This is a genomic window from Nitrospirota bacterium (assembly GCA_015233895.1).
Classification (GTDB): domain Bacteria; phylum Nitrospirota; class Thermodesulfovibrionia; order Thermodesulfovibrionales; family Magnetobacteriaceae; genus Magnetomonas.
In genome coordinates this window covers 57,672-115,342 of the sequence record JADFXG010000001.1, presented here as the reverse complement: position 1 = coordinate 115,342, position 57,671 = coordinate 57,672, and the positions used below count along the sequence as shown (strand labels likewise).

At 43.1% G+C, this 57,671-nt stretch carries 54 protein-coding genes and 4 tRNA genes (2 of these 58 cut by a window edge); 25 read left to right on the top strand and 33 right to left on the bottom strand.

All coding sequences use genetic code 11. The features are described 5' to 3' along the window. The 3 genes from HQK88_00530 to HQK88_00520 form a co-directional block, all read right to left on the bottom strand. Positions 1 to 1,158 carry the 5' portion of a PAS domain S-box protein gene (locus HQK88_00530; GenBank protein ID MBF0615280.1) on the bottom strand. It extends 918 nt beyond the left edge of the window, so the window shows 1,158 of its 2,076 coding nt (coding positions 1-1,158); it begins with the start codon at positions 1,156 to 1,158; its stop codon lies off the left edge, out of view. A 180-nt stretch (positions 1,159 to 1,338) separates the two neighbouring features. Next, on the bottom strand, positions 1,339 to 3,447 hold the full coding sequence (gene glgX, locus HQK88_00525) for a glycogen debranching protein GlgX (protein ID MBF0615279.1): 2,109 nt from the start codon (positions 3,445 to 3,447) through the stop codon (positions 1,339 to 1,341). A gap of 37 nt (positions 3,448 to 3,484) precedes the next feature. After that, entirely contained in the window at positions 3,485 to 5,461 is a 1,977-nt protein-coding gene (locus HQK88_00520) for a 4-alpha-glucanotransferase (protein MBF0615278.1), read from the bottom strand. A 263-nt stretch (positions 5,462 to 5,724) separates the two neighbouring features. On the opposite strand from HQK88_00520, the gene HQK88_00515 reads away from it, so the two are divergent. The 19 genes from HQK88_00515 to HQK88_00425 all read left to right on the top strand — a co-directional run bounded on the left by HQK88_00515 (position 5,725) and on the right by HQK88_00425 (position 24,052). Further along, entirely contained in the window at positions 5,725 to 6,456 is a 732-nt protein-coding gene (locus HQK88_00515; GenBank protein MBF0615277.1) for a PASTA domain-containing protein, read from the top strand. Beyond that, complete coding sequence (locus HQK88_00510) at positions 6,453 to 7,112, top strand: ribulose-phosphate 3-epimerase (protein ID MBF0615276.1); 660 nt, start codon at positions 6,453 to 6,455, stop codon at positions 7,110 to 7,112. The genes HQK88_00515 and HQK88_00510 overlap by 4 nt, the downstream gene beginning before the upstream one ends. Further along, positions 7,102 to 8,175: a tetratricopeptide repeat protein gene (locus HQK88_00505; GenBank protein ID MBF0615275.1), complete on the top strand. Its 1,074-nt coding sequence runs from the start codon at positions 7,102 to 7,104 to the stop codon at positions 8,173 to 8,175. Before HQK88_00510 ends, HQK88_00505 begins: the two co-directional genes overlap by 11 nt. A gap of 33 nt (positions 8,176 to 8,208) precedes the next feature. Beyond that, the gene (locus HQK88_00500) at positions 8,209 to 8,760 is read left to right on the top strand and encodes a CDP-alcohol phosphatidyltransferase family protein (protein ID MBF0615274.1); all 552 of its coding nucleotides are present in this window, start codon (positions 8,209 to 8,211) and stop codon (positions 8,758 to 8,760) included. Beyond that, positions 8,753 to 10,051 (top strand): DUF512 domain-containing protein, encoded by a 1,299-nt coding sequence (locus HQK88_00495; protein ID MBF0615273.1) that lies wholly within the window; start codon positions 8,753 to 8,755, stop codon positions 10,049 to 10,051. Before HQK88_00500 ends, HQK88_00495 begins: the two co-directional genes overlap by 8 nt. Then, on the top strand, positions 10,048 to 10,884 hold the full coding sequence (locus HQK88_00490) for a shikimate dehydrogenase (protein MBF0615272.1): 837 nt from the start codon (positions 10,048 to 10,050) through the stop codon (positions 10,882 to 10,884). Before HQK88_00495 ends, HQK88_00490 begins: the two co-directional genes overlap by 4 nt. 114 nt (positions 10,885 to 10,998) lie before the next feature. Then, positions 10,999 to 11,520 (top strand): cytochrome c3 family protein, encoded by a 522-nt coding sequence (locus HQK88_00485; GenBank protein ID MBF0615271.1) that lies wholly within the window; start codon positions 10,999 to 11,001, stop codon positions 11,518 to 11,520. 54 nt (positions 11,521 to 11,574) lie between these two features. Then, positions 11,575 to 12,348 carry a 4Fe-4S dicluster domain-containing protein gene (locus tag HQK88_00480; GenBank protein ID MBF0615270.1) on the top strand — a complete coding sequence of 258 codons (774 nt, stop codon included), beginning with the start codon at positions 11,575 to 11,577 and terminating at the stop codon, positions 12,346 to 12,348. Between the two features lie 6 nt (positions 12,349 to 12,354). After that, complete coding sequence (gene nrfD / locus HQK88_00475; GenBank protein MBF0615269.1) at positions 12,355 to 13,590, top strand: polysulfide reductase NrfD; 1,236 nt, start codon at positions 12,355 to 12,357, stop codon at positions 13,588 to 13,590. Positions 13,591 to 13,812: 222 nt separating this feature from the next. Then, positions 13,813 to 14,088 (top strand): hypothetical protein, encoded by a 276-nt coding sequence (locus HQK88_00470; GenBank protein MBF0615268.1) that lies wholly within the window; start codon positions 13,813 to 13,815, stop codon positions 14,086 to 14,088. Positions 14,089 to 14,335: 247 nt separating this feature from the next. Next, a complete protein-coding gene (locus tag HQK88_00465; GenBank protein ID MBF0615267.1) occupies positions 14,336 to 14,848 on the top strand; it encodes an RsbRD N-terminal domain-containing protein in 513 nt (170 codons plus the stop codon). 22 nt (positions 14,849 to 14,870) lie between these two features. Further along, positions 14,871 to 15,866, top strand: coding sequence for a sulfate reduction electron transfer complex DsrMKJOP subunit DsrM (gene dsrM / locus HQK88_00460; GenBank protein ID MBF0615266.1), 996 nt, complete (start codon positions 14,871 to 14,873; stop codon positions 15,864 to 15,866). 2 nt (positions 15,867 to 15,868) lie between these two features. Continuing rightward, complete coding sequence (locus HQK88_00455) at positions 15,869 to 17,500, top strand: (Fe-S)-binding protein (GenBank protein MBF0615265.1); 1,632 nt, start codon at positions 15,869 to 15,871, stop codon at positions 17,498 to 17,500. Further along, entirely contained in the window at positions 17,493 to 17,891 is a 399-nt protein-coding gene (gene dsrJ, locus HQK88_00450) for a sulfate reduction electron transfer complex DsrMKJOP subunit DsrJ (protein MBF0615264.1), read from the top strand. Before HQK88_00455 ends, dsrJ begins: the two co-directional genes overlap by 8 nt. Further along, entirely contained in the window at positions 17,888 to 18,676 is a 789-nt protein-coding gene (locus HQK88_00445; GenBank protein ID MBF0615263.1) for a 4Fe-4S dicluster domain-containing protein, read from the top strand. Before dsrJ ends, HQK88_00445 begins: the two co-directional genes overlap by 4 nt. Positions 18,677 to 18,678: 2 nt before the next feature. Beyond that, on the top strand, positions 18,679 to 19,836 hold the full coding sequence (gene nrfD, locus HQK88_00440) for a polysulfide reductase NrfD (GenBank protein ID MBF0615262.1): 1,158 nt from the start codon (positions 18,679 to 18,681) through the stop codon (positions 19,834 to 19,836). 208 nt (positions 19,837 to 20,044) lie between these two features. After that, positions 20,045 to 22,138, top strand: coding sequence for a response regulator (locus tag HQK88_00435; GenBank protein MBF0615261.1), 2,094 nt, complete (start codon positions 20,045 to 20,047; stop codon positions 22,136 to 22,138). A gap of 42 nt (positions 22,139 to 22,180) precedes the next feature. Further along, the gene (locus HQK88_00430) at positions 22,181 to 23,470 is read left to right on the top strand and encodes a response regulator (GenBank protein ID MBF0615260.1); all 1,290 of its coding nucleotides are present in this window, start codon (positions 22,181 to 22,183) and stop codon (positions 23,468 to 23,470) included. A 39-nt stretch (positions 23,471 to 23,509) separates the two neighbouring features. After that, positions 23,510 to 24,052 (top strand): response regulator, encoded by a 543-nt coding sequence (locus HQK88_00425; protein ID MBF0615259.1) that lies wholly within the window; start codon positions 23,510 to 23,512, stop codon positions 24,050 to 24,052. 75 nt (positions 24,053 to 24,127) lie between these two features. Here the strand turns inward: HQK88_00425 and HQK88_00420 are convergent, their stop codons facing one another. The 24 genes from HQK88_00420 to HQK88_00305 all read right to left on the bottom strand — a co-directional run bounded on the left by HQK88_00420 (position 24,128) and on the right by HQK88_00305 (position 46,392). Next, positions 24,128 to 25,105 (bottom strand): class II fructose-1,6-bisphosphate aldolase, encoded by a 978-nt coding sequence (locus tag HQK88_00420; GenBank protein MBF0615258.1) that lies wholly within the window; start codon positions 25,103 to 25,105, stop codon positions 24,128 to 24,130. 127 nt (positions 25,106 to 25,232) lie between these two features. Further along, positions 25,233 to 26,150 carry a potassium channel protein gene (locus tag HQK88_00415; protein ID MBF0615257.1) on the bottom strand — a complete coding sequence of 306 codons (918 nt, stop codon included), beginning with the start codon at positions 26,148 to 26,150 and terminating at the stop codon, positions 25,233 to 25,235. Positions 26,151 to 26,349: 199 nt separating this feature from the next. Further along, positions 26,350 to 30,486, bottom strand: coding sequence for a DNA-directed RNA polymerase subunit beta' (gene rpoC, locus HQK88_00410; protein ID MBF0615256.1), 4,137 nt, complete (start codon positions 30,484 to 30,486; stop codon positions 26,350 to 26,352). 14 nt (positions 30,487 to 30,500) lie between these two features. Then, positions 30,501 to 34,457, bottom strand: a complete 3,957-nt coding sequence (gene rpoB, locus HQK88_00405; GenBank protein ID MBF0615255.1) for a DNA-directed RNA polymerase subunit beta — start codon at positions 34,455 to 34,457, stop codon at positions 30,501 to 30,503. Positions 34,458 to 34,555: 98 nt separating this feature from the next. Further along, the gene (gene rplL, locus HQK88_00400; GenBank protein MBF0615254.1) at positions 34,556 to 34,936 is read right to left on the bottom strand and encodes a 50S ribosomal protein L7/L12; all 381 of its coding nucleotides are present in this window, start codon (positions 34,934 to 34,936) and stop codon (positions 34,556 to 34,558) included. 54 nt (positions 34,937 to 34,990) lie between these two features. Then, positions 34,991 to 35,509 (bottom strand): 50S ribosomal protein L10, encoded by a 519-nt coding sequence (rplJ, locus tag HQK88_00395; protein MBF0615253.1) that lies wholly within the window; start codon positions 35,507 to 35,509, stop codon positions 34,991 to 34,993. Between the two features lie 168 nt (positions 35,510 to 35,677). Then, a complete protein-coding gene (locus HQK88_00390; GenBank protein MBF0615252.1) occupies positions 35,678 to 36,370 on the bottom strand; it encodes a 50S ribosomal protein L1 in 693 nt (230 codons plus the stop codon). Between the two features lie 164 nt (positions 36,371 to 36,534). Continuing rightward, positions 36,535 to 36,960, bottom strand: coding sequence for a 50S ribosomal protein L11 (rplK, locus tag HQK88_00385; GenBank protein MBF0615251.1), 426 nt, complete (start codon positions 36,958 to 36,960; stop codon positions 36,535 to 36,537). Between the two features lie 43 nt (positions 36,961 to 37,003). Then, complete coding sequence (nusG, locus tag HQK88_00380) at positions 37,004 to 37,528, bottom strand: transcription termination/antitermination factor NusG (GenBank protein ID MBF0615250.1); 525 nt, start codon at positions 37,526 to 37,528, stop codon at positions 37,004 to 37,006. Between the two features lie 4 nt (positions 37,529 to 37,532). Beyond that, the gene (gene secE, locus HQK88_00375) at positions 37,533 to 37,718 is read right to left on the bottom strand and encodes a preprotein translocase subunit SecE (GenBank protein ID MBF0615249.1); all 186 of its coding nucleotides are present in this window, start codon (positions 37,716 to 37,718) and stop codon (positions 37,533 to 37,535) included. A gap of 84 nt (positions 37,719 to 37,802) precedes the next feature. Continuing rightward, positions 37,803 to 37,878: transfer RNA gene (locus HQK88_00370), tRNA-Trp, on the bottom strand. A gap of 24 nt (positions 37,879 to 37,902) precedes the next feature. Further along, positions 37,903 to 38,055: a 50S ribosomal protein L33 gene (rpmG, locus tag HQK88_00365; protein ID MBF0615248.1), complete on the bottom strand. Its 153-nt coding sequence runs from the start codon at positions 38,053 to 38,055 to the stop codon at positions 37,903 to 37,905. A gap of 7 nt (positions 38,056 to 38,062) precedes the next feature. After that, positions 38,063 to 39,262, bottom strand: coding sequence for an elongation factor Tu (tuf, locus tag HQK88_00360; GenBank protein MBF0615247.1), 1,200 nt, complete (start codon positions 39,260 to 39,262; stop codon positions 38,063 to 38,065). A gap of 62 nt (positions 39,263 to 39,324) precedes the next feature. After that, positions 39,325 to 39,397 (bottom strand) — tRNA-Thr (locus HQK88_00355). A gap of 17 nt (positions 39,398 to 39,414) precedes the next feature. Continuing rightward, a tRNA-Gly gene (locus HQK88_00350) sits at positions 39,415 to 39,486 on the bottom strand. A gap of 7 nt (positions 39,487 to 39,493) precedes the next feature. Then, positions 39,494 to 39,575 (bottom strand) — tRNA-Tyr (locus tag HQK88_00345). Positions 39,576 to 39,792: 217 nt separating this feature from the next. Further along, the gene (locus HQK88_00340; GenBank protein MBF0615246.1) at positions 39,793 to 41,367 is read right to left on the bottom strand and encodes a tetratricopeptide repeat protein; all 1,575 of its coding nucleotides are present in this window, start codon (positions 41,365 to 41,367) and stop codon (positions 39,793 to 39,795) included. Positions 41,368 to 41,371: 4 nt separating this feature from the next. Then, complete coding sequence (locus tag HQK88_00335; protein MBF0615245.1) at positions 41,372 to 42,190, bottom strand: hypothetical protein; 819 nt, start codon at positions 42,188 to 42,190, stop codon at positions 41,372 to 41,374. A gap of 12 nt (positions 42,191 to 42,202) precedes the next feature. Next, positions 42,203 to 43,042 carry a VWA domain-containing protein gene (locus HQK88_00330; GenBank protein ID MBF0615244.1) on the bottom strand — a complete coding sequence of 280 codons (840 nt, stop codon included), beginning with the start codon at positions 43,040 to 43,042 and terminating at the stop codon, positions 42,203 to 42,205. Between the two features lie 96 nt (positions 43,043 to 43,138). After that, complete coding sequence (gene greA / locus HQK88_00325) at positions 43,139 to 43,612, bottom strand: transcription elongation factor GreA (protein MBF0615243.1); 474 nt, start codon at positions 43,610 to 43,612, stop codon at positions 43,139 to 43,141. 102 nt (positions 43,613 to 43,714) lie between these two features. Further along, on the bottom strand, positions 43,715 to 43,867 hold the full coding sequence (locus tag HQK88_00320) for a hypothetical protein (GenBank protein ID MBF0615242.1): 153 nt from the start codon (positions 43,865 to 43,867) through the stop codon (positions 43,715 to 43,717). A gap of 86 nt (positions 43,868 to 43,953) precedes the next feature. Then, positions 43,954 to 44,496 carry an HPP family protein gene (locus HQK88_00315; GenBank protein ID MBF0615241.1) on the bottom strand — a complete coding sequence of 181 codons (543 nt, stop codon included), beginning with the start codon at positions 44,494 to 44,496 and terminating at the stop codon, positions 43,954 to 43,956. Positions 44,497 to 44,545: 49 nt separating this feature from the next. Continuing rightward, complete coding sequence (locus HQK88_00310) at positions 44,546 to 45,904, bottom strand: ArsB/NhaD family transporter (protein ID MBF0615240.1); 1,359 nt, start codon at positions 45,902 to 45,904, stop codon at positions 44,546 to 44,548. Next, positions 45,904 to 46,392, bottom strand: a complete 489-nt coding sequence (locus HQK88_00305) for a CBS domain-containing protein (protein MBF0615239.1) — start codon at positions 46,390 to 46,392, stop codon at positions 45,904 to 45,906. Before HQK88_00305 ends, HQK88_00310 begins: the two co-directional genes overlap by 1 nt. An 82-nt stretch (positions 46,393 to 46,474) precedes the next feature. Between HQK88_00305 and HQK88_00300 the strand changes: the two genes are divergently transcribed. After that, positions 46,475 to 47,764, top strand: a complete 1,290-nt coding sequence (locus tag HQK88_00300) for an HD-GYP domain-containing protein (protein ID MBF0615238.1) — start codon at positions 46,475 to 46,477, stop codon at positions 47,762 to 47,764. 79 nt (positions 47,765 to 47,843) lie between these two features. Continuing rightward, a complete protein-coding gene (gene hisH / locus HQK88_00295; protein MBF0615237.1) occupies positions 47,844 to 48,458 on the top strand; it encodes an imidazole glycerol phosphate synthase subunit HisH in 615 nt (204 codons plus the stop codon). Here the strand turns inward: hisH and folK are convergent. From folK to HQK88_00280, 3 genes are read right to left on the bottom strand one after another with little or no spacing between them, the layout of a single operon-like run. Beyond that, positions 48,445 to 48,894 (bottom strand): 2-amino-4-hydroxy-6-hydroxymethyldihydropteridine diphosphokinase, encoded by a 450-nt coding sequence (gene folK, locus HQK88_00290; GenBank protein MBF0615236.1) that lies wholly within the window; start codon positions 48,892 to 48,894, stop codon positions 48,445 to 48,447. The two genes, hisH and folK, sit on opposite strands and share 14 nt — an antisense overlap. Positions 48,895 to 48,929: 35 nt before the next feature. Then, entirely contained in the window at positions 48,930 to 49,346 is a 417-nt protein-coding gene (locus tag HQK88_00285; GenBank protein ID MBF0615235.1) for a hypothetical protein, read from the bottom strand. Continuing rightward, entirely contained in the window at positions 49,343 to 49,579 is a 237-nt protein-coding gene (locus HQK88_00280) for a hypothetical protein (protein ID MBF0615234.1), read from the bottom strand. The genes HQK88_00285 and HQK88_00280 overlap by 4 nt, the downstream gene beginning before the upstream one ends. Positions 49,580 to 49,752: 173 nt before the next feature. Between HQK88_00280 and HQK88_00275 the strand changes: the two genes are divergently transcribed. The 4 genes from HQK88_00275 (at position 49,753) to HQK88_00260 (ending at position 53,876) form a co-directional block, all read left to right on the top strand. After that, a complete protein-coding gene (locus HQK88_00275; protein ID MBF0615233.1) occupies positions 49,753 to 50,868 on the top strand; it encodes a glycosyltransferase family 4 protein in 1,116 nt (371 codons plus the stop codon). Further along, positions 50,861 to 51,982, top strand: a complete 1,122-nt coding sequence (rfaQ, locus tag HQK88_00270; protein MBF0615232.1) for a putative lipopolysaccharide heptosyltransferase III — start codon at positions 50,861 to 50,863, stop codon at positions 51,980 to 51,982. Before HQK88_00275 ends, rfaQ begins: the two co-directional genes overlap by 8 nt. A 404-nt stretch (positions 51,983 to 52,386) precedes the next feature. Then, the gene (locus HQK88_00265; protein ID MBF0615231.1) at positions 52,387 to 52,968 is read left to right on the top strand and encodes a hypothetical protein; all 582 of its coding nucleotides are present in this window, start codon (positions 52,387 to 52,389) and stop codon (positions 52,966 to 52,968) included. Further along, on the top strand, positions 52,965 to 53,876 hold the full coding sequence (locus HQK88_00260; GenBank protein ID MBF0615230.1) for a hypothetical protein: 912 nt from the start codon (positions 52,965 to 52,967) through the stop codon (positions 53,874 to 53,876). Before HQK88_00265 ends, HQK88_00260 begins: the two co-directional genes overlap by 4 nt. A 168-nt stretch (positions 53,877 to 54,044) precedes the next feature. Here the strand turns inward: HQK88_00260 and HQK88_00255 are convergent, their stop codons facing one another. The 3 genes in view from HQK88_00255 to HQK88_00245 are tightly spaced (at most 14 nt apart) and all read right to left on the bottom strand, a layout consistent with a single transcriptional unit that may run on beyond the window. Beyond that, complete coding sequence (locus HQK88_00255) at positions 54,045 to 55,382, bottom strand: sigma-54-dependent Fis family transcriptional regulator (protein MBF0615229.1); 1,338 nt, start codon at positions 55,380 to 55,382, stop codon at positions 54,045 to 54,047. Further along, entirely contained in the window at positions 55,379 to 56,971 is a 1,593-nt protein-coding gene (locus tag HQK88_00250) for a HAMP domain-containing protein (protein MBF0615228.1), read from the bottom strand. The genes HQK88_00255 and HQK88_00250 overlap by 4 nt, the downstream gene beginning before the upstream one ends. A gap of 14 nt (positions 56,972 to 56,985) precedes the next feature. Continuing rightward, positions 56,986 to 57,671, bottom strand: partial view of a chloride channel protein gene (locus tag HQK88_00245; GenBank protein MBF0615227.1) — the 3' portion only. 1,024 nt of this gene lie beyond the right edge of the window; only the last 686 of its 1,710 coding nucleotides appear in the window; its start codon lies beyond the right edge, outside the window — the gene reads right to left on this strand; it ends in the stop codon at positions 56,986 to 56,988.

Sequence of the window (57,671 nt, the reverse complement as noted above, 5' to 3'; positions counted from 1 at the left end):
TTCATCAGGCAGAGTAAATGGCACTCCCTTGTTTAAAAAGCAAACATACACCCCGTCATATCTTATCAGTCTGAACTCTACTTCAAAGGGTTTTGAGTTTTTAAAGGCATAAGCATAGACCTCCCTCGTTCTTTCTAAATCATCCGGATGTAAGGACTCTTTTAGACACTCCCCTAAATCATCATCTATGTATTTGCCGGTAAACTCCTGCCACTGCTTGTTGACATAAGTGCAACCGCCATCAATGTCAGACATCCAGATAAGAGACGGGATGCCGTCAGAAATCATTTTAAACTGTCTAACAGCTTCAATCAACGCCTCTTCAGCTTTTTTCCTTACCGTTATATCCCTTATTACACCAACTGTGCCAATTGTATCAGAAACCAACGGTTTAATTATTCCTATTGTACCTGAATGTTCTTTTCTCATCGTTGTACAATCCACATCATAGACACCTGAACTGTTTATCTCAGCTATCATACGGTCGGCATTTTTGGTTTCATCGTTATCGGCGCATTTTCTCATAATGCGAACTTCAAGTCCGGTTGTGCTCCTTGGGCCTGACCTTCTTTCGTCAAATAGTTTGGGAGCTTCCCTGTCTCCGGTTTTAACTCCGGTTAATTTAGGCAGCACATTTTCTTTGCTGACTTTTTCAACGTACTCTGATGATACGATTACACTGAAATGCTGGCCAATCAGTTCCTCAGGTGAAAACCCGAGATTCTCTATAGTGTTGTTGAGATACGTGAATCTGCCCTCAGCATCAAGTCTGTAAACAATATCCGGAATGGTCTCAACCAGAGTTTTAAAATGTTCCTCAGATGTAGCCAGTTCACAGACTTTTACGTTTAGATCGCTATTAAGTTGCCGAAGCTTTTGCTTTGCTCTGCAGCACTCCGTAACTTGAATCTTAAGAGGTCTGAAAAGGAAAAAATACAGGACTGGTAACATTAATATTATCAGAGAGGTCGTACCTACCGTTCTTTTTACAAAATCAGACACCTCTCTTGCTTGCGGGATTAACAGCATTATAAACCACTCGGATATAAAAATGGATATGACTATAAATACAGAAAAAACCACAGGCGATTTCAGGTTTAAGTCACTGAGCGCCTTTTCGCTAAACAACCGTGATATTAACTCTTTAGAGAGTTTCAACTAAAGCCCTTCCTCCTGCCCATTTGCTGAATGCTACTTTGTTATATTATCACTGTCTGAGTCAATATGTCTATGGATTACTCAAACCCCGAATACCTTTACCCGTTTATTTTATATGTTCACTACTGTTACAACTCAGCTCACACCTGTTATTTTTGCAACTGTCTCGGCTTGCTACCACTACTTACTCAATAAAACCACAACTGATCTGGGTGCCACCACGTAATGGTTTTGCTCCTCTATGTAAAACTCCGAACCCACATCCATTATATCACAGGGCGACTCAAGATTTGTATCTATAAGTCTGTGCCATTTTTTCCAGCACGTAGGCGCTGGCAGGTTAAATCTCAGGAAGTCGTAGTAGCTGTTTAATATTATATATATATCACCGCTTGCGTCATGTCCTGCTATAAACATCGCTATAGTGCGTGAATGTTGTGAAAAGTCGGGCTTGTTTACCTCTACTCCGTGCCAACTGATATCCTCAGAGTGGAATCTCTCCGGACGCAGGACATTGTGTTGTTTACGGAATTTTATCAATTCCCTGAAAAACCTGAACATGTCAGGATTTTCCTCTAACAAATCCCAATTTATCCAACTAATCCTGTTGTCCTGACAGTAGGCATTATTATTACCCCTCTGAGTCCTCATCAGTTCATCTCCGGCAAGTATCATCGGTACTCCATGGGAAAGAAGCAGTATGGCTGCAAAGTTTTTCATCTGACGCCGTCTTAGCATGTTTACCGAGTAATGCTCAGTATCACCCTCCCAGCCGCAGTTCCAGCTCCAGTTGTCGTTTGCTCCGTCTCGGTTATCCTCACCATTGCTTTCGTTATGTTTATAATCATAAGAGACCAGATCGTTTAGCGTAAAGCCATCATGGCACGTGATGAAGTTTATACTGTGGAAGGGCTCGCGTCCGCTTACCTTATAAAGATCCGGAGAGCCAATCAATCGCAGCATCATTGCCTCAGCAAACCCCTTCTCTCCTCTTACAAAGCGTCTCACATCGTCTCTGAACTTACCGTTCCACTCCGCCCACCGTCCCCAGTTTGGAAATGAACCGACCTGATACAACCCTGCGGCATCCCACGCCTCGGCTATTAGTTTTGTGTTGGCAAGAATCGGATCAGCCGCTATTCGCTCAAGTAAGGGAGGATCTGTTAGCACTGAGCCGTCCCGTCCCCGCCCTAATATTGAGGCCAAATCAAACCGGAAACCATCCACGTGCATCTCCGTCACCCAGTACCGCAGACAGTCTAAAATCATGTTTCTTACAACCGGATGATTACAGTTTAACGTGTTGCCGCAACCGGAGTAATTATGGTAATCTCCTGTCACCGGATCCACTATGTAGTAGATGCAATTATCAATGCCTTTAAACGAAAACGAGGGCCCTCGCTCATTACCCTCAGCCGTATGATTAAACACCACATCCAGAATCACCTCAATGCCAGCCTCATGAAGGGCCTTAACCATAGATTTAAACTCCCTGACCTGCATTCCGTTTCTGCCATCACATGCGTAGGAGGCTTTAGGAGCAAAAAACGATATCGGCTGATAACCCCAGTAATTGAAAAGCCGTCTCCCTGTAAGAGGGTCAATGCGGTCGGAGTCAATCTCTTCAAATTCCATTATGGGAAGCAATTCCAGCGCTGTAACGCCGAGCTCTTTAAGATATGGGATTTTCTCTATGACTCCATTGTACGTGCCGGGACAGTTAGCGTCAGAGGACTTGTCAACGGTAAACCCTCTGACGTGCATTTCGTAAATTATGGAATCCTTAATGGGAATATTCAACTGTGTGTCATAGCCCCAGTCGAAGTCGTCCTCTATAACAATAGAGCGGCGAATATTGTACGGAGTATCAGAGGTGTCATCCCCTCTGCGCTTGTAAAGTTTACCCCAGTCTGATGACCCGGAAAGAGCTTTGGCATAAGGGTCTGCCAACACGTTACCGCAACAAAATCTGTGTACATTGGGATTATCATTAGGGTCACGTTCTATTATGTAGCCGTACCGGGTCATTGTGTAGAGACCTTTTATAAAGACATGCCAGATGTCTCCTGTCTTATTGTACTGTGAGTCCAGAGGAATCTCTGCAATGGGCGTTCTCTCCCCTGAGGCATAGATAATTAGTATGACGTCGGTTGCATGTTTTGAAAAAACAGCAAAATTAATACCGTTTGTTCTGACTGTTGAGCCAAGCGGGTTAGGACTGCCTCTGAAGATCTCAAGTCCGCCTTTTTTAGACAGACGTTTGCCTTTAGTTTTTTCAAGGGGTTTCATAATATAGCGTATCCTTCCATAAGTTTAGTATGTTATATCAAAAATAGCGGTTCCTGCGCTCATCAATAAAACTTCTGAGGTAATTTGTATAGTTATCATAGTTAAGGAGCCGCTCCACATTGTCTTTCATCCTAAATGACCAGTTAGAGGTGGTGATTGTTCCGGGCACATTGACGCGTTCATCTTCAGGCAGTGGCATTCTTAAATCGTCATGGAGAGCCAGAAGATCCTGAAGCGGAAAGATGGTGAGCATAGAGTTAGAGCGCATGTTTCTTCTAATTACAGCGGCGGCAACCTCCGTGGTCAGATGATGCGGGCAGTCGCCATACAAATGGAGCAGGTTATAGTACTGGTTTCTGTCCCAATTGCCCTCCTCCCACCAGCCTCTGAGTACTGATGTGTCATGAACTGAGGGTGAACAGACGCTTAACCGCGGATAGTCTCCGGTATCAATGTACGGGGCCGGGTCCATATTATAGTCCCGTGCCCAACGCTCTACTCTCAGGCTGAGAATGTTAAGTTTCTCTAACACCCCGGGCACACACTTTGGCACCGCCCCTAAATCTTCAGCACAAACGAGCATATCCGTTGTTTCACACATCATGGTAAGAAGCGTCAGAGCGTTTTCTGCCCATATTTTTTCGTTTTGAGCGGTAGTTCTGTCTATCAGCTCACGCACACGGTAGCGCTGCCCGTCATCCATATTGTGAAACGCCCGGCTTTTGTAGTATAACCATGTTGGCTGATATGAATCCACAAGGACATTGGGTTGAACCAGAAGGCGGTCACGGTAAAGATCAAGGAGTTTAATTTTAGTATCATCATTATCTTTTAAAGCAAGAATAGCTCTCTCTCCACTGATAGCTGAGTTAAAGGAAAAATTACCGTCCGAGTCTTCTTTAAAGTAGGTGCTTATGACATATTCCGAGGAGTTTCCAAAATAACTTCTAAGATATGATTTTGTAAAGAGTGGTTCGGCAAAAGAGCGCACTTGATAGGCAGAGAATCCGGCATTCATAATATCGGAGATAGACATTGAGGCACAGGGGTCAAAGTGCCCAAGCCGTCCGGAGGACTCGGTTTCCGGTATCCGCCAGATGCGGAAAAACCCAAGCACGTGATCTATACGGTAGGCGTGGTAGAACTTAGCTGCTTGTTTAAGTCTTGCACGCCAGAAGCTGTAGTCCTCCTTTTTAAGCACATCCCAGTTATAACACGGGAAGCCCCAGTTTTGGCCTATATCGGAAAACATATCAGGGGGAGCGCCTGCACGTCCTTTTAAGTCAAAGAGCCTCCTGTCATACCACACATCGGCGCTGTCTTCATTTATCAAAATAGGGATGTCACCCTTTAGTCTCAACCCCATTTCCTCTATGGTTTTTGATGCCATGACGAGCTGTTTTTCCAGTTCAAACTGTACCCATGCAAAAAACATAACCTCTGTCTCGTGTTCTTTCCAATACTGTTTTAAATCTGCCTCAGAGGGGTCTCTCATTTCTTTCCAGTTGAGCCACGTGTCAAACATGTACGTGTCCTTAATTGCGCGATAGACGGCATAAGGCAAAACCCATTTATTTTCAGAAATCCACTGAGCGAGCTCTTTTGATCCTTTTATTTTCTTTTCGTTATAGAGATAGATTTTCTTAAGCATGCCCTCCTTAAAGGATCGCACCTCAAGGTAGTCAACTTTTGGCAGGGCATTAAGGCGTTTCTTAGCCGCAGCAATTTCGGTTGTGAAGCTGTCGTTCCACTTGAGATCGCCGTCAGCCAGTGTTTCAAGCCTTATGTAGATTGGATGAAGGGCAAAGGCGCTGAGAGCGTTATACGGGGATGCGTCCATACCGGTGTCATTTACCGGAAGAATCTGGATAACGTCAAGAGAGGCCTTCTTACAAAAATGTGCAAATTTTATTAAATCAAGAAAATCTCCAATGCCGCAGTTTTCCTCCGTTTTTATGGAAAAAACAGGGATTGCAACCCCCGTCATAAATCTTGTTATTTCACCAAATTTCATAAAACACCTCTTTTTCATATTTATGCTCTCTTCATGGTAAACCCTACGGGTGCAGTAGTATAATATAAATTAATATTTATTGAAAAGTGGCAGGGGAGGGTACAGTGGTGTAAGTCTCTGCATTTTTTCAATTTAAATCCGAACGAAAAAAAATCACTTGCAATTAAAATTATTTTATGATAGCATTCAAAATTGGACTTGAGCTTAAAACTAAAGTTGTAATTTGTAGGTTGCTTGAATGTTTAAATTGAGAGGTTGCGGCATTGAAAGCGTTGTTAAGGGTTTTTGTATTTTTTGTGTTATTTGTCCTTGTATCTCTGGTTACAGGGTATGTTACTTTTAACGCTCTTACCTCAAGTAAAAGCATAACGGTACCGGATTTAACCGGTAAAAGTCTTTTAGAAGCTACAGGTATATTAGCCGGAGTGAAATTATTTTTGAAAATTGAGGGTGAAGACTACAGCAACGCCGTGAAGGCCGGACAGATTATGAAACAGAATATTCCGGCGGGAAACAAAATAAAAGAGGGTAGAACCATATCTGTTGTGATGAGTAAGGGACAGAGCTTTACTGATTCAGACCTTAAGGGACTTACTTTGGATAAGGCTTACGAAACCGCAGCTCAGAACAAAACTAAAATAGACCGGGTGCTTGAGGTTCACTCCGATACTCAGGAAAAAGGCACAGTAATAGCACAAAGGCCGGTCTCAGAGGAAAAGGGCGCTGCTGAAATAGACCTGCTTGTTAGCGCAGGTCCATTTGTGGAGACCTACCTGTGCCCGGATTTTATAGGGAAAACCACCTCTTACGCAGATAAAGTGGCAGACACTATTGGAATTAAAACAACAGTTTCCGGCTCAGGCTCAAAAATTATCAGCCAGAAACCTCAGCCGGACACTATGGTTAAACGGGGAGACACTGTCAGTTTGCAAGCGGAGGAGGAGGTAGTTACTGATGAACACCAGCCAGATCAAAAAGAAGGGGAATCACAATGATACTAATAGCTCCATCAATACTGTCGGCTGATTTTTTGGAGTTGGGCAGGGAAATAAAAGATACGGAGGCGGCAGGGGCTGACTACCTCCACATTGACGTCATGGATGGCAGCTTTGTGCCCAATATAACTATCGGGTACTTTGTCGTTGAACAGATTAAAAAGGTGGCAACTATTCCACTTGATGTTCACCTTATGATAGAAAAACCGGACAGATATGTAGTCAACTTTATAGAGGCAGGGGCTGATATCTTAACTATTCACCTTGAAGCCGAGAGACACCTGCACCGAACCATCAACTGGATAAAACAACAGGGTGCCAAAGCCGGAGTTTCCATTAACCCTGCTACCCCTCTTGCTCTGCTTGAGGATATAATTGCCGATGTTGACCTTGTGCTTATAATGAGCGTAAACCCGGGATTTGGCGGACAAAAGTTTATTCCGGGAGCGGTTAATAAGATAATACGGCTAAAGGAGATGCTCAAAGAGCGTGGCCTAAACCCTGTCATAGAGGTTGATGGCGGAGTGTCGCCCAAAAACATTAAAACCATTGCCGATGCCGGAGCAAACATGGTGGTCATGGGTTCAGCATTTTATACATCCGGCAACTATTCAAAAACTATATCAGACATTCGGACTATTACCGGTGCAAAGTAAAATAGAAAAATACCTTGATAAAGCCTCCGAACACACGGATGCCTCAGAGTACGGGAAAGCGCTAAAGGCTTATGAAAAAGCATTAAAACTGTGTGAAAATGAGGATGATTCAAGACTTAGATGTCTTTGTGCTTTAGCCGACTGTAAGCGGATGAGCGGCAAGTTCACAGAGGCCGCCGAGGATTACAAACGGGCGCGTGAGCTTTCAATGTCACTTAACGACACTGTCAGCGCACTGGACAGCATAGTGGGATGGGCACTGGCATTACGGGCTTTGGGGTTATGGAAAGAAGCCCTTCAGAAAATTGAAGAGGCTGAGGCCGGATATATTGAAAAAACGGACAAATCCGGCATAGCCTTTTGTTTATGGGCAAAGGCTGGAACTTTCAGAATATCGGGTGATATAAGGCAGGCTGTTGAATTGTTTGAGCGTGCCAAAGAGATGTTTGAACAATTAGATGAAACCTCAGGGGTTGGCTACTGCCATACCGGCTTAGGCGGGGCAAAGCGAATGGCTGGGGATTTTGCCTCATCTTTTGACAATTACACCAGGTCAAACACCATTTTCAAAAAAGAAAAAGATCGCTTTGGAGTTGCCTACTCATTTTGCGGTATTGGCAATGCACTGCGTATGACAGGTGAGTTTCAAGACAGCAGAAAGTTTTTAAACAAAGCCCTGAAAATTTATGAGCAGATAGATGACATCGTAAGCTCAGCATATACTGTGTGGAGTTTAGGGGTTCTTTCTTTGATGCAGGGCAGGATTTCTGAAAGTGAAAAACACTTTGCGCGGGCTCTCAGGTGTTTTAAGAAGACCTCCGATGTGCGGGGAGTTGCTTATGTTTTTTTAGGCAATGCACAGGTTGAGTTTCTTAGTAAAAGAAAGCGGCAGTCAATCATCTTAGTTAAAAAAGCACTGGATTTAACTGCACGTTATTCTTTCAGCATAGAGCACTGCCATGGGAGCGCCATGCTGGCGGCATTAGAGGGAAATGAACACGCATGCCACAAAGGGTTAGGGATTTATGATATTGGAGGCTCTTTCCCTTTTAATATTCCGTAAAGTAAAAAATTTATTGTTTAAAGGAAAACATTGGTGGAAAAACCAAACACCGCTGTGCTAAATGTACCAAATGTCCTGACTATGTTAAGGATAGTGGCAATACCTTTTTTTGCCGCTCTTTTAATCTATGCACAGTACCGGTGGGCACTCATCATATTTGTTGCGGCCTCGATAACGGATGCTCTTGACGGGCTGATAGCACGGCTTACAAAAAAGCAAACACAGCTGGGAAAGTTTTTAGACCCTACGGCCGATAAGTTTTTGCTTATAACGTCTTATGTGCTGTTTTCTTTTTACGGGTTCATTCCAACATGGCTGACAATTTGCATAATCAGCAGGGATTTGATCGTAGTTGTGGGCTGGGGGCTGCTGTACATGGTTAGGCACGTGGTCTTTATAATGCCCTCTGTGTATGGCAAATTTGCTATAGCATTTCAGATGGTGCTGTTAGCGTATATGCTTTTAAAAATTAATTTCCGCGGAGTTTTTCCCGACCCTAAGCTGCTTGTTATAGTGACGGCTGTGCTTACGGTGGTCTCAGGGCTCCATTATCTTTACAAGGGGTTTATGTACGCAAATGAGTGAATCTGTCAGTAACAGAGTGCATGCGGTAGAGGACAACTCTCCGGCTGGTCTTTCAGACATAAGGGTCTTAGACGAGATAGTGTCCATAAACGGTAATAAGATATCTGACGGGCTAGACCTTGCATTTTATGCGCAGGATGAGACACTCGATATACTCCTGAAACGGCGAGGTAAAATCATCGGTAAACTTATTGAAAAAGATGAGGGAGCCCCGCTTGGCGTTGAAATTGAGCCCTTTAAGATAAAAACATGCAAAAACCGCTGCCAGTTCTGTTTTGTATCTCAGATGCCCGCCGGATTTAGAAAAACCCTGTACGTTAAGGACGAGGACTTCAGACTCTCCTTCCTGTACGGCAATTACATAACACTTTCTAACTTGACGGAATATGACAGACAGAGAATTATCGAGCAGCGCTTAAGCCCGCTCTATATATCTGTGCACACCACAAACAACGCTCTCAGAGCCAAACTTATGGGTAATCCAGCACTTGCCGACATAAACAAGGAGATTCATTTTTTTGTTAAAAACAAGATAAAGCTCCATGCACAGGTGGTGCTGTGTCCTGGCATAAACGACGGCGCTGAGCTTGACCGGACGCTGGGCGATTTAAGGAAACACTATCCGTTTGTTATGTCTGTAGCAGTGGTGCCGGTGGGCTTGACGGCTTTTCATAAGAAAAAGATTCAGCCTGTCACCAAAGAGGATGCCCAAAAAGCACTTGAAATCATAGAGTCACATCAGAAGAAATGTATAAAAAAGCACGGAGAGCCCGTCATATATGGCTCAGATGAGCTATATATAAAAAGCGGGATAAAGTTTCCGCCTCTTGAACACTATGGTGACCTGCCGCAAATAGAAAACGGAGTTGGGATGTTACCGGCATTTCTTCACAAAGCCTCACGCTTCAGATCAATTAAGCACCCTTCAAAGCGAAAATTTATCACCTACACCGGAGTTTCGTTTTATCCGTACCTCCGGGAATTTACGCTTAAACTCAACAAGAAAACCGGCATAGACATACAGGCCATACAGGTTGAAAACCATGTGTTTGGCAATACCATAACCGTATGCGGCCTTCTTACAGGACGTGACATTGTGCGCTCACTGATAGACCAAATAAAGGGTGATGAAATCCTGCTCATACCGGATGTTTCCCTTAAATCCGGGAAAAGCGTGTTTCTTGACGATATAACAGTTGAGTTTATTTCTGAGGCACTAAAGGTTGAGGTTAAAACAATAGAGTCCACCTTTGAGGGACTTATATCTGCCCTTGGGGAGAGTACGACATGATTACAGCAAAAACAAAAATTACAGGCCTTATCGGTTATCCGGTAGGGCACAGTCTTTCACCGTACATGCACAATGCAGCCTTTAGCCATCTGGGGCTGGATTTTTGCTACCTGTGTTTTTCCGTACATCCGGATCATCTGGCAAAGGCAGTCTATGGCGTCAGGGCTATGGACTTTGCCGGGGCTAATGTGACAGTTCCCCATAAGGAAAAAGCTATGGCTGCCCTCGATGAGATAGATGAAGAGGCAAGGTTCATAGGGGCTGTCAACACAATTGTAAACAAAGATGGCAAACTTATCGGCTATAACACAGATGGCAGAGGGTTTATGAGATCACTTACAGAGGCTGGGATTTCGCTGAAAGGCAAAAAGGTGTTTGTTGTGGGGGCTGGAGGCGCTGCTAAAGCCATAACATACTACATTGCCAAAGAGGCCGACGCATTGAGCATCTTTGACATTGATGTGCCAAAGCTCACTTCTCTTACAACACACCTGAAAACTGTAAATTCAAACGTGTTTGCAGAAAAACAAAATTGCGATGCAATAAGAAACCACGATGTTATCATTAACGCAACCCCTCTTGGCCTTAAACCTGGCGATCCAGCGCCCTTTGATTTTTCGCTTCTTAGTGCCTCCCACACCGTCTGTGACGTTATATATAAAGATACTCCGCTTATTAAAGCAGCCAAAACCCTGCACTGTCCCGCCGCTAATGGGCTGGGAATGCTCTTTTGGCAGGGAGTGCTCGCATTTGAACTCTGGACCCAAACAACAGCTCCGGTTGAAATAATGAGAAAAGCCCTTCTTGAAGTTTACGAAAAAATTGTCGTTTAAAATAGTTTAAAAAAAATAAAAAAAGTTCTTGACAATAATTTTTTTTTGTTTTATACTCCCCAAAGTTAAGTATAGGATATACAAAGTGCTGTTGATAACAGAAGGAGTGGAAAGATGAAAATGAGCCATGCGTGGCGTCCGGTGATTTTGATAGTAGGAGCGGTGGTGTTTCTTTTGATCTTCAGGACAATTTATGTGCCAGGTGATTTCACAGCTAAAAGCGGTGACTACAAGTATCAGTGGCATAGTTTAAAAAACGAGAAGTACTGGACGGATTATCCGGTAAAGTACATGGGACAAGAGTTCTGTGGTCAGTGCCACTCTGATAAGGTGGAAAAGATAAAAGCCTCAGGGCACCAGAAGGTGCAGTGTGAGGACTGCCATGTGATGACTTCAAAGCCAGACAAGAAGCACCCAGTTGACCTGAAGGAAGATTTTAAGTATCTGCTTGAAATCGGAGTGGACAGCTCGCGTGAACTTTGTAAGAGATGTCATGCAAAGTTGCCATTCAGACCGGCGGAGTATTCTGAGTCCTCAAAGGGAACTATTAAGTTTAATATGATAGACCCAAAGACCCACAATGCCGGCATAGAGTGTGTAACGTGCCACGATGTGCACACTGCGGGATTTAAATAGCCCAAAGACAGCCTATAAAAGCTGTGTTTGCTAAAGCAAAGGAGATTGCAGGTAATGGTGACAAGAAGAGATTTTATTAAGGCCGGGCTGCTTACTGTAGCAGGTATGGCAATCCCGATAAGCGCTCTTGAGATGTTTAAGCCGGAGGCGATGGCATCTTTGGTTCGGTCATTCAGCGAAAAGAAAAGATGGGCCTTCGTTGTGGACACAACAAAATGCGTTGGCTGTGGGATGTGTGCCAAGGCATGTAAGCTGGAAAATGAAATACCCTTTGAGGCTGAGGTACAACGCACATGGGTGGAAAGATACATACAGTTAAAAGACGGCGATGTGATAATAGACTCGCCTAAGGGCGCACGTGAAGGGTTCACCTCAAATGATCCCTATGGACATGAGGTTAAGGATGAGGAGATAACTAAGCAGTTCTACGTACCCAAGCTCTGTAACCAGTGTGAAAAGCCATCATGTGTGCAGGTATGTCCGGCTGGTGCTACATATAAGACAGAGGACGGCGTTTCTTTGGTTGACCGCTCATGGTGTATCGGGTGTGGGTACTGTATAACCAACTGTCCGTATTTTGCAAGATTTTTTAATCCTGTGACCAACACGGCTGATAAGTGTACGTTCTGCTACCACAGAATTACTAAAGGCAAACAAACAGCTTGTATAGACGCCTGTGCTTTTGGTGTAAGGAAAATAGGATATATTAATGACCCCAATAGTGAGGTCTTTAAGATAATCAGCTCTAAGAGAGTCGCAGTGCTAAAACCTGAGTACGGCAATGAACCGCACGTTTTTTATTTGGGTCTTGACCAAATCGTAAGATAAAGGAGAATGTTAATGGATGAGCATACACTTGCACATGGAGCATATTGGACAGTAAAAGAGTTTTTTACATACCCTAATGAGTATATATACTGGGGAATACATATTGTTATATATCCGTACCTAACCGGTCTTGTAGCAGGAGCATTTGTGCTTTCCTCGTTGTATCATGTCTTTGGAAAGGATGAGCTTAAACCAGTTGCTAAGTTTTCGCTGGTGTTTTCGCTTGCTCTTTTGATAATGGCGCCTACCCCGCTTCTCCTACACCTGACACAGCCGCAAAGGTCTATTAATATAATGATGACGCCGCATTTTTATTCTGCGATTTCAGCCTTTACATTTATTTATCTAACATATATGTCAATTGTGCTTTCTGAGATATGGTTTGTTTTCAGGCCTTATATCATTAAGCAGGCTCAGGAAAGAAATGGTTTGATGGGGTTACTTTACAAGGTACTGACTCTGGGCAGTTATGATGTTAGTGAGAAGGCACTGCACATTGATGAAAAAATAGTGAAAATACTGGCAACTGCGGGAATTCCTGCAGCCTGTGTGCTACATGGATATGTTGGATTCATATTTGGATCGGTAAAAACTGTGCCGCTTTGGAAGACCCCGCTTATGCCTTTCATTTTTCTTATGTCAGCGGTTATCTCAGGCGTTGCTGTCTGTATTGTTACCTACATAGCTGGAATGGCTTTCAAGAAGCACTTTATATGTTTTGTGCCTATAAAGAGTATGTGCAAAGTGCTCTCTTACTTTTTAGCGATAGCATTTCTTTTAGAGGGGATAGACATCGTTTTTCACGCATACACGGCAGAGGAGTTCTGGGGCATAATGAGCGAGCTGCTGTTTAAACGCTTTGCTTTCAAAATGATAGTAGTACAATGGATATGCGGAATGATCCTTCCTTTCTTTTTGCTGGTGCTGCCACGCCTTTCGATGCTGAGGGCTTTTGTTGCAGCTTCTCTTGTTCTCATGGGTGTGTTTACGATGCGTTGGGATGTTGTCATAGGCGGACAGTCTATGTCCAAAAGTTTTGCAGGATTCTTAGAATTTCATATACCGTTTTTATCTAAGAATTTTGACATACTTAAAGAGGGGATTATTCCTGCAGTTGGGCTTTTAATGGCTCCGTTTGTCCTCCTGTTCATATTCAACAAAGTGTTGCCTGTGTTTAAAGATATCTTTACAGAGCAAGAGTGTGCAGAGGCAGAGGACAGACTCTCACAGAGACTATTCTAGTTAAGCAATAAAGAAATGTCTGTACTAAGTTATCATATAACCACACACATAATGCACATCGAGCATAGCTACAAGTAGCTATGCTCGTCTGCAATAGTGAATCACTGAAGATGTATTGGTAATGTCTTTATTGATGTATAAACAGTTGACAAAAGTATATGTTAATGCTAAAGTTGGTTATAGGCAAAGCTTTTGTATAATATGTGTACAAAGGAGAGATAAATGAACTGTTGGGAAATTAAAAAATGCAGTGAAGACGAAAGGTCTGCTTGTCCGGTTTTTATCAAAGAGTCAGATGTCGTTAATTGCTGGGATGTTTTAAAGTGCGAGGAGTCAAAAAGGAATGCTTGTGTTGCATTTATTAATAATAATGGCCAGGAATGCTGGAAATTAACCGGTACACTATGCCATGGCAATGTGATAGATGAGTTTAAAGAAAAAATAAAACAATGCAGAAAGTGTGAGTTTTTTACAAAATATGCTAAAAGACCGATGTAACTATATCATAATCATAGCTGTTGTGTTGGATTACGAGGTGGAAACACTGTAATATACATGCATAAATACATCTCATAGAGTTTTGGAGTTAAAATAGCAGTTTCAGGTTAGAAAGTGACCTGAATAAGCACATAGATATTTTTATGCAAAGAGCTATTGCATATTGCATTAAGCTCAGGCGCATCGGGAGTAAACATTAGTGAAGAATTTATTGATGGCGCAATAGCTGTGTACAGTGGAGACAGAGATGAATTTGCATGATATATTAGTAAAGGAAAAAAGTAACCTTTTAAACGGTTGGTACACACTTATAATTCAAACATATCCACCAGAGAGTAAAGCATTTCTCGAAAAAAAGAACGATCCCTTTAATAACCCCATAGGACACAGCATTTTGGTATCAATAGAAGGAGTGTTGGAGGAACTCCTAAACAACATGGTACAGGAACGTATTATAGTCTTGCTAAATGATATAATCAGGGTAAGAGCTGTTCAGGACTCTAACCCGTCTGATGCTATATCATTAATATTTTTATTAAAGCAAGCTCTGAGAACCGCAACAAAAAGTTATATTAAGGGTGACCAATTATATAAGGAATTATTGGCCTTTGAAGATACTATAGACAAATTGACCCTTATCTCTTTTGATATCTTTATGCAGTGCCGTGAAGATATTTTCAATCTTAAAGTTAATGAAATAAAAAGAAGCACCTTCATGCTAACAAAGAGAGTAAACGCTGAAGATGCAAAAACCGTATAAAATCTAACAGGAGGTGGTCTAAATGAAAATCTTGCTTCCCTTCCTTGGAGTAATGGGCATTGTGATAGTTGCCTTTGTAGGTGTCGAAATGCTTAACCTACAATATCTCTTTGGAGTAATGATACCTTATACAGCCTTTATCATTTTTGTGGTAGGGGTTGTTCTGCGTATATTGAAGTGGGGGCGCTCAGCAGTTCCTTTCTGTATCCCAACCACAAGCGGGCAACAGAAATCTTTTTCCTGGATTAAACGAAACAGGTTTGATAATCCCTCAAACAATCTTGAAGTTATTGTCAGAATGGCCTTAGAGGTGTTGCTTTTCCGCTCTCTGTTTAGCAACACAAGCACCGCTCTTAAGGAGGATGAAGGACGCCTAATTCACCAGTCCAGCAAGTGGCTTTGGTTGGGTGGCCTTGCGTTTCATTGGTCATTCCTTATAGTGCTGGTAAGACACTTAAGATTGTTTCTGGATCCCATTCCATCGGCGCTTTCTTTAGTTGAGGGCATGGACGGCCTTATGCAGTTAGGTGTACCGGTTTTGTATTGGACAGGATTGATTTTGCTGATTTCCGCTACATACTTGTTTTTCAGAAGGGTTGTTATACCTCAGGTGAGCTATTTCTCTCTGCCTAATGATCATTTCCCTTTGTTACTGATTCTCTTTATTGCTACAACCGGGATGATAATGAGGTACATCCTGAAGGTAGATATTATCTCTGTAAAAGCTTTTACCGTTGGACTCTTTAGCCTCAAACCAACCATTACGCATGATTTAGGACTAATATTCTACATACACTTATTCTTAGTGAGTGTTCTATTGGCCTATTTCCCTTTCAGTAAGTTAATGCACGCTGCTGGCGTATTTTTGAGCCCCACACGAAATATGCCTAACAACAGCCGTAGGATTAGACACATAAACCCGTGGAACTATCCTGTTAAAGTTCATACTTATGAAGAGTATGAAGATGATTTCAGGGATAAAATGAAGACAGTTGGTCTGCCATTGGAAAAGGAGTAGGTATGTCAAATTTAAAACCAGATGAATTGTCCAAGATAAATTATATGCCTCCTGAGGAGGACTGGATGTCTGTTTCGGTACAAATGAGGAAAGGTATGTACTGTCATGGTGCCAGCGAAAACAGTCTTAAAACTGTAGGCTTTCCAAACCCAAGAAAGTGGTCGTCAGCGGAGGCGGATTGGAAGCTACCCGATAACTGGCAGGAAATTGTACTAAAAGGAATGGCGGAAAGGCTTGAAAAATACCGTTCATTTCACATCTTTATGGATATATGTGTAAGGTGTGGCGCATGTGCTGACAAGTGCCATTTCTTTCTTGGCACGGGTGACCCTAAAAATATGCCGGTGCTGAGGGCTGAGCTGCTCAGGTCTGTTTATCGCAGGGAATTTACAACGGCTGGTAAGATACTGGGCAAGATTGCAGGGGCAAGGGAACTTACCGAGGATGTGCTGAAGGAGTGGTGGTACTATTTCTTTCAGTGCACGGAATGCCGCAGGTGTTCCGTGTTTTGTCCGTATGGCATAGACACTGCTGAGATTACAATGATAGCCCGTGAGCTTCTTAACCTGTTAGGGTTAAACATCGAATGGATAGCTGGTCCTGTGGCTAATTGCTACATGAAAGGTAACCACCTTGGCCTTGAGCCCCACACTATCACAAGCAGTGTTGAGTTCCTGTTAGATGAAATAGAGGAAATTACAGGCATCAAAATAGAACCGACCTTTAACAGAAAAGGTGCTGAGATACTATTTGTAACTCCATCAGGAGACCTGTTTGCCGACCCAGGTACATATACCTGCATGGGCTATTTAATGCTGTTTCATGAGTTAGGCCTTGACTACACATGGAGCACTTATGCTTCTGAGGGTGGCAATTTCGGGTCATTTACGTCAAACGAAATGGGCAAAAGGCTAAACTCAAAGATATATGCCGAGGCAAAGCGGTTAGGTGTAAAGTGGATACTGGGCGGAGAGTGCGGACACATGTGGAGAGTGCTAAACCAGTACATGGATACATGGAACGGGCCGGCAGATTTTCTACAGGTTCCGGTTTCCCCAATTACCGGTACTGTGTTTGAAAATGCTGCCTCTACAAAGATGGTTCATATCTCAGAGTTTACAGCAGACCTCTTAAAACATAACAAGCTTGAAATTGACCCGTCAAGAAACGACCACTACAAAGTAACCTTTCACGACTCCTGTAACCCGTCAAGAGGTATGGGGCTTTTAGAAGAGCCGCGCTACATTATAAATAAGGTATGCAATAACTTCTTTGAGATGCCAGAAAACACAATCCGTGAAAAGACCTTTTGTTGCGGCAGCGGCTCAGGCCTTAATGCCTCTGAAAACATGGAGCTGCGCTTACGTGGCGGTTTTCCGAGGGCAAATGCCGTTAAGCATGTGAAAAATAAATACGATGTTAATATGCTCGCCTGTATATGCGCCATTGACAGGGCAGCTCTGACCACCCTTATGGACTACTGGGTGCCAGGAGTTAAGGTAATAGGAGTTACAGAACTCCTTGCTAATGCCTTGAAGATGAAGGGAGAAAATGACAGGGATACTGATCTAAGGGGTGAACCGCTTTCAGGAGCTGAGGACGGTGATGCAAAGGAGGATAGTGAAGATGTCTGACAAAAACAAGATAATCTATGTGTTAGTTGTTTTTATTGTAATTGTCAGCTTTCCCTTTATCTATAATAAGGTAAAGACTCCGACAGATGTAAATGTAAAGCTAAATACCCCAGTCATAGACAACATGACTGTTAAGCAGTGCATACTGCCAAAAGAGCAAATGAGACATGAACACATGAAGATACTAAACAGCTGGAGAGATGATGTAGTCCGCGGCAACCATAGAGAGTTCGGCAAAATTGATGGTGTAATGTATGAAAAAAGCCTTCAATTAACATGTTTGCATTGTCACTCAAACAAGAGTGAGTTTTGCGACAGATGCCACACATATGCCTCTGTGAGTGTCTATTGCTGGGATTGTCATGTTGCTCAGAAGGAGAACAAGTTATGAGTATAGATAGAAGACAATTTCTAAAAGCAGCCGGAGCAACAGGACTTTTAGGACTTTTAGGTTCGCCGCTGTTTAAGGTTTTAGCTCCCGGTGAACTTGAAGCCTCACCTGAGCTTAAAGAAGGTATGGCTAAGTCTGCTAAAAGATGGGCTATGGTAGTGGATATGAAAGCCTTCCCAACTGAGGAAAGTTACAACAAATGTATAGAAGCATGTAACAAGACCCATAATATACCGCAGATGGAAAGTGAAAAGCATGAGATAAAGTGGATATGGGCTGAGAAATATGAGAACGCCTTTCCTGATAGTTATAACGGCTATTTGACCGAAAGCATAGAAAAAATGAAATTTTTAGTCCTGTGTAACAACTGTGATAATCCGCCCTGTGTCAGGGTGTGTCCCACAAAGGCAACTTTTAAACGTGAAGACGGTTTAGTTGTTATGGACTACCACCGCTGTATTGGGTGCAGGTTTTGTATGGCTGCATGTCCTTATGGAGCAAGGAGTTTCAATTGGAGAGATCCGCGTCCATTTATAAAAAACATTAACCCCTCATACCCTACCAGAACTAAGGGAGTGGTTGAAAAGTGCAATTTCTGTGCAGATAGATTATACAGAGGTGAGCTGCCTGCTTGCGTTGAGGCCTCAAATGGTGCACTTATTTTTGGAGACTTAAAGGATGAGAATTCTAATGTCAGAAAAACTCTCCGCTCCAAATTCACTATCACCCGCAAACCTGACTTAGGTACGTTCCCTGGTGTCTATTATGTAATAGGAGGTAGCTAAAAATGATTGAAAAGGCTCTGTCAGGCAGTAAATATTACTGGGCCTGGATATGCTTTTTACTGGCGGTAATCCTTGTAGGCGTCGCATGCTACATAAGACAGTATCACTATGGTTTAGGCCTAACCGGTATGAGCCGTGATGTTTCATGGGGTTTTTATATAGCCCAATTCACCTTCTTTGTAGGTGTGGCGGCATCTGCAGTTATGGTTGTATTGCCATACTATTTGCACGATTTTAAGAGATTTGGCAGAATAACAATATTAGGTGAATTTCTGGCGATCCCTTCTGTTATAATGTGTATGCTATTTATTTTTGTTGATATGGGCCAGCCCACACGTATCCTTAACGTAATTCTCCACCCAACCCCTAACTCTGTAATGTTCTGGGACATGATTGTATTAAGCGGTTATCTGATGCTTAACATTGTCGTTGGATGGGTGTCACTAAGCGCACATTACAAATTAGTCCACCCGCCAAAGTGGATAAAACCGCTTGTATTTTTATCCATACCGTGGGCCTTTAGCATTCACACTGTAACGGCTTTTCTGTATGCAGGTTTGCCGGCAAGGCATTTTTGGTTATCAGCAATTATGGCGGTTCGATTCCTCTCTTCAGCATTTGCCAGTGGTCCTGCCTTGTTGGTGCTATTGTGTCTTTTAATTAAAAAAATAACTAAGTTTGATCCGGGAGACAGAGCAATAAAGGGACTTGTAACGATAGTTACTTATGCCTTGATTGTTAGCATATTCTTTGTAGGGTTAGAGCTTTTTACAGCTTTTTATAGCCACATACCGGGTCATATGCAGTCATTCAAGTATCTGTATTTTGGCCTTGAAAGCCACGGAAAATTGATTCCATTGATGTGGTTTTCAACATTGCTAGCCATAACTGCGGTTTTCATGCTGTTGATACCAGCTACACGTACGAATCAGGTAACACTGGTTATTGCTTGCATCTTCGTGCATGTATCACTGTGGATTGACAAAGGGTTTGGTTTTGTTATTGGAGGGTTTGTGCCAAATCCGCTTGAGAAGATTACTGAGTATTGGCCAACGTTAAATGAGTTATTAGTGACTGCAGGCATATGGTCAATAGGGCTGTTGATTTTAACAGCTTTATATAGAATTGCTATAGTAGTAAAGGTTGAACTGGAAGCTTAGATTAAGAGCCCTCTCTCTTTCTGTCCTGACGACTACGGGCAGAAAGGGGAGGGTAGCTTATATCTCATATTACGAAAATACAGCGGCTCATACAAAGCACTGTTGTTTAGTTACCGAGTGTCCTTTCGCCGGTGAGCGACCAAATGTTTATGCTGCGGCTCTTTTAATATTATTACTAAAAGAACAGATTTATTATATAATAGGTATCATGCTGAAAAAGAGTATTCTTGTAGTGGATAATGAGGCGGTGGTATCACTGCATATTAGGAATTTGCTTCAGGGCTGGGGCTATAAGGTTGCAGCCACAGTAAGTACCGGAGTTGATGCCATTGCAATCGTTGAGGAAACACCCCCGGATTTAATTTTGATGGATATTAACATCGAGGGGGATATTGACGGCATAGAGACGTCAAAGCGAATAAGGGAAAAGTACAACATCCCAGTAATTTATCTTACCGCATATGCCGATGAGGCAATACTCAGGCGGGTTGAAAGAACAAACCCCTACGGCTATATCTTAAAACCATTCCATGACAGCGCTCTTTATGCTGCTATAAAGATAGCACTATATAACAACATGGTTGAAAAAGACCATGTGTTTCAGTATCAAATCCAGAGCGTACTAAACACCATCCTGAGAATTTCACTTGAACCGATTTCCCTCACTGAGCAAATGGACAGGATTTTAGAAACAATCATAACTTTGCCATGGTTAAAATTTGAATCTAAGGGGGCAATTTTTCTTGTCAAAGAAAATGCTGAAGTTTTGCAGTTAAAGGTTCAAAAGGGTTTTTCAGAGGAGCTCCTGATAGCCTGTAATGAGGTGCCGTTTGGCAAATGTCTTTGCGGCAGGGCAGCAGCCATCAGTAAGACGGTTTTTGCAGATTGTATAGATGACAGACATGACATTACTTTTGATAAAATGACTCAACACGGGCATTTTTGTGTACCTATAAAACTTGAGGGTAAGCTTCTCGGCATATTTAACCTGTACTTAAAGGATGGACATAAAAAGGCTCATATAGAAGAGGAGTTTTTAACTGCTGTTTCAAACACACTTGCCGGCATTATAGCCAGAAGGGGTGCAGAGGAGGCGTTAGTTAAACTAAAGATACAACACGAACTGATACTAAACTCTGCCGGTGAGGGGATTTACGGGCTTAACAGTAACGGAATGATTTCGTTTTTAAACCCAGCTGCCGCTAAGATGCTCGGATGGACTCCGGGGGAGCTGCTTGGAAAGCACAACCACAGCATCATTCACCATAATTACCCTGACTTCTCAAACTGTACCGATAGCGATTGCCACATTCATAAGACTTTTAAAGACGGAGTCGTTTACCGTGTTAATGATAAAGTGTTTTGGAGAAAGGACGGCTCAAGTTTTCCTGTAGAATATGTGTCAACGCCAATCTTTGATGAAAATCAACAATTAGTTGGTGCTGTTGTCGTCTTTAATGATACTTCTGAGCGAAAAGAGGCTGAGGAAAAACAGATACGCCTTCTTGAGGAGCTAAAACAAACAAACTATATGCTAAAACTCAGTACCGAGAAAATTATACAGTCGGAAAAAATGGCAGCCCTTGGACAGCTTGTCTCAGGGGTGGCGCATGAGATAAATACCCCTATCGGTTCCAGCGTCCTCTCAGCCTCACACCTGCAGGAAAAAACCCGTGAGGTTCATCAATTATTTCATGGCAACAAGCTCTCAAAGTCTAAAATAGAGCAGTATTTTGATGTAGCTTTAGAGGACAGTGATATTATCGTTAAAAATCTTCTGCGTTCCTCCGCTATGGTAAAGAGTTTTAAGATGGTGTCAGGCGACCAGACAAGCCACCAGAGGCGCATATTTAAACTTAAGGAGTACGTGGAGGAGATTATCATGAGTTTAAAACCTATGATCAAAAAAACTCCACATAAGATACACATTCATTGCGACAGAGAGATAGAGCTGGATAACTATCCCGGAGCTATCGCTCAGATAATGACCAATCTTATAATGAATTCGTTTATACATGCGTTTAACGAGGATTTTAATGGAACAATCAACATTAGCATTATAGAAAACTTCAATAACGTGGTCTTAATGTTTAAAGACAATGGTAAAGGGATTCCGGAGGGTACTCTGGGTAAAATCTTTGATCCCTTTTTTACAACTAACCGTAAGGGCGGTAACAGCGGGCTTGGTTTGCATATTGTTTATAATATAGTTGCACAGACGCTGAAAGGCGATATATACTGTGAGAGTGTGGAGGGTGATGGAACCACTTTTGTTATTACTATACCGAAGGAGGTCTCCTGACTTATTGTGCCGCCGCCGCGGCTTAATTAAAGAGAATTGATTATGAAAGACACAGAAGATGCATATTCGTTTTTTGAGGAGGATGACAGAGCCGGAGAGGCTGGCACTGTCAGAGATTTCTGGAAAGTGTTAGTTGTAGATGATGACGCTGAGCTTCAGAGGGCTACAAAGTCGGCGCTTGCAGGTTTTGTTTTTCAGGACAAGGAGTTAGAACTTCTGTTTGCATTTTCTGCTGCTCAGGCAAAGTTGATTCTATGCGATAACGCAGACACAGCTGTTATACTTCTTGATGTGGTCATGGAGGATGATCTTGCAGGCTTAAATCTTGTTAAGTACATCAGGGATGAGTTAAAAAATCGTTACGTAAGGATTTTGTTAAGAACCGGGCAGCCCGGTATTGCTCCTGAAAAGTCAGTAATCGTTGATTATGATATTAACGGATTTTTGGAAAAGAGCGATCTAACCATACAAAAGTTATATACAGCGCTTATTACCTGCCTGCGCTCTTACAGAGACATCATGGATTTAGAGAAAGCTGGCAAGGCGCTTGCCGAGGAATTTCAAAAACGGCTTGAGGCAGAAAAAATAGCCGCTCAACAGGCACAACAGGCAGCAATGGGACTTGCAATATCGCAGATAATGCACGGTGCCAAGAACATTCTTAATGCACTTAAAGGCGGCAAATACTTAATAGATTCTGCACTGAAAAGCAATAATGTGGATTTGGTAAAACAGGGCTGGGATATAACGAAAATTGGTATTTCCAGAATGGAAACTCTTACGTCCGATCTGCTTAGTCTGTCCCGGTTTAATAAGCTTCAGTTAAAGCCTGGCTCACTAAACACACTGATAAATGAAATTGTCAAATCTTATGAAGTCAAGCACACTTCTACAGAGAGCAAACCTGTTGAGATAACTGCTGAAACTGATGAAACACTGCCCGATGTGTTGTTTGATCAATATGCTCTTCACACTGCCGTCCTGAATCTGCTTTCTAATGCCGTGGATGCTTGTAAAGATAAGATATTCACAGCAGATGACTGTGAATTTGGACGGGTGGCTGTGCGCACTCATTTTACAGGCGAGAGCTGTGCCGTCATAGAGGTGGAGGACAACGGATGCGGTATTAAACAAGAGGATATCGCACGCATATATAACCTGTTTTACTCTACAAAACACTCAAGGGGTAACGGACTTGGGCTTTCAATAACAAAGAAAATAATAAAAGAACATGGCGGAAAACTGGATGTATATTCAGAGATAGGAAAAGGTACAACGTTTCAAATAAAGCTCCCGCTTGCTAAAAAGGAGCTTTTAAGCAAATTAGTTTAAATATTAAATTAAAAAAAATTAGACAAAAGGAGGAGTGTTATGAGTAAACGAGTGTTGGTAGTGGATGATGACGAGGCCGCAAGGAAATTCCTTTCTATAGTGTTAGAACAGAACGGGTATTCTGTGCTTTTAGCAGAAAACGGAGAGGTGGGATTTAAAAAGGCAAAAGAAGAAAAGCCGGACATTATTATATTGGATATAATGATGCCACGGAAAAATGGAATAAGTACCCTACAGGATTTAAAAAGCAGAAAAGAATTACGAAACATACCCGTCATCATATTAAGCTCTGCAATGGCTTTTATTGAGCAGGCGCGAAATGAGATAGATAACGAGGATATAATAAAAGAGATGCAGGGGCTATTGGATAGTGTAGATAGTAAGATAGACAAGTTTTTCCTGCGCTTTACATCTTATCGTAAAATGCTGTTATTTGAAAGAGAACGGATGATAGAACAGTTCCGCGATAAAGATGCAAAAATAAAACCATACATATCGCTCCCTGAGCTGTTTTTGGATAAGCCCGTAAACCCTGAGGAACTGTTAGAGGCGGTAAAAGGGCTGCTTGACGAGCTAAAATAGGAAATACAATAGTTTTTCTAAAAATGTAATTTACGTAAGGGGAAGGACAGTGTCCTTCCCCTTCTTTATTTGAAACTAAGCCTTACCGGCGCTTCCTAACACTTTTTCGTTTTTGTACTTTATCATCTTTACCAGTTCGTCTCTGGCCGGTCCCAGGTACTTTCTTGGATCAAACTCTCCAGGTTTTTCGGCAAAAACTTTTCTTATTATTGCAGTAACTGCCAGCCTTCCGTCACTATCTATGTTTATCTTGCAAACGTTTGAGCTAGCTGCTCTTCTTAATTGCTCCTCTGAGACGCCTACTGCGTTATCCATCTTTCCACCATACTTATTTATCATTTCCACGTACTCCTGAATAACTGAGGATGCGCCGTGAAGGACTATCGGAAAACCAGGTATTCTCTTTTGTACCTCCTCTAAAATATCAAAACGAAGAGGCGGTGGCTCCTCACCAGGCTTTACTTTAAACTTGAATGCTCCATGCGATGTTCCAATTGATATAGCAAGACTGTCCACTCCGGTCTTTTTTACAAAATCCTCAACCTCTTCAGGCTTTGTATAGTGGCTGACCTCTGACGACACATCGTCCTCAATACCGGCTAACACGCCAAGCTCTCCCTCTACCGTCACGTTGTTGGCATGGGCATATTCAACAACTTTTTTAGTAAGCGCTACGTTTTCATCATAGGGGTGATGAGAGCCGTCTATCATTACTGAGGAAAAACCAGTATCCACACATGATTTACACAGTTCAAACGTGTCTCCGTGGTCAAGGTGAAGGGCTATTGGGATATTGCCGCCCATATCTTTCATCATCTGTACCGCACCCATTGCCAGATAACGCAAAAGTGTCTGATTGGCATACTTTCTTGCTCCGCTTGATACCTGTACTATAACTGGTGATTTAGACTCAACACATCCAATAACGATGGCTTGAAGCTGCTCAAGATTATTGAAATTATAAGCCGGAATGGCATAGTGTCCTTCCATGGCTTTTTTGAACATCTCTTTGGTGTTAACAAGACCAAGCTCAGTGTACTTTACTGTTCCCATGTTTTCCTCCGTTTATATGTTTTTACAATCTCAAAAGATTGATTATGTTTCTCTGATGATGGTAATTCACATGCAGTCTTTTTGTCAAGTTTAATCATCTTTTAAATAGAATTAGCAAGTAAGAAGTTTAATTACCCGCAAGCTTTTCTACCTCGTTAAGTTTATTTACCTCTCCAAGGGCTATGAGAACATCGCCGGTTTTGATTATGGTTTTATGGGTTGGATTAAACAACATTTCTCCGTCTGAGCGCTTTATGGCTACTATTATAATGCCAAACTTTCTTCCAATTTCTGTCTCTGCAACAGTTCTTTCTACAAACACCGATGTCCCTTTTACCGGAATCTCCTCCATCTGAAGCGCTATGTTACCGCTTAAAGTGGCAAACTCCAAAAAATCCACTACAGCTGGCTTAAGTATAGTTTGCGCTATCTTAAGCCCTCCTATATTGTATGGCGCCACCACTCTGTCAGCCCCTGCCCTGAGAAGCTTCAATTCAGTGCTTTCCTCCACTGCTCTTGCCACTATCTTTAAAGATGGATTTAACACACGCGCTGACAACACTACAAAAAGATTATTCGCATCGGTTGACAACACCGAGACTATTCCCTTTGCTCTCTCTATACCAGCCATCTTTAAAACCTCATCGTGTGTTGCATCTCCGGCTAAAAACAAATAGTCCTCATCCTCATCAGGTTTTGCAATTTCCTGATCTATGACGACAAAAGGCACCCAGCATGACCTTAACTCCTTGCATATTATCCTGCCCATTCTGCCAAAACCGCAGATTATATAGTGATCCTTGATCTCTTTTATCTTTTTTTCCAACTTCCTCCTCCCGAGGATTTTTTGAAACTCCCCTTCAAACAATGCCCGCAAAGCCACGTTGACATTGTAAGCTAATATTCCAACTCCTGAAAAAATTAAAAAAATCGTAAAAGCCCGCCCCTCGTTGCTAAGCGGATGAACTTCCTGAAAACCAATTGTTGCAAGCGTTATAACCACCATATAAAAAGAATCAAACGCATTCCATCCCTCTACAGCCATGTAACCAAATGTTCCTGTGGTCAGTATCGCAAATAACAGTGATGCCGATATTATAAGCTGCTTTCTTAACTCTCCTGCGGGCTGATGTATCACATTATTGTCTCCGTTTTATAGCAAGCAGCAGCCAAAAGCTGCCAAAAACCAGGGGTTAGGGGGATATGGGTGGATTTAAGGGAGGGCAGTGCCCTCCCTTAATATATTATGTTTCTAACACCGGTTCATCATGCACATCCACCTCTTCCTGTTGCACTTCCAGTTCCTTCTTTATTTCATCCGATTCGCGCTTTACGTACGTGTTTCTGTACTTTTCCATACCAGTGCCGCACGGGATTATTTTGCCCATGATGACATTTTCCTTTAGGCCACGTAACTCATCCACTCCGCCGCTAAGGGCCGCGTCTGTGAGCACCCGTGTGGTTTCCTGAAACGATGCTGCAGATACCCAGCTGTAGGTAGTCAGTGAGGCCTTTGTTATGCCAAGAAGCAGAGGCTTACCTATTGCAGGCCTCTTACCGTCAGACATTATTACAGCGTTTAGCTCCTGAAACTCCATCCTGTCCACCTGATCGCCTATCATAAGCTCAGTGTCACCGGGGTCTTCTATGCGCACCTTTCTCATCATCTGCCGGATGATTATCTCTATGTGCTTGTCGTTAATTGAAACACCCTGCAAGCGGTAAACCTTCTGAACCTCATCCACAAGATAGCGCTGAAGCTCTGTAGGACCCAGGATGTCTAAAATATCATGGGGATTTACAGCGCCATCCATAAGAGCCTCGCCGGCTTTTACCCAGTCACCCTCGTGAACCGTCACATGCTTACCCTTTGGGATTGTGTACTCCTTAACCACATCCCCGCCGCGCACTTTAACCATTCGTGAGCCCTTTTGTGTTGATACAAACTCCACAACGCCGTCTATTTCTGAAACAAGAGTGGGCTCTTTTGGTTTACGTGCTTCAAATAATTCGGCAACTCTGGGAAGACCTCCGGTTATGTCCTTTGTCTTAACAGTCTCTCTTGGAATTTTCGCTAAAACATCTCCGGGAGCGACAAGATCGTTTTTTTCTACCAGAATGTTTGACCCTACTGGGAGCATGTAACGCGCTGGTATGCCGCTGGAGAGTTTCAGAGTCGCTTTCCCGTGCTCATCCTTTATCGAAATTCTTGGCCTCAGGTCTAAATGCGTAGGAAAGTCCACTATGAGTTTATGGGAAAGTCCGGTTATTTCGTCAACCTGTTCCTTAACCGTCACACCCTCCTCAACGTCTCCCCACGCAACACGTCCTCCAACCTCAGTCAAAATCGAGGTGGAATACGGGTCCCACTCGGCTATCTTTTGCCCGATCTGTACTTTATCGCCATCCTTTACGAGCAATTTCGCAGCATACACGATGTTGTGTTTTTCCCTCTCACGGCCACTTTCATCCACAACCGCTATAAAAGCGTTGCGGTTCATTACCACGTGCAATCCGTCACGGTTTATGACAGAGTTAACATCAACAAACTTGACTGTCCCCGAGTGCTTAACGCTAAGGACTGCCTGCTCAATTATCTTTGTAGCAGCACCACCGATGTGGAAGGTTCTCATGGTAAGCTGCGTTCCTGGCTCTCCGATAGACTGTGCCGCTATGATTCCCACAGCCTCGGCCATTTGAATCCGCTCGTTTCTTGCCAAATCCCTGCCATAGCAGTTCATACAGATACCAAAGCGTGTCTGGCAGGTCAGCACGGAACGAATCTTGACCCTGTCTATACCGGCCTCAACTATTCGTATAACCATCTCTTCATCTATGTCGCCGTTTCGTGGCAGAATAATCTCCTTAGTTACAGGGTCACGGATGTCCTCAGCAGAGATTCTCCCAAGCAGTCTTTCCTCAAGGGGCTGTATTATCTCACCGCCTTCGATAAGGGCAGTTATCATAATTCCGTCATCAGTGCCGCAGTCCTCCTCGGTAATTATCACATCCTGGGCCACATCGACCAGTCTCCTTGTAAGATAACCGGAGTTGGCGGTTTTTAGAGCCGTATCGGCTAATCCCTTACGAGCGCCGTGGGTTGAGATAAAGTACTGAAGCGGAGAGAGCCCCTCACGGAAATTGGCTGTAATCGGAGTTTCTATGATCTCTCCCGATGGCTTTGCCATAAGGCCTCTCATACCGGCAAGCTGGCGGATCTGTGCCGCAGAGCCTCTGGCTCCTGAGTCAGCCATCATAAAGACGCTGTTAAAGGCCCGGCTTTTTTCGATTTCCTCCGGTGTGAATGTTTTGCCCTCCTCAGCTCCCAACTCTGCCATCATAACCTCAGCCACTTTCTCTGTTACATTTGCCCATATATCTATAACCTTGTTGTACCGCTCGCCCTGAGTTATAAGACCATCAGAGTACTGTTTATATACCTCCATGACTTCTTTCTCAGCGCCTTTGAGTATTTCTGGCTTTTTCGACGGCACGTGCATATCTGAGATACAGATGGAAATTCCGGACCTTGTCGCATACTCAAAGCCAAGTCTCTTTAGTTCATCAAGAAACAACACGGTCTTTCTCTTCCCAGCGTACTTATGAGCATAGTCTATTACCTTTTGCACCTCTTTTTTGGTAAGCACCCGGTTGATTTCCTGAAATGGCACCTCAGCAGGAACTATCTCATAAAACAGCACTCTGCCAACCGTTGTTGATATCTTTTCCCCGTTTATATAAACTGTTATCTTTGCATGTTCAGTGACAACTGTGTTGTCATAGGCAATACGCACCTCATCCGGCGAGGAGAATATCTTGCCCTCACCCTTTGCCCCAGCCTTTTCCTTGGTCAGGTAGTAGATGCCCAGTACCATATCCTGGGTGGGAAGCACTATGGGCTTTCCGCTTGCCGGAGAGAGCAGATTGTTTATAGACATCATAAGCACTCTTGCCTCTACCTGTGCCTCAATGGAAAGCGGCACGTGCACTGCCATCTGATCGCCGTCAAAGTCTGCATTATACGATGTACAGACAAGAGGGTGCAGCTTTATAGCTTTTCCCTCTATAAGCACAGGGTCAAAGGCCTGTATGCCAAGCCTGTGCAAGGTCGGCGCCCTGTTTAAAAGAACCGGATGCTCTTTGATAACATCTTCAAGGGCATCCCAGACCTCAGGGCGTTCCATCTCAACAAACTTTTTCGCCTGTTTTATTGTCGTGACATATCCTTTATCCTCAAGTTTGTTGAAAACAAAAGGCTTAAAAAGCTCAAGTGCCATAAGCTTGGGTATTCCGCACTGGTGGAGTTTAAGGTCAGGGCCTACAACGATAACCGAACGCCCGGAGTAATCAACACGTTTACCCAGAAGGTTTTGTCTGAAACGCCCCTGCTTACCCTTTATCATGTCGCTAAGGGATTTAAGGGATCGTTTGGTTGAACCTTTGGGTACCTTAGCCCCTTTTGTGTTATCAAACAGGGAGTCCACCGATTCCTGAAGCATTCGTTTTTCGTTTTTAACTATAACGCTTGGCGCTTTTAGTTCCATTAAACGCTTTAGCCTGTTGTTTCTGTTTATAACCCTGCGGTAGAGGTCATTTAAATCACTGGTGGCGAATCTGCCTCCCTGAAGCGGCACAAGAGGCCTTAAATCAGGGGGAAGTACAGGGATTACGTCAAGAATCATCCACTCCGGCTTGTTGCCGCTGGATATGAAATCCTCAACAATTTTCAGACGCTTAGTGATACGTTTTTTTATCCCAATGGATGTGACCTCATGGATTTTCATCTTAAGTTCGGTATCAAGGGAGACCAACTCCACCTTCTTTAGCAGCTCTTTGATAGCCTCGGCTCCCATACCTGCCTTAAACCTGTTACCAAGCTCCATGCTGTTTTTCTTGTACTCATCCTCTGTGAGAACTTGTTTTTCCTTAAGGGGGGTGTCCCCTGGGTCAATTACCACATAACTTTCAAAGTAGAGGACTTTTTCAAGGTTTTTCATAGTCATATCCAAAAGCAGCCCTATGCGGCTGGGAACACCCTTTAAAAACCATATATGAGCAACCGGAGTACAGAGCTCTATGTGAGCAAGACGTTCTCGCCTTACCTTTGCGTGTATAACCTCGACGCCGCACTTATCGCACACCACGCCGCGATGTTTCATTCTCTTATACTTTCCGCAAATACACTCCCAGTCTTTTACCGGCCCAAAAATTTTGGCACAGAAGAGCCCGTCCTTTTCAGGCTTAAAAGTCCTGTAATTTATTGTCTCAGGTTTTTTGACCTCTCCAAACGACCACTCTCTGATTCTCTCCGGCGAAGCCAGCATTATCCTTACGGCATCAAACTCCTTCTGGCTCTTCGGTTCGTGGTACATACCAAACATAGATTCTGACAAGTTTATCCCCCCTTGTTCTTTTTCTCAAGAAGTTCAACATCAAGACAAAGGCTCTGAAGCTCCTTTATAAGTACGTGGAACGACTCCGGCACTCCCGGGTCAAGGGTGGCATCGCCCTTAACAATTGCCTCGTACATTTTAGCCCTGCCACTGACATCATCGCTTTTAACTGTTAAGTACTCCTGAAGGGTGTAGGAGGCTCCGTACGCTTCAAGAGCCCACACCTCCATTTCACCGAGCCTTTGACCGCCAAACTGTGCCTTGCCGCCCAGAGGCTGTTGAGTCACAAGCGAGTACGGCCCTATGGAACGGGCATGTATCTTGTCCTCTACCAGGTGATGGAGCTTTAACATGTACATATACCCTACCGTAACCGGGCGTTCAAAGGCCTCGCCGGTTTTACCGTCACAGAGGATTGACTGGCCTGTTTCAGAAAGCCCGCCTTTCTTTAACATCTCGCGTATGTCCTCTTCAGTGGCGCCTTCAAAAACTGGAGTTGCCACTTTTATACCAAGAGCGTTTGCGGCCATACCAAGGTGTGTTTCAAGTATCTGGCCAACGTTCATTCTTGAGGGCACACCAAGCGGGTTTAACACCACTTCTACCGGCGTACCATCGGGCAAGTAGGGCATGTCATCCTCAGGAAGCACCATAGCTACAACACCCTTGTTGCCATGCCGCCCTGCCATCTTATCCCCGACCTGTATCTTACGCTTCATAGCAATATAGACCTTTATGAGTTTATTGACTCCGGGGGGCAGTTCGTCTCCCTTTTTCAATCTCTCTATTCGTTCGTCATACCGTACCTGGAGATTTTTCAGGTAGTCTTTAACCTTCTTGTTGAGCTCCTCTATCTCATTAGTGACATGCTCATCGTCAACGCTCAGGCGCACTATCTTCTTATCCCATAACGCTTCCAGCATTTTAGTGTCCAAAATGTCACCGCTCTTACAGATAAACTCTTTGTTTGACTGATCCTTTACATCCTCAAGGACTATCTTACCTTGCAGCAGTTTTCTTACCTTATTGTAGAGCTCCTGACTGACTATCCGGGTCTCCTCTTCAAAATCCCTCTGAAGTCCCCGTATCTCATCATCTTCCAGAGCTTTGGCTCTGGCATCCTTTTTTATTCCGCGCCGTGTAAATACTTTAACATCCACCACTGTGCCCTTAATGCCTGGAGGAACGTAAAGACAGCTTTCCTTAACCTCCTCAGCTTTTTCACCAAATATCGCTCGAAGGAGCTTTTCCTCCGGAGTCAATTGAGTCTCACCCTTGGGGGTTATCTTACCGACCAGAATATCACCGGGTTTTACCTCAGCCCCAACGTAAATGACTCCGCTTTCGTCAAGATTGGCCAGTGAATCTTCACCGACATTAGGAATATCTCTGGTGATTTCCTCAGGGCCAAGCTTTGTGTCTCTTGCCTCGACTTCAAACTCCTCTATGTGCACCGATGTAAAGACATCGTCTTTTACAAGCCGTTCACTTAACAGGATGGCATCCTCAAAATTGTAGCCGCCCCAGGGCATAAATGCAACAAGCACGTTTTTCCCCAGCGCCAGCTCTCCCATATCCGTTGATGGCCCGTCGCCTATCACATCCCCGGCAGTAACCTTTGCACCCACCTCCACTATCGGGCGCTGATTTATACAAGTGGCTTGATTGGAACGTGTGAATTTAACCAAATTATAGATATCCACCCCCCCCTCATCCGCCACCCTTATCACTATTCTGTTAGAATCCAAACTTTCCACAGTTCCCGACCGCCGTGCCGTAATGCAAGCTCCTGAGTCCCTTGCCGCAACAAACTCCATACCGGTTCCCACAATTGGAGACTCCGTATAGGTCAGGGGGACTGCCTGTCTTTGCATGTTAGAGCCCATAAGAGCACGGTTAGCGTCATCGTTTTCCAGAAACGGTATCAGTGAGGCTGAAACACCCACTATCTGTTTTGGGGAGACATCCATGTAGCTAATCTCTGCAGGGGTGAATATTTTTAAGTCGCCCGCGATTCTTGCCGAAATCGCCTCTCCTATCAGATGCCCGTCCTTATCAAAAGGAGATGTCGCCTCTGCTATTACAAATTTCTCACCCTCTATGGCGGAAAGAAACAAAATCTCTCCTGTCACTCTGCCGTTAACCACCTTTCTGTAGGGGGCTTCAAGAAATCCGTACTCGTTAATACGGGCATAGCTGGCCAGTGAGACAATTAACCCGATGTTTGGGCCCTCAGGGGTCTCAATCGGGCAGATTCTGCCGTAGTGGGTTGGATGAACGTCTCTAACTTCAAATCCAACGCGCTCACGGGTAAGTCCTCCAGGGCCAAGAGCCGATAGCCTTCTTTTATGGGTTATTTCAGAAAGCGGATTGGTCTGGTCCATAAACTGGCTCAACTGGCTTGAGCCAAAGAACTCCTTAACCGCTGCCATCACGGGTTTTGCGTTTATGATGTCATGAGGCATTATATCTTTTATGTCTATGATCATCATTTTTTCCTTAATGGCGCGTTCCATCCGTATCAGTCCTATGCGGAACTGGTTTTCAAGCAGCTCGCCCACGCTTCTTACCCGCCGGTTGCCGAGATGGTCAATGTCATCCACCTCGCCCTGGCCGGTTCTTAGCGCAAGCAGGTACTTTATGATTTCAATAATGTCGTTATCGGTAAGAACCGTGTTATCCATGGGGGTGTCAAGACCAAGCCGTTTATTGACCTTAAGCCTGCCTACCGGGGAAAGGTCATAGCGTTTTTCGTCAAAAAACAAACCGGCAAACAGTGCTTTAGATGCCTCAAGAGTAGGAGGCTCACCGGGTCTCATCTTTTTGTATATCTCTATTAGGGCATCCTCTTTGGTGTTTATCTTATCCATCAAAAGGGTATCCCTCAGTGAGGACAGGTAGCGGACATTATCAATGAAAAGCAAATCAAGAGTTTCTATCGGCAGAGAAAGAATTTTGTTAAGATTGTCCTCTGTGATAACCTCATTACCCTCCACGATGATTTCACCAGTTTCAGGGTCAACCACGTCGTTTAGGCTGTAGCGCCCTATGACCTCATCCCTTAGAATCGGGATCTCCTCAATTCCAGCGTTTTGAAGGCGTTTGATGGCTGCTTTTGTGATTTTTGCACCCTCTTTTACAAGCAGTGTGCCTTTGCTCTTAGGGTCTAAAATAGTAGTGCTTGCCTTGTTGCCAGAGAGTATTGAAGACACTTTACGGCTGAATTCATTTCTGCCAAGTATCTTTATCGTCTCTATCGGATAGAATATCTTTAGCAGGTCTTCATTCTTATAACCCAGTGCCTTTAGCACAATGGTTGCCGGCAGCTTCTTTCTTCTGTCAATACGAACGTATAGAATGTCTTTAGTGTCAAACTCAAAGTCCAGCCATGAACCTCTGGAGGGAATAACCCTTGCGGTGTAGAGTAGCCGGCCACTTGTGTGGGTTTTTGTTTTGTCAGTGTTAAAAAACACTCCTGGTGAACGGTGAAGCTGACTTACAATGACACGTTCTATCCCGTTTATTACAAATGAGCCAGTGTCAGTCATAAGGGGAATCTCCCCTATATAGACCTCCTCTTCACGGGACTCTTTAAGCATTTTCTTGTCGTCTTCTACCTTTTTGCCATCCTCCGGGGTTTCCCACAGATTCAGCCTGACCCGGATTTTTATCGGCGCTGAATAGGTAAGTCCCTTATGGACACACTCCCTGACCCTGTACTTCGGCTCAAGAAGATAGTAGCCCAGATACTCAACAGAGGCGGTCTCGTTGTAATCTACAATGGGAAAGACGCTTCTAAAAGCAGACTCCAGCCCTGCATTTTTTCTCAGTTCATGCGTTAGCTCTTTCTGTAAAAATACCTCATACGATCTTCTCTGTATTTCTATTAAATAGGGTACATCAAGTACCCTGGCAACCTTACCCAGGTTAACCCTTTCTTGTCTTTGTGCCCTTGCCATGTTACTCCTTAAGTTTTTTTATCGGGGCTTTTAATCCTTCAGTTGTGAGGAAAAAGCCTGTATTTTATGTAGGATATAACAGCCAATGGGAATATTCGCTACTTGATTTCTACTTTAGCTCCCTGCTCCTCTACTTTGGCCTTGATGTTTTCAGCCTCTTCTTTGGACACTCCGGTTTTTATTTCCTTAGGAGCTGTATCAACAAGCTCTTTTGCCTCTTTAAGCCCAAGACCGGTAAGCTCTCTTACCACTTTTATTACCTGAATCTTCTTGTCGCCAACCGAGGCCAGTATTGCGTCAAAGCTGGTCTTTTCCTCAACCGGAGCTGCCTCTGCCGCTGCCGGGGCTGCCGCTACTGCTACCGCAGCCTGTGCCGTTACACCGTATCTTTCCTCAAACTCCTTGATAAATTCCGACATCTGAAGGATTGTCATATTGTCAAAAAACTCAAACACCTGCTCTTTTGTTACTGAAGCCATCTTAATTTTGCCTCCTCAAAGGAATATTTTTCAGAGATAATCATAGTCTCCGTTTTAATTTGTTTTTTTGTCTTTTAGCGCATTTAGCGCGTTAACCATTCTACTTACTGTTGCATCAAGAAGAGATGCCATTTTAGTTGCGGGCGCAGACATGCAACCTGCCACCTGAGAAAGTAATACCTCGCGGGGTGGAAGCTCCGATATCTTCTTTAAATCCTTTGCGTCAAAAACCCGCCCCTCAACAAAACCGTTTAAGACCTTAAACTTGTCGTTACCCTTAGCGTACTCAAACACCCGCTTTGAGACCGATATTGGATCATCGTAGCCAATAGCCAACCCAACAGGGCCGGTAAAAATGCTCTTAGTGCTTTCAATGGCCGTTCCCTCGCAGGCTAATTTGGCAAGAGTGTTTTTAACCACCTTGTACTCAATATTGCTCTTTCGTAAATTAACCCGTAAGTCCGATAGATCAGCCACAGTCATCCCAGTGTAGTTTGTAAACACAACGGACTTTGAGCGGCTGAATTTGTCCTTTAATTCGGACACTACCACTTCTTTTTCCTGTTTGTTCATATCAGTTCCTTCTTTTTAAAAGAATTTACAGCAGGAGACTTTGGCTGGAACACACACATTGGCCCTATCGGGCACCTGTGAGGGCTTTTTGACCATCCAGTCTCAACAGGCAGGATATATTCATCCCATTAAACAGCGCAGTACCTGTCGTCTCCGACCGTTTTAAACTCAAATTCTTGTTAATGTTACGGAGTTGAAATCCACCTTTAGACCCGGGCCCATCGTAGAGGTAACCACGAGCCTTTTTAAATATTTCCCTTTGCTTGTCTGAGGCTTTGCCTTAATGACAGAGTCAACTGCCGTTTTGATATTTTCCACAAGAGATGTCGTGCTGAAGGAGAGTTTTCCTACCGGCATATGAATAATGCCCGCTTTCTCCACTCTGTAGTCAACCTTACCAGCCTTTATCTCTTTAACGGCCTTGGCTACGTCAAAAGTCACACTGCCGGATTTTGGGTTAGGCATAAGCCCGCGCGGGCCAAGCAGCTTACCAAGCTTACCGACAGCTCCCATAACATCCGGAGTTGCCACAGCTTTATCAAAATCAAGCCATCCCTTCTGAATCTTTTCAATCATGTCCTCAGCCCCTACAAAATCAGCACCGGCATCGGTTGCCTCTTTTTGCTTTTCACCCTTAGCAAACACAAGCACTTTCACTGTTTTCCCTGTTCCATGCGGAAGCACCACAAAGCCTCTGACCATTTGGTCGCTTTTTCTAGGATCAACCCCAAGGTTCAGGGCAATATCCACCGTTTCGTCAAACTTAACATACTTAAGCGACTTAAGGGCCTCTATGGCATCCTCAAGCGTGAGCTCTTTGGGCTCCACCTTACTTTTTACTAACTCGTACTTCTTACCCATCAGTAGTCCTCCTAAAGAACCCTTATACCAAGCAGCATTCTATCGCCTAACTTCGTTGGCATCCTCAAAAGCTCCTCAACGTCTCCCCTAAAGGGGAATCCCCTGTAAGGGGAGGCGTCGCTTTCTCCTTGCCGCCTCGTTATGCTTCTGACTGCTACATGGCGTTATCCTATGATATCAACACCCATGCTGCGGGCTGTGCCGCTTATAATCCTAACGCCCTCCTCCACTCCATAGGCATTTAGGTCGGGCATCTTGGTCTTTGCAATCTCCCTGACCTGCTCCATAGTAATTTTGCCTACCTTTTCTTTGTTGGGAACGCTTGAGCCTTTGATGATACCGGCAGCTTTTTTCACAAGCTCTGAGGCAGGGGGTGTTTTTGTTATAAATGTAAAGGTTCTGTCTTTGTATATGGTCAGGACAACGGGGACAATAGTTTCCCCCATAGTCTGAGTTTTAGCGTTAAACTGCTTACAGAAATCCATTATGTTAACCCCATGCGGGCCTAGTGCTGGCCCTATGGGCGGCGCCGGGTTCGCCTTACCAGCATTTATCTGGATTTTCACCATTGCTTTTACTTCTTTTGCCATATATTGTTACTCCTCCTCGGTTATCTTTATCTCATTGATGTAATCAGGCCTTTTCCACCTGATAGAAATTTAACTCAACAGGCGTCTGCCGCCCAAATATGCTGACCATGACTTTAAGCCTGCCGTGGTCCATATCAATCTCATCAACATATCCGTTAAAGTTAGAAAACGGGCCGTCAACGATTCTCACGTTTTCACCCTTTTCGTACTGCATCTTGACCTCTGTGCCGACACCCTTTTCCTGCTGCTGAAGGATAACCTCCACCTCCTCAGGGGGAAGCGACACGGGGTGCTGGCCGCCTACAAAACCTGTCACTCTGGGGATTGTTTTTACCATGTGCCATGTTTCATCATTAAGCTGCATTTCAACAAGGATATAGCCTGGGTAGAACTTCTTATCACTCTCGGTCTTTTTGCCCCTTCTGATTTCTACGACACGTTCGGTGGGAATCAGCACGCGGCTTATCTGTTCTTGCAGCCCTGCACGCTCAACCTTGTCTTCTATAGACAATTTCACCTTTTCCTCGTATCCCGAATACGTGTGCACTACGTACCACTGTTTAGCCATCTGCCTACCTTATCAAATTTTGCATCATTTTTGTCAAGCCTAAATCAACAATGCCTAAGAAAAACGACACTATTATAACAAATATCACCACTACCCATGTAGAGCCTATCAACTCCTCACGGCCTGGAAACACAACCTTCTTTGTTTCTATCTTTACCTCTTTTAAAAATGCTTTAATTCTTTCAACCATTTCCTTATTCCTTACCTTTTATTCACAACAAACACACATACACAGCTTTTTGAAGAGGGTTGTGTACCCCACATGCAATAACACTGGCAGGCCAGGAGGGATTCGAACCCCCAGCCCTCGGTTTTGGAGACCGACGCTCTACCGTTAGAGCTACTGGCCTGTGCAAAGAACCGTTTTTATTCAATTAGGATTTCGTCTCCTTATGGTCTGTGTGGCGACGGTCAAATTTGCAATACTTCTTTAGCACGATCTTATCGGTCGTGTTCTTCTTGTTTTTTCTTGTTGCATAGTTCTTACTCTTACACTCTGTGCATTGAAGCAGTATTATATCTCTCATATCGTAATCACTCCAAAACCTCTGTAACAACACCGGCACCAACTGTTCTGCCACCCTCACGGATTGCAAAACGCAGTTCCTTTTCCATTGCTATCGGCGCTATTAACTCCACTTTTATGCTTATGTTATCACCAGGCATTACCATCTCCACTCCCTCTGGCAGCTCACACACTCCTGTCACATCTGTCGTCCTGAAGTAAAACTGCGGCCTGTATCCCTTAAAAAACGGCGTATGTCTGCCGCCCTCCTCCTTTGTCAACACATATGCCTCTGCCTTAAACTTAGTGTGCGGCGTTATGCTGCCAGGTTTCGCTAACACCTGGCCCCTTTCTACCTCATCTTTGCCCACTCCTCTTAAAAGCGCTCCTATGTTATCTCCGGCTCGCCCCTCATCAAGAAGTTTCCTAAACATCTCCACCCCGGTCACTACCGACTTTCTTGTGGCTGATATCCCCACTATCTCTACATCCTCACCCACTTTGACTATGCCACGCTCCACTCTGCCTGTTACTACCGTCCCTCTGCCGCTTATTGAAAATACATCCTCTATCGGCATCAAAAATGGCTTATCCAACGGCCTCTGTGGCTGTGGTACATACGCATCCACCGCATCCATCAGTTCCGCTATACACTTGTACTCGGGCGCTGACGGCTCTGTTGCCGTGCTCTCTATTGCCTTTAACGCACTGCCCTTTACTATCGGTATCTCATCCCCGGGAAACCCATACTTGCTGAGCAGCTCTCGTATCTCAAGCTCCACCAGCTCAATGAGCTCAGGGTCATCCACCATGTCTGTCTTATTCATAAACACCACTATACAGGGCACTCCCACCTGCCGTGCCAACAAGATGTGCTCCCTCGTCTGCGGCATAGGGCCATCAGCGGCACTCACCACTAGGATTGCTCCATCCATCTGTGCCGCCCCGGTTATCATGTTCTTTACATAGTCAGCATGCCCAGGACAGTCCACATGCGCATAGTGCCTGTTGTCCGTCTCGTACTCAACGTGCGCCGTTGCTATTGTTATACCTCTTGCCTTTTCCTCCGGTGCATTATCTATCTGATCGTAGGCTGTAAACTTCGCCTGCCCCTTCATTGCCAACACCTTGGTTATCGTCGCCGTCAGTGTTGTCTTACCGTGGTCAACGTGCCCTATCGTGCCAACATTGACGTGCGGCTTTGTCCTTTCAAACTTAGCCTTTGCCATCTCTTCTCTACCTCCTTAGTAGTTATCTCTATTAAACCAACCGTCTGTATCGTATAAACTGAAGCCCATGACCGGAATCGAACCGGTGACCTCATCCTTACCAAGGATGTGCTCTGCCGACTGAGCTACATGGGCAAAAAGCCCTGATTCAGAGCGGGAAACGGGATTCGAACCCGCGGCCCTCAGCTTGGAAGGCTGACGCTCTACCACTGAGCTACTCCCGCAAATAAATGGAGAGGGGAGGATTCGGACCTCCGAAGACTGAGTCAACGGGTTTACAGCCCGTCCCCTTTGGCCGCTCGGGAACCTCTCCATAGACGTTATTTACCTGTTCCTGCATACATTTTTAATGTCTGCTTTGCATAGAATTGATAATTATATAGTTTTTTATATTTGTTGTCAACATGATTTTTTCTTTTTTTAGAATTCTTTTTAAGTCACAACGTTAATATTAACATAAACGGCATTATTTTAAAAAGAAAATTTTTTTAGTGTAGTACATAACAAAGATTAATCTTTTTAAAAATTCCTTATTTTAGCTCTTTACTGCTGTCCGGTTTCCATGCGATATTTTTAGAGTCAAGGAAATCCTGAGCGGGTTTAAGGCCAAGTTTTGCGGCCTCGATGTAGTCTGAGACAGCTTCTTTGTGAAACCCAAGCATGCCGAATGCCACACCGCGATTAAAGTATGCCTTAGCATTTTGAGGTTCATACTTCAAAACCTTTGTAAAATCCTCTATAGCTTTGTCGTAGTTTCCGGCTTTAACATACTCCATTGCTCTTTGATAGTATGAGGAGGGATTAACCGGGTCTGCCTCAATAGCCTTTGTGAGTTTTTCCATTTTACCCTTAGCAAAAATTTGTTCTGCGATGGTTAAAACATCATCAAAAGTAATTTTTTTGACAGGCCCTGTTTTTGTGTTATCGTACAGAAACAGGACTAAAGAAAACACCAAAAAATAAAGCGCTATAGTTTTAAATTTTGGGAATTTAAACTGCTTAGCGGGTTGAATGGTTATCAATTGAGGGGGTTTTTCGTTTATCAGCGAATAGCCGCAACTGTTACAGAAAATTCCAATTGCGTTTTGAGCGCTTTTGCAGTTTGGACAAATTGTCATATCGCCTGAAGCTGAGGGAATATGGCTGGTACTTACAGGACTTACGCTTTCCGGTTGTATCTGTATTTCCTCTGGCAGAAGGCCGGTGTTGATTGAGCCGTCAGCATTCAAAAGTGATAAAAAATCCGGTGATTTTTCACAAGGCAGCAGACAGGTTTTAGCAAGCACCGTGACCTGTGTTTTAAGTACATCCGAGGAGAGCAGTTCCCTAAACAGCGGGGATTGGTTAGTGTTAGAAAAATCTTTTTCAGAAAAAATCAGGTTATCGCCATTAAAATACCTCTCCCACAGAGCAGGTTTATAGATTAACGCCGTTAGTGCGGTATGAATAACCATGACGCTGAAGTTATCCATCGTCTCACTGTAGTGGAAGCGGGTCCTTTTAGGGTGCTGGTAGTTAGGGTGCCCTACCTCGTTACTTTGCGTAAGTGTCACAGAGGCCACATACATACCGTCGTAATCTATGAGTTTAAGCCCACCTGGGGTCACTATGATGTTTGCGTGTTGAAGGTCTCCGTGAGCAGTCTTATCCTTTCTCAACTGCCTGCACATGGAAACAAAGGAGTCTCTGAGAGCGGTAATTTTGCCGGTGTCTCCGGTTTTTATACACTCCTCTATATATTTGTCGAACGATGTGCCGGTAATCCAGCCCATAGAAAGCAGCGGATAGTTTTTCCCATTAACCCTGATTCCATCCTCCTGATACTGGAAATCTATAAAATACGGAGAGTTGATCGTATGAAGGTATTCAGAAATGCGTTCGTAACGGTACTTTATATCCGTGTAGTAATTAAAAAAACACTTTACAGCAAGTTCCTTATCCGGCAGTATGATTTTATATACGGAGGAGAAATTACCGCATCTTACAAAGGGAAGCCCTAGTTTGTTTAATTCGATAGCGCCGGCTCTTAGCTCTGGGTCTGTGAAACACAGTTCGGGGTTTTGAACCGCCTTGTTGTATTGGTCAGGGAGAGGGTATTTCTTCATAATTTCAGGGCTTAAAGTTCATCATTATGCAGGATACGTCGTCATTTTTAATTTCTTTGCCGGCTCTCAGTGTATCAACAAAGGAGATAAAGGTCTCCATGCTGTCAATACTCTGGAGCGTATCCCATGGTTTATCGCCGTTTATGGAGGACTTTAAAAACCACAGCGCTATGGCATCTGTCATTAGATACAGTTTGTCGCCTTTTTGAATAATCCCTGAGTCATAAGCAATGTTCTCTTCTGTCAGTGGCTCAATGCTTGAGATAAGCGGAGGCGTGTTATTAAAGTCCTCAACTTTGCCAATAGGAAAGGCTTTAAATAATTCATCATTGCGTACGATAAAAAAACAAGAATCTCCAACCCCAACAGTTTCCCATTTGATTTTGACAACCCTTTTCAGTTTGTCTTTAAGGGATTTGGCAGGGAGTACGGTAAGGCGAAGCCCTGTAAAAGTGGCATGTGAGCCTGTGGATATTTTTTGCTCTGCATACCACGGGAGCTGTTTGTCCTTCAGTATATCGTGCCAGAGGGGTTGAGACTGAATGACAGTATGAAGCAGAGCCTGTTTTAAATTATCATTGGGAATTGGCTGGCGTACAAAGTTGTTAACAAGCAAAGTTGCCAGCTCTTTAGAAAACGGAGATTCCGTAGCGCCATCGGACAGACAAAAACACAGACTCTCTTCACTATAAGCGCAGGCATCCTCGTAATCCTCCATCGAGTTGCCGTTTTTTGGGGTGTAATAGTTGTGGAAATCCATAATGAATTTATTGAAAAAAACAGCATTTCTCTTTTTGACTGAGGACAAAGGTAAAAACTTCATAATAGAGATGTCCTATCGTAACATTCCGACTCTGGTTCCTATATCAATAAAATTAATCAGGGAAATAAGGTCAGCGTTGAACCCAAACCCTCTGCTTTGCTGATTAACGGCATAGCCGTCGTTAAGGGCTGCGGTAATAAAGGTATCAGGCAGGAGACTTGATATTTCAAACAAAAGAGCGGCGTACTGGTCTGAGATAGTGGGGGCTTTATCGGGATATATAATTGGCACTGAGTGTTGATTAGAGATATGAATGTTAAAAAGCAGCACGTTGCCGTCATTTGTATTAAGGCGCATGAGGTCGCGTGCATACGGGATGGGGTTACCATCAGTGGCATCGCCGTCTGTGATATTTATAATAATCGGGGGATAGCTATTAAGGTTCAAGGCTATCCATCTTTCTAAAATAGAGCGAGCCGTGTCAAAAGCCTTGCACATTGGCGTGCCATTACGGGCGAGGGGTTCAATCCAGACGGGGAATTTTACGCTCTTTTGAACTGTCTCGCCATCGGCTGCGGATATTTGCTGGAGGCGCTCTTCTATTCTAAGAGGATTGTTGCCGATTTCCTCTATTTTTACAAGCTCACGCCCGGCAAGCGTCCCCATAAAAGCAGAGGAGACATCCGGATTTCCATAGCCAATGACGCCCACCTCAAAATAGTTTCTGATGCCGTCGTCTTTAGAGCATTTAATGACGAGATTGGAAAGAAGCCTGTTAACAGCATCAGCGACACCGTGGCTTTTTAAGAGCGTTGGGTTTCCGCCAAAGGGGTCACCCATAGAGCCAGACTGATCTATTAAAAACAGAAAACATCCCGGATTACTGCGGCTTATTTCAACACTATACATAATGTTATCTCCCCTCACACTCATCATTCAGGCTGACTGACGCCTCGTTGATAATATCATATTGGGAAATACAAATCAATGTATATTACATAAAAAGTGCTATTCAAAGATGATTTCAACCACCTCGTACTTGAAAGTCTTTGCAGGTGCCTTAATTGTAACCTCATCCCCGACCTCTTTACCAAGAAGCGCTTTTGCAACCGGAGATGTGATGGATATTTTCCCGTCTTTTACATCCGTCTCATCCGGGCCGACAAGAAAGTATTCCTTCTCCTCATCTGTTTCAAGATCAAAGAGCTTAACCTTAGCGCCAAAAGCAACCTTGTCATGTTTGACTTTTGATGGGTCTATTACCTGTGCCATAGCGGTTTTTGACTGAAGCTCCTGAATTCTGCCCTCTAAGAAAGACTGCTTTTCCCGAGCTGCATGGTACTCGGCGTTTTCAGACAGATCACCGTGTGCCCTTGCCGTGGCTATGTCTTTTATGTTTTGCGGCCTGTCCACCTTTAGAAGTCTGTCCAGTTCATCTTTAAGCTTTTTGTAGCCATCGGGTGTCATAGGTATTCTTTCCATCAAAGTTCCTCCAGGTGCTCCTCAGTGCGGGCATTCCCGCTTATTTATTATAAAGAAAAAAGCAATAATATAGTTTATGGCTGTACATTGGGTAGCCGAATTTCATTGACCAGCTTCCTTGTGGTTTTTTATAAGTTGCTCAAGGTTTTTCATTATAGCAGCATCAAGCTGTGTACTTTTCTCAAACTGCTCCTGAAGCTTTTTAACAAGACGCACAATTGCCTCCTCTGTTGGCTGCTCATCATCTGACTGCATCCTTAAGTCCCCCACGTACATAACGTAAGCTCACTCAATTTAAACTGTATTTTACCACTTTTACTGCCGGTAAGAAAACAATCACACTAAAACCAGTATTCCGGGTAGTTTCTTGTTTTTGGAATATTATTTACTATAAGTGCGATAATAAGCATAATAACAGCTCCTGCACCTGCAGGCACCAGAGCATACATAAACCCAAGATCATTTACAGTTTTGCCGCCAATTACTGCTATCAGAGCAGTTGCACCACCCGGAGGATGAAGAGTGCGTGTCATGTGCATGACAGCAATAGCTGTTGCAACAGCTAGCGGAGCTGCTAACCACATGTGGATATGAAACAACTTATAACATGTGACGCCGATTATGGCTGAAATTACATGGCCGCCTATCAGATTTCTGGGTTGAGCAAGAGGGCTCTTTATTGCTCCGTAGATTAATACCGCAGATGCCCCAAATGAGCCTATTATCATCGTAAAACCGGTACCAGCTATAATGTTATAGCTGATATAGGCTACTGCCAAAATACCCAGAAACGCCCCTGTCCATGACCAGACAACCTCTGACATACTCACCCTTGCAGGTGAAACAGCCTTGCCTTTCATCTTACTGAGATAATCCTCTAACATGCTGTCTATTGTAGCTGATTTACTCTTGTTAAGGCAAATAGTGTGTCATCTATAAAAGATAGTACCGTAGCCAAATATACATCATAGATATAAAAACGGTCAGAATCATAATTGGAAATCCATAAGCGAGAAAGCGTATAAAAGAAATCTTTCGTCCTGCCTTTTCAGCCATTCCGACCACGATAACATTGGCTGTGGCGCCGATAGCTGTGCCGTTACCTCCCAGACACGCTCCCAGTGCCAGCGACCACCACACAGGCATCAGGTCTTTGTGTTGAACAAGTGCAACGCCGTCAAGATTTGGCCAAAGTTGATGTGCCATGTCAATTATCAGGGGATTCATTGTGGCAACAAAAGGAATGTTATCAATAATTGCCGATGCTATTGCTGAAAACCATAAAACCACCATACTCGTACCAAAAAGATTTCCGTGAGTAAGCGCAAGCATTTTAAGTGACAGGAAATTAACAAGACCGCCCTTTACCACGCCTCCGACTAATATAAAAAGCCCTATAAAAAAGAAAATCTCAGGCCATTCAACCTCCGCAAGTATGTGGTGCGGCTCACGGACTTTTGACAGTAAGAGCAGAAGTCCGGCGCCAAAAAGCGCTATCGTTGCCGGTTCATAGTGAAGTTTACCGTGAAAAACAAACCCTGTGAGCACAAGTGCTAACACAAACAGAGATTTTTTGAGCATGGCTGGGTCTTTGATGGCATCGTTTTCATTCATTTGAAGTATTCTTTGTCTCTTTTCATCCGTAGTCTTAAGTTTATTGCCAAATACTATTTTTATTACGACAACTAGCACAACCATAATTAAAACAATTATTGGAGTGAGATGTACGATAAAATCCATAAAAACAAATTTTGCTTTTGAGGCAATCATGATGTTTGGCGGATCCCCTATGAGCGTTGCTGTTCCTCCGATATTGGATGCGATAGCCTCCATGATAAGAAATGGCACCGGATCCACATCTAATGCGTCCGCTATAAGAATAGTAACCGGTGTTATTAGTAAAACCGTGGTAACATTGTCTAAAAATGCACTTATCACTGCAGTGACTACTGAAAAAATTATCATTATCCGGATGGGGTTGCCTTTTCCAAGACGGGCGCCTTTAATTGCAATGTATTCAAAAAAACCGGTAGGCCGCATAAGGTTAATTATTATCATCATAGAAATAAGAAGAAAAATCACGTTCCAGTCCACACCGAGCTCCTCGACGTTAAATGCCTCGTGCTGAGTTAATATCCCAAGAATTAGGATAAGTGAGGCACCAACTATGGCTACAACAGTTTTATGGATTTTCTCAGACATTATTACCGCATAAGCCGCAATAAAAATTATCGTAGATGCCCAGAAAACAAAACCCCCGGCAGACGCTGGGGGTGCAGCTGTTTCATGCATCATTTACCTCCCCACTCGTCATCTAACAGAGTCTTTATTACTACATTGTACAAGTCTCGTATATGTATAATACCAATAACCTGATTTTGGCCATTTACTACAGGAAGTCTTCTGACATTGTGTTTTAACAAAATGTCCAGGCATTTCATAAGCGGGGCATTTTCCTCTACATAAAGCGTGGTTTTACTCATTATATTGCTAACTGGCATATCGGCAATTTTTTTCACAAGTGTTTCAAGCATACCATCCCAGGTAAATGCACTTAAATCCTCCCCTAATTCCATATAGTTTGGGTGTACTGCCTTTAAGATATTTATCATACTTAGCATTCCAATGAGTTGTCCATCATCGTCCACAACATGGAGTCCTCTTACTCTGGTTATTCCCTCAGCACCTCTGGAGCACAACATCTTTCTTATCGCTGTCTTTATGGTATCAGAGTGGGTTATAGATTGGCACACCACCTCCATAATATCTTTTGCTTTCATAAAACACCTCCTTTATTAAACATTATCGAATATAACAAAAAAGCAATAGATATAAACTCTTAACACTGATATAATAACACTAATGGCAAAAACATTTAGAACTCAGAAAAGCATTCATTTAAAACTTATTATAAGGCTCACGGCAGGATGGATTATTCTTTCTCTGATATTGGGAGCTATAGTGTTTTTTATTAAACTTGAGAGCATTGACGAATTGGTTACTAACCTCGCCGAAAGAGAGTCAAAACCACTGGTTCATGATAAAACTCAATTGGAATACCTGAATTGTGATAAAGCTGAGTGTAAACAATCTCTGGCCAATTCCATGCACAAGCACATAGAGATGGGGCATTTCATTGTAGTTGAATTGTACGACAGGAACAAAAAGAAAGTTGTAGAGGTAATGTCTCCGGATGCTGTTACCGTAGAGCGATATGAAAAGGCGGCTAATAGGGAACATGCGGCTCATCAATTCAGAGACACAGTCAGTTATAAGCGGCTGTATGTTTCAGGTACGATTTTTTTGCAGGTATTTGTACCTCTAAAAGGACCTGACGGTTCGATTGCAGGTTACTTTGAAGGCATTTATAAAGTTGGCGAAAACACAATGAAAGCAATTGTGGATTTAATAGTAGGTTCTCTTTTGCTTGTGGTTATATGTGTGTTTGCAACCACTGCCATACTCTATCCAATAATAATTGTAATGAATAAGGATTTGATTAAACTTTCAACTGATCTGTCTGAGGCAAACATTGGAATGCTTGTTGCTCTTGGCAGTGCTATTGCAAAACGGGACAGTGATACCAATATTCATAATTACCGGGTAACCATATACTCTGTTAAACTTGGAGAAATTGCCGGGCTTAGTAAGGATAATTTAAGGAGCTTAATCAAGGGCTCATTTCTTCACGATATTGGAAAGATTGCAATATCTGACAATATTTTATTAAAGCCCGGGAAACTCACCGACGATGAGTTTGAAATTATGAAAACGCATGTGCATCACGGCGTGGATATTGTTGGTAAATATACCTGGCTTAGGGACTCTGTTGATGTGGTTCAATACCACCACGAAAAACTTGATGGTTCTGGTTATTTATCCGGTTTAAGTGGCGACAGCATACCGTTCAATGCCAGGATATTTGCTATTGCAGATGTCTTTGATGCGCTTACTTCAAAAAGGCCATACAAAGAACCGTTCACTTACGAACACACTGTCAGCATTTTAGAGTCTGAGAGATTAACACACTTTGATCCAATCCTGCTTGATCTGTTTCTTAAGATATCTAAAAATCTATATGATTCTTTCTGTAAAGCGGAGGATTCTTTTTTAGAGGACTACCTTAATGGTATTATTAAGAAATATTTTTAAAGTTGTATATTGCCATTAGCGCATTGAGATTTAGCACTTGCTTTGATGCGGCTTGTTAGATTATCATAGTGGGAGAGAGATGATAGCTATATTGGATTACGGCATGGGAAATCTCAGAAGTGTGCAGAAGGGGTTTCTGAAAGTTGGTATTGAAGCGATTGTCACCAGCAAATCAAGTGATATTGACAATGCTGCGGGGGTGGTAATTCCAGGAGTTGGCGCTTTCAGGGATTGTATGGTAAATCTGCAAAATCTCGATCTTATTGAAACTATAAAACGATCAATTGAAAAAGGAAAACCGTTTCTCGGTATATGTCTGGGGCTTCAGTTGCTTTTTACAGAGTCCGAGGAGTTTGGTAACTCAACAGGACTGGGAGTTTTTAAGGGTAAAGTTGTCAGATTTAAAGATAAAGACCTTAAAATTCCTCACATGGGCTGGAATGTTGTATCGTTTAAGAAAAAGCCGCCGCTTTTTGAAGGCATAGAAGATGGCAGCTATTTTTATTTTGTCCACTCATATTATGTCTCCCCGGAGGACCAATCTATAATTTCCGGAGTAACTCCATATGGCGTGGAGTTTACTTCAATGGTGTGGAAAGACAATGTGTTTGCTATGCAGTTTCATCCAGAAAAGAGCCAGGCACACGGTCTTAAAATTCTTGAAAACTTCGGTAAATTTGTTAAAGCTGCCTGAGTAATTCCTCCACTGTCTTATTTAATACCGGGTGCAGCATACGTGGTGCAAGCTCAGAAAGCGGTATTAGTACGAAATCCCTTTCGTGCATGTGAGGATGTGGGATTTGCAGGTTTTGGGTGTTTATTATCTCCTGCCCATAAAACACGATGTCAAGGTCTATAACACGAGGCCCCCATCTGGCAGACTCCTTGCGCCCCATGATTTTTTCTATCTCTTTAAGAACAGCCAGAAGTTCAGTCGGCTGAAGGGTGGTTTCAATCTCGACACACATATTTATAAAATCCGGCTGCGATGTTACTCCCCACGGTTTGGTTTCATACATGCCTGACACTGCTTTAACCACTATATCGTTTGAGTTTAACAATTGCACAGCCCTTGTGCAATTAGCCTTCCTGTCACCTATGTTTGAACCTATGCTTATGAAAGATTGCATTTGAAGGAATAATCTTAAAAAGTTGAACAGAGGATTTATTCTTTTTTGTCTTTGTATGCTTTGAATCCGTAGCCGCTTCCAAAACCGCCAACAAAAATAAGCAATATTTTCAAAATATCACTCAAAAGCTCTTTATTGGTATTTGCAAGGAAGGTTATTAAAAATACCAGAAAGATTAATATAAGGAAAGCATATGCCAGATGGAACCATCTGTTGGAACTCTGTAATTTGTAAATCTCTTTATCGCTTTCACGGCTATAGTCAAGAAATTTATCAACATGGTTTGTAGTAAATTTTTCAATTATAGGGTGTATTGGGTTAAAGCCACTTAAGCCTTGAATTAACATCGAGCTTCGCGAAGAGAGCTCCTGTACTACATTTTTAGCACTACTTTCAGGTTTGGATTGATCAAGTTTATCAACATCATCGTTCTTTTTAATTTCATCTGTCAAAAATGTTTCACCAGATACCGTGTTAAATTTTTATCTAAATGTGTCATCCATTTTTTTAGCCTTGGTTCATAGTTAGCATAGACTCTTTTAGATATGTCTGCTTGAATAAGCATAATAATAAGTTCTTCACAAGACCGGTCCTCCGGCTTTTTTTGACAGTAACTGCTTTCGCGCTTCAACAGCTCCTCTACCATCGGAATTGCTCTGTCCTTAGCACTATTATCTGAATCCACAGTTCACCACTCCCTTCTTTTTGCTATTCTAATTCACTCCGTACATTTATACTGATTTTCACTACTAATTAAATGCTAACACTTCTTTTTAATACATGTCAATGACAATATGTTATAATTGTTGCGGCTTTATTGATGCACTACAATGAACACTCATATTTACCGGCTTAACGATGAAAATAGCCTTCATAAGAAAACGCTTTGATCCATTTGGCGGTGCTGAAAACTACCTGCAAACCCTCTGCAGCCGCCTAATATCAGAGGGATATGAAATATCCGTGCTCACCAGAGACTGGAGGCAAACAGAGGGTGTGTCTTTTTACAAAGTTCCAGTTAACCCGCTCTGTTCAGCATTGTCGTTTAACCGGAGTGTGAAAAAACTAATTGCAAATCTGAAGTTTGATTGTACAGTTAGCTTTGAGCGCACAACCACTCAGGACATATACAGGGCAGGGGATGGCTGTCACAGCACGTGGCTTAAACGCAGAGCGGTTATAGAAAATCCACTCAGGAGGTTTTCTTTTAAGATAAATCCAAATCACAGAGCTATTTTGAACATTGAAAAAGAGTGCTTAAAAAAAACTCCGGTTATTGTTGCAAATTCCAATATGGTAAAACAGGATATTATTGCTGACTACGGTATCAGTGCTGAAAAAATCAGGGTTTTATATAATGGCGTTGACCTTAAGAGATTTAATAAAGACAACAGAGACATCTATAGAGCCGCATTAAGACAGGAGCTGGGAATTTCTGACAGTGTGCCTGTTGTGGTGTTTGTTGGCTCTGGGTATGAGCGAAAAGGGCTTCCGACACTGCTTCATGCGGTTTCTTTAATTAACGATGACATCAGGGTTTTAGTGGCAGGGAAGGGTGACATTGCAAAGTATAAACGGCTTTCCAAAAAGCTTGGCATTATGGAGCGGTGTATTTTTTCAGGTCCTGTAAAAGCGATAGAAAGGGTTTATGCCGCAGGGGATATTTTTGTCCTTCCAACCCTGTATGATCCCTTTAGTAACGCCTCCCTTGAAGCAATGGCATCGGGTCTACCTGTCATTACAACTAAGACAAACGGGGTATCTGAACTCATTGAAAATGGGATAAACGGCGCAGTCTTAGATGATCCGCTAAACACTGAAGCTTTAGCAGATTTAATTAAAGCAGCCATACCAAAGGCTGCAGAGATGGGTAATAGCGCATCCATTACTGCCGCAGGATTTAGCATAGAGCGTGCCTCATTTGAGTTTACATCATTAATTGAGGAGTTTATTAAAGGAAAAAACAATGGATAGAGACATAAAATCAATTCTGGTAATTAAGCTAAGACACATTGGTGATGTGCTTCTGACCTCCCCTGTATTTAGCACGCTTAGGCGAGCATTTCCCAACGCCCGCATTACGGCACTAATAAACTCAGGCACAGAGGATGTATTGTCCGGGCATCCATCCATAGATGATATTATCGTATTTAACAGAAAAATCAAAGGGCTGTCGTTTCTTAAAAAATACTCACGGGAGTTTTCCTTTCTAAAGAGCATTCGCAGTGCTATTTCCCCTGATGTTGCCATAGATTTAACGGGAGGGGACAGGGCAGCCATAATATCACTGATGAGCGGAGCTAAAGTAAGGGCAGGAAAGCACACAAACAAGCTAAGCCTGTGGGGGAAAAACCTCATCTACACTGACCGGTTTGTTCTTGACGGCTCTAAGCATGTGGTTATGCAAAATCTGGACCTTATTCAGAGATTGTTTTCTCTGCCTGATGAAGCCATGGATTACTCCGTGCGGATTCAAATTCCTGACAAAGAACTGGATGACATCAGAAAGTTGTTTAAAATTAACGGCGTTAGTGATGCTGACAGAGTGGTTCATGTACATCCGACATCGAGATGGTTTTTTAAGTGCTGGCCTGATGAGTGCATGGCTGAGATAATAGAAAATTTGCTCGGCTATGGTGTCAGAGTTGTGGTTACATCATCGCCGGACACTAAAGAGACAGAGAGGGCAAACAGTATATTGTCGTTGGTTAAACAAAAGGCCGGTGTAATTTCTTTGGTTGGAAAAACGACACTCAAAAGTCTTGCAGCTATATCACAGAGGTGCGCCTTGTTTTTTGGTGTTGACTCGGCCCCTATGCACATAGCTGCGGCAGTTAATACGCCGGTTGTCGCCTTGTTTGGTCCCTCCGGAGTCTTCAACTGGGGCCCGTGGGACAATAACAGCTCAGCAGATACTCCCTACACCAAAAGAAACTCTGTTCAGCACTCCGGCATTCACACCGCTATTCAACGAGACTGGGACTGTATCCCCTGCGGACAGGATGGCTGTGACGGTTCAAAAAAGAGTAAATGCCTCGATGATATTACCACAGATGAGGTCTGGTCTGTGATAAAGGGGAAACTATAAGTTGCACGTGCTACGACATAGTATGGCAAGCTGGCTTCTGAAAAATAAATAACCTTAACATAGGCATAATGGTTGATCTTTACGAGAATTTTGACAGGCAGACTTTGAGGACAATTGCAGTAACAGGAAGAAAGTGATATAGGGGTGTTGGATTTTTTTTAACGAAGTGATATAACAGTACACAAAAGCTATATCTATAAAGCAGTAGTTGGGAATGAATTGGGTAGCAGACAGTACATATACAAAGCGTAGTTCCTTGGGCATTGAGGAAAATGTGGATTTACACGTATAATCTTGCTATAATATAATTACAAGAATAAATGCAACAGAACCTTGAAATACTCTTTAGAAAAACTAAGATAAAATTTAGTTAGATATAGAATAAGACAAGTGGAGACAGAATTATGATAACTAACACGATACCAGACTGGAATCATCAAGGTGTTTTGCCGCCAATTAATGTAAATAATCCTACTTCTGTAGATCGCTCACCATATCTTGTTTCAATTACTGATATTGTGTTACGTTTCGGTACAACCACTCAACGCAAGGGTATTTTGTCAGGCTTACTTACATTCCGTGCCAATTTATATAGTGCCGGGCTTATTGAAGGATTTCAGTGGATTGATGGAAGTTTTCTTGAGAATATTGAAATTATTGAAGGTCGTTCTCCTATTGATATAGATGTAGTAACATTCTTCCATTTGCCTTCAGGAAAAACACAACAAGATATTTTGTCAGCTCATCCTCGTCTTTTCAATCCTGTTCATACAAAAGCCGATCATCATGTTGACGCTTATTTCGTACATTTGGATAGCAATAAACTTGAATTGCTTGTCCAACATTTCACTTATTGGTACAGCATGTGGTCTCACAGGCGAAACAACCAGTGGAAAGGATATCTGCAGGTTGATCTTTCACAGATAGATGATTCAACTGCAAAGGCTAACCTTGATGAAATGAAAGACCAAGGAGGCCAACAATGAATATAAATGAATACTATCATTTGCAGGCTGAAAAAACTACTTTGGAAAGCTTGCTCAAGCAGATTCCCGAGGTTAACGTCATTGATCGTATAGGCTTAGAGACGCGCAAGAAGGAAGTTGAGGATTTGATTGCTTCAGTGTCAGCTCCTACGCGGGAGCCCATCCGTGCTAGTTTAACATTTCGTGGAAAGCCTACAGTCGGAAGTCATGGTATATTTGCGGAATTTGGTGCAAAGGCCATTAATGCTTTTGCTGATGCAGTTGCTGCTATCGGCGCAAGTCAGGCTAGTTCGCTTGGCACACGCGGTGCAATTCCAAATCGGGAAGAGTTTCAATTGTTAATAACTGGTACAGCTTTGGGTTCTTTTGGTTTTGAGCTTGAAGAAGCTCCAAAAGATGCCATGCTTTTCCCTAAAGAGTCTTTGATAGAATCTGCTATAGAGCAGACCAAGAGGATTATGAAAGCATCATTAGGGACTGATGACGATCTGACAGAAGCCATTTCTGAAGCAGACCCACGTGCTGTGGAAACTCTGAGATCATTCTTTAAAACAATAGCAGACCATGAGGCAGTATGTGCGCTTGACTTCAAAGGCGATGTGTTTAGATTTGCCGATGTTGGCCAGGTACGTCGTAGTGAAGGCCGCCTCAGTAAAGATAATATTCATGAAGATGATAAAATTTTTAATGGTTACTTTCTCGGTGTTTTGCCAAACCATCGTAACTTCGAATTCAAGGTTATAGGAACTGAGGAAGTGATTTTGGGAAAGGTTGGTGCTGATATTGAGGATGCAAATCAAATAAACCAAATTGTTGGTAAACAAGCGCAGATAAAGGTTCATACTAAACAAGTAGGTACGGGCCGGGTTCGGTATGAACTCTCACACTATAGTGAAAATAGCGACTGAGGGTAACAAAAAGTATTTACAAATGTAAACTTCGCTTTTTCAGGAGATGATGTCGTAACACTTTAAAGAAGGGAGTTAAGCCAGTCTATCACGAAAAATCATAAAGGTTAGAACCTGCAAGTAGTTTCCTATACATTGTGGTTACAATCATACATCGTTACTACCCCTCTACTCATCCGTTGACTCCTCTTTAAGCAGTCTCCACAGGCTGGTACGGGAAATGCCAAGGGCGTCTGCTGCAAGGGATTTGTTGCCGTCAAACATTTCAATCACTCTTTGTGTGTAGTCTTTAGTAAGCTGCTCAATAGTGAGGATTTTGCCAGGAGTTAGAGTTTCAATCTGAAAAAAGGAAAGGCCCTGTGGGAGGCTTCCCTGCGTTATGGCATTTGTGGCCTCTATGATTACACCCCGTTCGATTATGTTTTCAAGCTCACGCACATTTCCAGGGAAATCATATCCCATCAGGGTGTTTGTCGCCTCAGCCGTTATTGAGGTTATGTGTTTTTTGTACTTTGCGGCATATTTTTTAAGAAAGAACGTTGCAAGCGGTTTAATGTCATCTTTTCGTTCCTTAAGAGGAGGAATATTGACCTCCATGACGTTAAGCCGGTAGTAGAGGTCCTCCCGAAACTTACCCAGTGTTATCAGGGTTTTGATGTTATGGTTTGTTGCGGCAATAAAGCGCACATCCACCTTGATTAACTTTGTTCCCCCTACGCGGTAAAACTCCCCGTCCTCGATGGCTTTTAAAAGCCGGGCTTGCAGATTTGTCGGCATCTCTGCAATCTCATCAAGAAACAAGGTGCCAGCATGGCTTAGCTCTATCAGTCCCTTTTTTGTAGCAACCGCCCCTGTAAATGCTCCCTTTTCGTGGCCAAACAGTTCGCTTGCCAAAAGTTCCTCAGTCAGTACGGCACAGTTGATTCCTATAAACGGTTTTTCAGCCCTTACGCTTAAGTGGTGTATGAGTTTTGCCGCCTGTCCTTTTCCTGAACCGGTTGGTCCTGTAATTGTCACATTGCAGTCGGAATCCTTAAGTTTATCAATCATATCCATGACAAGACGCATCCCGGCACTTTTATAAATGAAGGGGATTTTGCCGCTTACTCCGGCTGATGCCTTTAGCGCTTCTATCTCACTTTTGAGGGAGTGTCTTTCTTTGATTTTTGACAGCTTTACAAGAAGATCATCTATGTCAAAAGGTTTTGTAATATAGTCCTCAGCACCTCCCTTTATAGCCTCAACCGCTGCCTGTACGTTTCCATAGCCGGTTATAATGATTACACTGATTTCAGGGTACTTTTCCCGTATGATTGCAAATAGCTCAAGGCCATCCATTCCCGGCATTTTTATATCTGTTATGAGCACATGGTACTGCCGTTTCTCTATCTCCTCTAAAGCCAAAAGACCATTAGTAACGCCGCGTGTGCTGTATCCCTCATCCTCTAAAGCATAGATAAGGTGCTTTCTTGATACGTCCTCGTCCTCTGCTATCAGTATGTTCACGACTCCTCCGATGTGTCCCTTACCGGCAAGGTTATAGTAAAAGTGGTTCCAGTGCCGGGTGTGCTCTCTACAGTGAGGTCACCTTTGTAGTTTTTTATTATGTTGTATGTTATAAAAAGCCCAAGACCGGTGCCTTTGCCCTTTTTTGTGTAAAACGGTTCAAATATCCGTTCTATGTCCTCCTCAGCTATTCCTGCCCCCGTGTCTGATATTTTTACGCTAACCTCTTTATCGGTAGCGTCAATATATACTTTCAGAGTGCCGTGCCCGCCCATTGCATCAATTGCGTTTATAAACAAATTGATAAACACCTGCTCCAATTGCTGATGCCCTGCGCATATAAATCCCTCTCCTTCTACGGAAAACGTTATGCCGCTTAAATCTGCCGAGGCATTAAGTCTTCTATAGGTGTCTGAGATGAGACTATAGAGCTCAAACTGTTCATACTGCGGTTTTTTACTTCTGACAAACTCCAAAAGATCACTTACAATTTTTTTCATACGCATGGTTTGAGAGTGGATGTCGTTTACAGAATCTGAAATTATCTCCGGATACGTACCCTTAGAGAGCGCCCTTGTCAGAGTTTGGGCAGCAAGGTGAATATTATTTAACGGGTTATTTAACTCATGAGCCACTCCTGAGGCAAGAGTGCCAAGGGCGGCAAGCTGTTTACTTTGATGTAACTGCTCATCCTTGCTGTTAATTTGCTCCTGACGATGCCTTAAATCATCAGACATTTTATTAAATGTGGTTTTAAGCCGTTCAACTTCATCTCCGCTCCCTGCTATATGGACTGATGGAAAATAGCCGTGCGCAGCTTTTTCCATTGTTATCTCAAGTTCCTTAAGCCGGTTTACTACTTTCTGGGTAATTTTTAGAAGCAGTGCCAACCCAAGGGCAAAAGATATAGGTAAAAATATAAGGCCACTTACCTGTGTGAGTTTAATAAGGCGCTCCATCCTGTCCCTTGCCGTTCTGTCGAGGTCCTTAGAGGCTGAGATTAGCTCCTCTCCGAGTCTTCTTAACACTCCTATGTCATGAGATATATCCCCGAGGAGTGCTATCATCTCGCCGGAGGTTTTATTGGGAAATGTTTGCTTAAGCACCTCTATGTTTTCAAGGGGATGCTCACGGAATGTGGCGTTAATTAGTGGCATTAAGAAAAAATGCGGGGAGTCCTTGCGGATTATCTTAGCGTTTTTCATTTGAAATTCTATTGATTTACTAAGTATAGTACTAAATGTGACTGAGTATTTATCTAAATTTCCGCTAAGGTCATTTATATTTGACTCAGTCCTTGTGTTAAAATTTCCGGTTTGGATGATGGTTGTAATTTCCTCAGCAAAGGCTTGAAGCTTTTTAGCGGCATCATCATCGCCATTTAAGAAGTTCTTTTCATATCTTCGCATTTCAAGTGTTCTGCTGCGTATTCTGTCTGTTGTCTCAAGTGATCGGATGTCCTCCATAATCTTAAAGAAAGCTACGTAGGATAATATGACAAGTATAATCATGAAAGAAAAACTTACCGTAAAACTAAGAATAATCTTTTTCTTTATGGACATACGTAATTTTGTTTTTAAATTATTCATCCTGTGCCATCTCTTTAGTTAGCATGACGCCTTAGTATTTCTCTGTTATAGGCTGATATTACAATACTTCTCTTCAGTATTCCAATAATCTCGTTTCTATTTAGCGGATTTACCACAGGGAGTTCCTCAAAGTCTGCACTGGAAAAACACTCAAACGCTTTCCGTAAATTATCGTACCCTGTTACAATCGGGATGTCCTCCGTGGCAAGCTCTCCAACCGTTACCACTTTTTGAATATAACTTTCCGAAAACACTACTCTTATATCGTCAACCGATATGATTCCCTTAAGATTCCCTTCCTTACTAACCACAGGATAGCAAAGTCCCTTGCCCGCAACGATAAGATCAAGTACTATCTTTAAAGGCTCGCTTTCCTTTATCGTAACAAACTCCTTTAGCATTATATCTTTAACTTTAAGTGATTCAAGAACACTTACCTCTTTGCCTGAAGCAAGGTCAATGCCTTGCCGGGAAAGCGAGAAGGTATCAATGGAACTTTTCAGAAGAGTCTTTGCAACAAATACACCGGTAATGCTGGTTAGCATAACTAGGATTATTACTTTATAGTCGCCTGTCATCTCAAGCATAAGAAACATGCCGGTAAGGGGAGCGTGTGTTACGGCTGCCAAAAATGCCCCCACACCAAGTGTTGCATACGCCTCAGGCAACGATGTAAAGTTAGGCAAAAAACGATGTGCCA

What these genes read in the sequence shown, in the direction of transcription:
- nusG (MBF0615250.1), bottom strand. Translation starts at nt 37,528, where the DNA reads ATGGCTAAACAGTGGTACGTAGTGCACACGTATTCGGGATACGAGGAA.
- folK (MBF0615236.1), bottom strand. Translation starts at nt 48,894, where the DNA reads ATGCAATCTTTCATAAGCATAGGTTCAAACATAGGTGACAGGAAGGCT.
- HQK88_00300 (MBF0615238.1), top strand. Translation starts at nt 46,475, where the DNA reads ATGGCAAAAACATTTAGAACTCAGAAAAGCATTCATTTAAAACTTATT.
- greA (MBF0615243.1), bottom strand. Translation starts at nt 43,612, where the DNA reads ATGGAAAGAATACCTATGACACCCGATGGCTACAAAAAGCTTAAAGAT.
- HQK88_00340 (MBF0615246.1), bottom strand. Translation starts at nt 41,367, where the DNA reads ATGAAGAAATACCCTCTCCCTGACCAATACAACAAGGCGGTTCAAAAC.
- HQK88_00455 (MBF0615265.1), top strand. Translation starts at nt 15,869, where the DNA reads ATGTCAAATTTAAAACCAGATGAATTGTCCAAGATAAATTATATGCCT.
- nrfD (MBF0615262.1), top strand. Translation starts at nt 18,679, where the DNA reads ATGATTGAAAAGGCTCTGTCAGGCAGTAAATATTACTGGGCCTGGATA.
- HQK88_00490 (MBF0615272.1), top strand. Translation starts at nt 10,048, where the DNA reads ATGATTACAGCAAAAACAAAAATTACAGGCCTTATCGGTTATCCGGTA.
- rpoC (MBF0615256.1), bottom strand. Translation starts at nt 30,486, where the DNA reads ATGTTTGGTATGTACCACGAACCGAAGAGCCAGAAGGAGTTTGATGCC.
- HQK88_00470 (MBF0615268.1), top strand. Translation starts at nt 13,813, where the DNA reads ATGAACTGTTGGGAAATTAAAAAATGCAGTGAAGACGAAAGGTCTGCT.
- HQK88_00265 (MBF0615231.1), top strand. Translation starts at nt 52,387, where the DNA reads ATGATAACTAACACGATACCAGACTGGAATCATCAAGGTGTTTTGCCG.
- HQK88_00415 (MBF0615257.1), bottom strand. Translation starts at nt 26,150, where the DNA reads ATGGCTGTAGAGGGATGGAATGCGTTTGATTCTTTTTATATGGTGGTT.
- HQK88_00465 (MBF0615267.1), top strand. Translation starts at nt 14,336, where the DNA reads ATGAATTTGCATGATATATTAGTAAAGGAAAAAAGTAACCTTTTAAAC.
- HQK88_00335 (MBF0615245.1), bottom strand. Translation starts at nt 42,190, where the DNA reads ATGAAGTTTTTACCTTTGTCCTCAGTCAAAAAGAGAAATGCTGTTTTT.
- HQK88_00320 (MBF0615242.1), bottom strand. Translation starts at nt 43,867, where the DNA reads ATGCAGTCAGATGATGAGCAGCCAACAGAGGAGGCAATTGTGCGTCTT.
- glgX (MBF0615279.1), bottom strand. Translation starts at nt 3,447, where the DNA reads ATGAAACCCCTTGAAAAAACTAAAGGCAAACGTCTGTCTAAAAAAGGC.
- HQK88_00430 (MBF0615260.1), top strand. Translation starts at nt 22,181, where the DNA reads ATGAAAGACACAGAAGATGCATATTCGTTTTTTGAGGAGGATGACAGA.
- HQK88_00485 (MBF0615271.1), top strand. Translation starts at nt 10,999, where the DNA reads ATGAAAATGAGCCATGCGTGGCGTCCGGTGATTTTGATAGTAGGAGCG.
- HQK88_00495 (MBF0615273.1), top strand. Translation starts at nt 8,753, where the DNA reads ATGAGTGAATCTGTCAGTAACAGAGTGCATGCGGTAGAGGACAACTCT.
- HQK88_00260 (MBF0615230.1), top strand. Translation starts at nt 52,965, where the DNA reads ATGAATATAAATGAATACTATCATTTGCAGGCTGAAAAAACTACTTTG.
- HQK88_00480 (MBF0615270.1), top strand. Translation starts at nt 11,575, where the DNA reads ATGGTGACAAGAAGAGATTTTATTAAGGCCGGGCTGCTTACTGTAGCA.
- hisH (MBF0615237.1), top strand. Translation starts at nt 47,844, where the DNA reads ATGATAGCTATATTGGATTACGGCATGGGAAATCTCAGAAGTGTGCAG.
- HQK88_00275 (MBF0615233.1), top strand. Translation starts at nt 49,753, where the DNA reads ATGAAAATAGCCTTCATAAGAAAACGCTTTGATCCATTTGGCGGTGCT.
- HQK88_00520 (MBF0615278.1), bottom strand. Translation starts at nt 5,461, where the DNA reads ATGAAATTTGGTGAAATAACAAGATTTATGACGGGGGTTGCAATCCCT.
- HQK88_00390 (MBF0615252.1), bottom strand. Translation starts at nt 36,370, where the DNA reads ATGGGTAAGAAGTACGAGTTAGTAAAAAGTAAGGTGGAGCCCAAAGAG.
- HQK88_00510 (MBF0615276.1), top strand. Translation starts at nt 6,453, where the DNA reads ATGATACTAATAGCTCCATCAATACTGTCGGCTGATTTTTTGGAGTTG.
- rfaQ (MBF0615232.1), top strand. Translation starts at nt 50,861, where the DNA reads ATGGATAGAGACATAAAATCAATTCTGGTAATTAAGCTAAGACACATT.
- HQK88_00250 (MBF0615228.1), bottom strand. Translation starts at nt 56,971, where the DNA reads ATGAATAATTTAAAAACAAAATTACGTATGTCCATAAAGAAAAAGATT.
- rplL (MBF0615254.1), bottom strand. Translation starts at nt 34,936, where the DNA reads ATGGCTTCAGTAACAAAAGAGCAGGTGTTTGAGTTTTTTGACAATATG.
- dsrJ (MBF0615264.1), top strand. Translation starts at nt 17,493, where the DNA reads ATGTCTGACAAAAACAAGATAATCTATGTGTTAGTTGTTTTTATTGTA.
- rpoB (MBF0615255.1), bottom strand. Translation starts at nt 34,457, where the DNA reads ATGGCAAGGGCACAAAGACAAGAAAGGGTTAACCTGGGTAAGGTTGCC.
- HQK88_00420 (MBF0615258.1), bottom strand. Translation starts at nt 25,105, where the DNA reads ATGGGAACAGTAAAGTACACTGAGCTTGGTCTTGTTAACACCAAAGAG.
- tuf (MBF0615247.1), bottom strand. Translation starts at nt 39,262, where the DNA reads ATGGCAAAGGCTAAGTTTGAAAGGACAAAGCCGCACGTCAATGTTGGC.
- rpmG (MBF0615248.1), bottom strand. Translation starts at nt 38,055, where the DNA reads ATGAGAGATATAATACTGCTTCAATGCACAGAGTGTAAGAGTAAGAAC.
- HQK88_00310 (MBF0615240.1), bottom strand. Translation starts at nt 45,904, where the DNA reads ATGCATGAAACAGCTGCACCCCCAGCGTCTGCCGGGGGTTTTGTTTTC.
- dsrM (MBF0615266.1), top strand. Translation starts at nt 14,871, where the DNA reads ATGAAAATCTTGCTTCCCTTCCTTGGAGTAATGGGCATTGTGATAGTT.
- rplK (MBF0615251.1), bottom strand. Translation starts at nt 36,960, where the DNA reads ATGGCAAAAGAAGTAAAAGCAATGGTGAAAATCCAGATAAATGCTGGT.
- HQK88_00425 (MBF0615259.1), top strand. Translation starts at nt 23,510, where the DNA reads ATGAGTAAACGAGTGTTGGTAGTGGATGATGACGAGGCCGCAAGGAAA.
- rplJ (MBF0615253.1), bottom strand. Translation starts at nt 35,509, where the DNA reads ATGAACAAACAGGAAAAAGAAGTGGTAGTGTCCGAATTAAAGGACAAA.
- HQK88_00435 (MBF0615261.1), top strand. Translation starts at nt 20,045, where the DNA reads ATGCTGAAAAAGAGTATTCTTGTAGTGGATAATGAGGCGGTGGTATCA.
- HQK88_00305 (MBF0615239.1), bottom strand. Translation starts at nt 46,392, where the DNA reads ATGAAAGCAAAAGATATTATGGAGGTGGTGTGCCAATCTATAACCCAC.
- nrfD (MBF0615269.1), top strand. Translation starts at nt 12,355, where the DNA reads ATGTTAATGGATGAGCATACACTTGCACATGGAGCATATTGGACAGTA.
- secE (MBF0615249.1), bottom strand. Translation starts at nt 37,718, where the DNA reads ATGGTTGAAAGAATTAAAGCATTTTTAAAAGAGGTAAAGATAGAAACA.
- HQK88_00445 (MBF0615263.1), top strand. Translation starts at nt 17,888, where the DNA reads ATGAGTATAGATAGAAGACAATTTCTAAAAGCAGCCGGAGCAACAGGA.
- HQK88_00315 (MBF0615241.1), bottom strand. Translation starts at nt 44,496, where the DNA reads ATGTTAGAGGATTATCTCAGTAAGATGAAAGGCAAGGCTGTTTCACCT.